The 57,671-nt window shown below is 64.3% G+C and carries 50 protein-coding genes, 1 tRNA gene and 1 pseudogene; 39 read left to right on the top strand and 13 right to left on the bottom strand.

The window, feature by feature from the left end:
- The 14 genes from OJB03_RS13725 to OJB03_RS13790 form a co-directional block, all read left to right on the top strand.
- The coding region (locus OJB03_RS13725; RefSeq protein ID WP_480919093.1) for an EF-Tu C-terminal domain-related protein at positions 1 to 123 on the top strand (123 nt) is incomplete at its 5' end.
- Positions 124 to 206: 83 nt separating this feature from the next.
- Positions 207 to 279: transfer RNA gene (locus OJB03_RS13730), tRNA-Trp, on the top strand.
- A gap of 119 nt (positions 280 to 398) precedes the next feature.
- The gene (gene secE, locus OJB03_RS13735) at positions 399 to 584 is read left to right on the top strand and encodes a preprotein translocase subunit SecE (RefSeq protein WP_263788416.1); all 186 of its coding nucleotides are present in this window, start codon (positions 399 to 401) and stop codon (positions 582 to 584) included.
- A gap of 50 nt (positions 585 to 634) precedes the next feature.
- Positions 635 to 1,192 (top strand): transcription termination/antitermination protein NusG, encoded by a 558-nt coding sequence (gene nusG / locus OJB03_RS13740; protein WP_263788418.1) that lies wholly within the window; start codon positions 635 to 637, stop codon positions 1,190 to 1,192.
- A 118-nt stretch (positions 1,193 to 1,310) separates the two neighbouring features.
- Positions 1,311 to 1,751 (top strand): 50S ribosomal protein L11, encoded by a 441-nt coding sequence (gene rplK / locus OJB03_RS13745; protein ID WP_263788420.1) that lies wholly within the window; start codon positions 1,311 to 1,313, stop codon positions 1,749 to 1,751.
- A 123-nt stretch (positions 1,752 to 1,874) separates the two neighbouring features.
- Entirely contained in the window at positions 1,875 to 2,588 is a 714-nt protein-coding gene (rplA, locus tag OJB03_RS13750) for a 50S ribosomal protein L1 (RefSeq protein ID WP_263788422.1), read from the top strand.
- Between the two features lie 51 nt (positions 2,589 to 2,639).
- The gene (gene rplJ / locus OJB03_RS13755) at positions 2,640 to 3,176 is read left to right on the top strand and encodes a 50S ribosomal protein L10 (protein WP_263788424.1); all 537 of its coding nucleotides are present in this window, start codon (positions 2,640 to 2,642) and stop codon (positions 3,174 to 3,176) included.
- A 138-nt stretch (positions 3,177 to 3,314) separates the two neighbouring features.
- Positions 3,315 to 3,698: a 50S ribosomal protein L7/L12 gene (rplL, locus tag OJB03_RS13760; protein WP_263788425.1), complete on the top strand. Its 384-nt coding sequence runs from the start codon at positions 3,315 to 3,317 to the stop codon at positions 3,696 to 3,698.
- A gap of 577 nt (positions 3,699 to 4,275) precedes the next feature.
- Positions 4,276 to 8,139 carry a DNA-directed RNA polymerase subunit beta gene (gene rpoB, locus OJB03_RS13765; protein WP_263788428.1) on the top strand — a complete coding sequence of 1,288 codons (3,864 nt, stop codon included), beginning with the start codon at positions 4,276 to 4,278 and terminating at the stop codon, positions 8,137 to 8,139.
- A 111-nt stretch (positions 8,140 to 8,250) separates the two neighbouring features.
- A complete protein-coding gene (gene rpoC, locus OJB03_RS13770) occupies positions 8,251 to 12,597 on the top strand; it encodes a DNA-directed RNA polymerase subunit beta' (protein WP_263788430.1) in 4,347 nt (1,448 codons plus the stop codon).
- Positions 12,598 to 12,701: 104 nt separating this feature from the next.
- Positions 12,702 to 14,189 carry a DUF92 domain-containing protein gene (locus OJB03_RS13775; protein WP_263788432.1) on the top strand — a complete coding sequence of 496 codons (1,488 nt, stop codon included), beginning with the start codon at positions 12,702 to 12,704 and terminating at the stop codon, positions 14,187 to 14,189.
- 159 nt (positions 14,190 to 14,348) lie between these two features.
- Positions 14,349 to 15,701 (top strand): dicarboxylate/amino acid:cation symporter, encoded by a 1,353-nt coding sequence (locus tag OJB03_RS13780; RefSeq protein ID WP_263788435.1) that lies wholly within the window; start codon positions 14,349 to 14,351, stop codon positions 15,699 to 15,701.
- 110 nt (positions 15,702 to 15,811) lie between these two features.
- Entirely contained in the window at positions 15,812 to 17,203 is a 1,392-nt protein-coding gene (locus OJB03_RS13785) for a deoxyribodipyrimidine photo-lyase (protein ID WP_263788437.1), read from the top strand.
- A 17-nt stretch (positions 17,204 to 17,220) separates the two neighbouring features.
- Positions 17,221 to 17,442 carry a hypothetical protein gene (locus OJB03_RS13790; protein ID WP_263788439.1) on the top strand — a complete coding sequence of 74 codons (222 nt, stop codon included), beginning with the start codon at positions 17,221 to 17,223 and terminating at the stop codon, positions 17,440 to 17,442.
- A gap of 22 nt (positions 17,443 to 17,464) precedes the next feature.
- On the opposite strand, the gene OJB03_RS13795 is transcribed toward OJB03_RS13790, so the two are convergent.
- Both OJB03_RS13795 and OJB03_RS13800 read right to left on the bottom strand, forming a co-directional pair.
- Complete coding sequence (locus OJB03_RS13795; protein WP_263788441.1) at positions 17,465 to 17,953, bottom strand: hypothetical protein; 489 nt, start codon at positions 17,951 to 17,953, stop codon at positions 17,465 to 17,467.
- A gap of 119 nt (positions 17,954 to 18,072) precedes the next feature.
- A complete protein-coding gene (locus tag OJB03_RS13800) occupies positions 18,073 to 18,306 on the bottom strand; it encodes a hypothetical protein (protein WP_263788443.1) in 234 nt (77 codons plus the stop codon).
- Positions 18,307 to 18,543: 237 nt separating this feature from the next.
- Between OJB03_RS13800 and OJB03_RS13805 the strand changes: the two genes are divergently transcribed.
- From OJB03_RS13805 to dacB, 3 genes are all read left to right on the top strand, one after another.
- Entirely contained in the window at positions 18,544 to 19,056 is a 513-nt protein-coding gene (locus OJB03_RS13805) for a hypothetical protein (RefSeq protein ID WP_263788446.1), read from the top strand.
- A gap of 413 nt (positions 19,057 to 19,469) precedes the next feature.
- Positions 19,470 to 20,978 (top strand): M20 family peptidase, encoded by a 1,509-nt coding sequence (locus OJB03_RS13810; RefSeq protein WP_263788447.1) that lies wholly within the window; start codon positions 19,470 to 19,472, stop codon positions 20,976 to 20,978.
- A gap of 51 nt (positions 20,979 to 21,029) precedes the next feature.
- Positions 21,030 to 22,583 carry a D-alanyl-D-alanine carboxypeptidase/D-alanyl-D-alanine endopeptidase gene (gene dacB, locus OJB03_RS13815; RefSeq protein ID WP_263788448.1) on the top strand — a complete coding sequence of 518 codons (1,554 nt, stop codon included), beginning with the start codon at positions 21,030 to 21,032 and terminating at the stop codon, positions 22,581 to 22,583.
- A gap of 61 nt (positions 22,584 to 22,644) precedes the next feature.
- On the opposite strand, the gene OJB03_RS13820 is transcribed toward dacB, so the two are convergent.
- Positions 22,645 to 23,190, bottom strand: a complete 546-nt coding sequence (locus tag OJB03_RS13820) for a spore maturation protein (protein WP_263788449.1) — start codon at positions 23,188 to 23,190, stop codon at positions 22,645 to 22,647.
- Between the two features lie 48 nt (positions 23,191 to 23,238).
- Positions 23,239 to 24,282 (bottom strand): nucleoside recognition domain-containing protein, encoded by a 1,044-nt coding sequence (locus OJB03_RS13825; protein WP_263788450.1) that lies wholly within the window; start codon positions 24,280 to 24,282, stop codon positions 23,239 to 23,241.
- 138 nt (positions 24,283 to 24,420) lie between these two features.
- On the opposite strand from OJB03_RS13825, the gene OJB03_RS13830 reads away from it, so the two are divergent.
- The 8 genes and pseudogenes from OJB03_RS13830 (at position 24,421) to OJB03_RS15800 (ending at position 33,159) form a co-directional block, all read left to right on the top strand.
- Positions 24,421 to 25,401 (top strand): aspartate kinase, encoded by a 981-nt coding sequence (locus OJB03_RS13830; RefSeq protein WP_263788452.1) that lies wholly within the window; start codon positions 24,421 to 24,423, stop codon positions 25,399 to 25,401.
- A gap of 75 nt (positions 25,402 to 25,476) precedes the next feature.
- Positions 25,477 to 26,505 carry an NAD(P)H-dependent amine dehydrogenase family protein gene (locus OJB03_RS13835; RefSeq protein WP_263788454.1) on the top strand — a complete coding sequence of 343 codons (1,029 nt, stop codon included), beginning with the start codon at positions 25,477 to 25,479 and terminating at the stop codon, positions 26,503 to 26,505.
- Positions 26,506 to 26,552: 47 nt separating this feature from the next.
- Positions 26,553 to 27,251 carry an RluA family pseudouridine synthase gene (locus OJB03_RS13840; RefSeq protein WP_263788457.1) on the top strand — a complete coding sequence of 233 codons (699 nt, stop codon included), beginning with the start codon at positions 26,553 to 26,555 and terminating at the stop codon, positions 27,249 to 27,251.
- Between the two features lie 89 nt (positions 27,252 to 27,340).
- On the top strand, positions 27,341 to 28,324 hold the full coding sequence (gene hemF / locus OJB03_RS13845) for an oxygen-dependent coproporphyrinogen oxidase (protein WP_263788459.1): 984 nt from the start codon (positions 27,341 to 27,343) through the stop codon (positions 28,322 to 28,324).
- A gap of 129 nt (positions 28,325 to 28,453) precedes the next feature.
- On the top strand, positions 28,454 to 29,797 hold the full coding sequence (gene hemH, locus OJB03_RS13850) for a ferrochelatase (protein WP_263788461.1): 1,344 nt from the start codon (positions 28,454 to 28,456) through the stop codon (positions 29,795 to 29,797).
- A gap of 55 nt (positions 29,798 to 29,852) precedes the next feature.
- Entirely contained in the window at positions 29,853 to 30,449 is a 597-nt protein-coding gene (locus tag OJB03_RS13855; protein ID WP_263788462.1) for a class I SAM-dependent methyltransferase, read from the top strand.
- A gap of 80 nt (positions 30,450 to 30,529) precedes the next feature.
- Positions 30,530 to 31,846: a glutamate-1-semialdehyde 2,1-aminomutase gene (hemL, locus tag OJB03_RS13860; RefSeq protein WP_263788464.1), complete on the top strand. Its 1,317-nt coding sequence runs from the start codon at positions 30,530 to 30,532 to the stop codon at positions 31,844 to 31,846.
- 39 nt (positions 31,847 to 31,885) lie between these two features.
- A pseudogene (locus OJB03_RS15800) lies at positions 31,886 to 33,159 on the top strand (MFS transporter).
- Positions 33,160 to 33,265: 106 nt separating this feature from the next.
- Here OJB03_RS15800 and OJB03_RS13875 read toward each other — a convergent pair.
- Positions 33,266 to 33,538 (bottom strand): hypothetical protein, encoded by a 273-nt coding sequence (locus OJB03_RS13875; RefSeq protein WP_263788469.1) that lies wholly within the window; start codon positions 33,536 to 33,538, stop codon positions 33,266 to 33,268.
- Positions 33,539 to 33,751: 213 nt separating this feature from the next.
- On the opposite strand from OJB03_RS13875, the gene OJB03_RS13880 reads away from it, so the two are divergent.
- Genes OJB03_RS13880 through OJB03_RS13890 form a run of 3 tightly spaced genes read left to right on the top strand, consistent with a single transcriptional unit; the run spans position 33,752 to position 36,035 of the window.
- Positions 33,752 to 34,663 (top strand): universal stress protein, encoded by a 912-nt coding sequence (locus tag OJB03_RS13880; RefSeq protein WP_263788471.1) that lies wholly within the window; start codon positions 33,752 to 33,754, stop codon positions 34,661 to 34,663.
- Positions 34,664 to 34,678: 15 nt separating this feature from the next.
- A complete protein-coding gene (locus OJB03_RS13885) occupies positions 34,679 to 35,617 on the top strand; it encodes a universal stress protein (protein ID WP_263788476.1) in 939 nt (312 codons plus the stop codon).
- Positions 35,618 to 35,648: 31 nt separating this feature from the next.
- On the top strand, positions 35,649 to 36,035 hold the full coding sequence (locus OJB03_RS13890; protein WP_263788478.1) for a hypothetical protein: 387 nt from the start codon (positions 35,649 to 35,651) through the stop codon (positions 36,033 to 36,035).
- Between the two features lie 7 nt (positions 36,036 to 36,042).
- Here the strand turns inward: OJB03_RS13890 and pyrF are convergent, their stop codons facing one another.
- Entirely contained in the window at positions 36,043 to 36,864 is an 822-nt protein-coding gene (gene pyrF / locus OJB03_RS13895; RefSeq protein ID WP_263788480.1) for an orotidine-5'-phosphate decarboxylase, read from the bottom strand.
- A gap of 340 nt (positions 36,865 to 37,204) precedes the next feature.
- On the opposite strand from pyrF, the gene OJB03_RS13900 reads away from it, so the two are divergent.
- The 6 genes from OJB03_RS13900 to OJB03_RS13925 all read left to right on the top strand — a co-directional run bounded on the left by OJB03_RS13900 (position 37,205) and on the right by OJB03_RS13925 (position 45,484).
- Positions 37,205 to 39,316: an acyl-CoA dehydrogenase family protein gene (locus OJB03_RS13900; RefSeq protein ID WP_263788483.1), complete on the top strand. Its 2,112-nt coding sequence runs from the start codon at positions 37,205 to 37,207 to the stop codon at positions 39,314 to 39,316.
- A gap of 223 nt (positions 39,317 to 39,539) precedes the next feature.
- Complete coding sequence (locus OJB03_RS13905) at positions 39,540 to 40,268, top strand: amino acid kinase family protein (protein ID WP_263788486.1); 729 nt, start codon at positions 39,540 to 39,542, stop codon at positions 40,266 to 40,268.
- 165 nt (positions 40,269 to 40,433) lie between these two features.
- Entirely contained in the window at positions 40,434 to 40,625 is a 192-nt protein-coding gene (locus tag OJB03_RS13910; RefSeq protein WP_263788489.1) for a histone H1, read from the top strand.
- 220 nt (positions 40,626 to 40,845) lie between these two features.
- Positions 40,846 to 41,805, top strand: coding sequence for a DUF3078 domain-containing protein (locus tag OJB03_RS13915; protein WP_263788491.1), 960 nt, complete (start codon positions 40,846 to 40,848; stop codon positions 41,803 to 41,805).
- A 39-nt stretch (positions 41,806 to 41,844) separates the two neighbouring features.
- Complete coding sequence (locus tag OJB03_RS13920) at positions 41,845 to 44,181, top strand: hypothetical protein (protein WP_263788493.1); 2,337 nt, start codon at positions 41,845 to 41,847, stop codon at positions 44,179 to 44,181.
- Between the two features lie 46 nt (positions 44,182 to 44,227).
- Positions 44,228 to 45,484: a type IX secretion system plug protein gene (locus OJB03_RS13925; RefSeq protein WP_263788495.1), complete on the top strand. Its 1,257-nt coding sequence runs from the start codon at positions 44,228 to 44,230 to the stop codon at positions 45,482 to 45,484.
- 67 nt (positions 45,485 to 45,551) lie between these two features.
- Here OJB03_RS13925 and OJB03_RS13930 read toward each other — a convergent pair whose 3' ends face one another.
- Positions 45,552 to 45,767, bottom strand: coding sequence for a cold-shock protein (locus OJB03_RS13930; protein WP_263788497.1), 216 nt, complete (start codon positions 45,765 to 45,767; stop codon positions 45,552 to 45,554).
- A gap of 237 nt (positions 45,768 to 46,004) precedes the next feature.
- On the opposite strand from OJB03_RS13930, the gene OJB03_RS13935 reads away from it, so the two are divergent.
- The 4 genes from OJB03_RS13935 (at position 46,005) to OJB03_RS13950 (ending at position 49,293) form a co-directional block, all read left to right on the top strand.
- A complete protein-coding gene (locus OJB03_RS13935; protein WP_263788499.1) occupies positions 46,005 to 47,066 on the top strand; it encodes a M14 family zinc carboxypeptidase in 1,062 nt (353 codons plus the stop codon).
- A 31-nt stretch (positions 47,067 to 47,097) separates the two neighbouring features.
- Entirely contained in the window at positions 47,098 to 48,162 is a 1,065-nt protein-coding gene (locus OJB03_RS13940) for a saccharopine dehydrogenase family protein (protein WP_263788501.1), read from the top strand.
- A 59-nt stretch (positions 48,163 to 48,221) separates the two neighbouring features.
- Entirely contained in the window at positions 48,222 to 48,512 is a 291-nt protein-coding gene (locus tag OJB03_RS13945) for a hypothetical protein (RefSeq protein ID WP_263788503.1), read from the top strand.
- 163 nt (positions 48,513 to 48,675) lie between these two features.
- The gene (locus OJB03_RS13950; protein ID WP_263788508.1) at positions 48,676 to 49,293 is read left to right on the top strand and encodes a superoxide dismutase; all 618 of its coding nucleotides are present in this window, start codon (positions 48,676 to 48,678) and stop codon (positions 49,291 to 49,293) included.
- Between the two features lie 140 nt (positions 49,294 to 49,433).
- On the opposite strand, the gene OJB03_RS13955 is transcribed toward OJB03_RS13950, so the two are convergent.
- Positions 49,434 to 49,964, bottom strand: coding sequence for a type 1 glutamine amidotransferase domain-containing protein (locus tag OJB03_RS13955; RefSeq protein WP_263788510.1), 531 nt, complete (start codon positions 49,962 to 49,964; stop codon positions 49,434 to 49,436).
- A gap of 87 nt (positions 49,965 to 50,051) precedes the next feature.
- Positions 50,052 to 50,234, bottom strand: a complete 183-nt coding sequence (locus OJB03_RS13960) for a hypothetical protein (RefSeq protein WP_263788513.1) — start codon at positions 50,232 to 50,234, stop codon at positions 50,052 to 50,054.
- A gap of 162 nt (positions 50,235 to 50,396) precedes the next feature.
- On the opposite strand from OJB03_RS13960, the gene OJB03_RS13965 reads away from it, so the two are divergent.
- The gene (locus OJB03_RS13965; RefSeq protein ID WP_263788517.1) at positions 50,397 to 51,203 is read left to right on the top strand and encodes a pentapeptide repeat-containing protein; all 807 of its coding nucleotides are present in this window, start codon (positions 50,397 to 50,399) and stop codon (positions 51,201 to 51,203) included.
- Positions 51,204 to 51,226: 23 nt separating this feature from the next.
- Here the strand turns inward: OJB03_RS13965 and OJB03_RS13970 are convergent, their stop codons facing one another.
- The 4 genes from OJB03_RS13970 to OJB03_RS13985 form a co-directional block, all read right to left on the bottom strand.
- A complete protein-coding gene (locus OJB03_RS13970) occupies positions 51,227 to 53,662 on the bottom strand; it encodes an ABC transporter permease (RefSeq protein WP_263788520.1) in 2,436 nt (811 codons plus the stop codon).
- Positions 53,663 to 53,689: 27 nt separating this feature from the next.
- Positions 53,690 to 56,122: an FtsX-like permease family protein gene (locus OJB03_RS13975; protein ID WP_263788522.1), complete on the bottom strand. Its 2,433-nt coding sequence runs from the start codon at positions 56,120 to 56,122 to the stop codon at positions 53,690 to 53,692.
- 91 nt (positions 56,123 to 56,213) lie between these two features.
- Positions 56,214 to 56,918, bottom strand: coding sequence for an ABC transporter ATP-binding protein (locus OJB03_RS13980; protein ID WP_263788524.1), 705 nt, complete (start codon positions 56,916 to 56,918; stop codon positions 56,214 to 56,216).
- Between the two features lie 396 nt (positions 56,919 to 57,314).
- On the bottom strand, positions 57,315 to 57,599 hold the full coding sequence (locus OJB03_RS13985; RefSeq protein WP_263788526.1) for a hypothetical protein: 285 nt from the start codon (positions 57,597 to 57,599) through the stop codon (positions 57,315 to 57,317).
- Between the last annotated feature and the right edge of the window lie 72 nt (positions 57,600 to 57,671).

Here is a 57,671-nt window from a genome sequence, read left to right on the forward strand (position 1 = left end):
GACAACGCGACGTTTGAGGGGAGCTTGATTGAGCCGGTGGCCCTGGAGGAGGGGCTTCGGTTTGCGATTCGGGAGGGGGGGCACACGGTCGGCGCCGGCGTGGTGACCGATATCCTGGACTAAAAATCGTTTGGCACCGGGGCTCCCCTGACCGTTGCGCTCGACTGGTTCGTGCGTACTGCTCAGGCTAGCCCCACGCCGCATCCGCGGACGTAGCTCAACTGGGAGAGCAGCGGACTCCAAATCCGCCGGTTGGGGGTTCGAGTCCTCCCGTCCGTGCTGTATTGCGGGCCGCGTGAGTGCCTGCTCGAACCGGCCTTCTTCGTGTTGTGTTGATGAGCCGCTCCAACGAGCGCGTTCTGTTGCAGGCCACGGTCTGATCATCTGACTCTTTGCCCATGACCTGGATACGTGAGTACCTGGAAAACGTCGTCGCGGAGATGGAGAAGGTAAACTGGCCCGGTCGCGACGAACTGATAAGTAGCACGCTCATCACGATCGTCGCTACACTGATCGTCTCCGGGTTTATTTTCCTGTCCGACCAGCTCATTCAACGGGTCCTGGAAATTCTCTACCGGGTATAACCCGACGTGGTGGACCGCGCATCGACTGCTGCAGGCATTTGACATCTGCTATGGCTGAAGACATTGACCCAGATACATGGTACGTGCTCCGCACGTTCTCGAACCACGAGAAAAAGGTGCGCCGGTACCTCGAAAGTGAAATCGAGCGAATTGGCCTTGAGGATCAGGTCGAAGAAATCCTGATTCCTACGGAGACGGTCTTCGAAATGAAGGGGGGAGAGAAGAAGACGAAGGAGAAGACATTCTTCCCCGGATACATCCTCCTCAATTGCACACTCACGTCCGAGCTCCGCGACCTCGCCGAGGATCTCCCGTCGGTCATCGGGTTCCTGACGACGGGCACCGGCGACGAACCCACCCAGCTCCGAGAGGAGGAGATCAAGCGCATCCTGGGCAAGATGGATCGGGCCGAGGAGATGGGGGAACAGCCCGAAATGCCATTCAAGGTGGGCGACCCGGTGAAGGTCGTGGATGGTCCCTTCGACAGCTTCAACGGAATCGTAGAAGATGTGTACCCCGACCAGATGAAGGTGAAGGTGATGGTCTCCATTTTTGGGCGGAAAACCCCCGTCGAGCTCGACTATCTGCAGGTCGAGCATGAAGAGTAGAATTTCACTTTGCGATGGCGGCGCCACTGGGGCCGTCCCGCTTTCTCGTGTTTCTTGAACAAACCGGCGGAAGTCAGCCCAACTCCCGTTGGGCGACGCTTGGACCGCCTACACACACATGGCAACACCGGTCGAACAAACCATCAAGCTTCAAATCAAGGGGGGGCAAGCCAACCCCGCTCCACCCATTGGCCCGGCCCTTGGGCAGCACGGCGTGAACATCATGGAGTTCTGTAAGGCATTTAACTCCCGCACGGAAGACCGCATGGGGACGCTCCTCCCGGTCGAGATTACCGTGTACGCCGACCGCTCCTTTGACTTCATCGTCAAGAGCCCGCCGGCGTCCGTTCTCCTGAAACAGAAAGCCGACATCGAGACGGCCGCGGGCGACCCGCTCCGGGACGACGCGGGCACGGTCACGTGGGATGATTGTCTGGACATTGCCGACCAAAAGCTTCAGGACCTGAACGCGCACACCGTCGAGAAGGGAGCGAGCATGGTGGCGGGCACGGCCCGGTCCATGGGAATTACCGTGGAGGGCAAGCCGGCCCACGAATAGGCCCTCTTGTGTTCTCGAGCGGGCCGACCGCTCAGATCTGCACTGTCGCCGCATTTGTTGTTCACGTGGGAGTCGTCTCGACACCGATCGAGGGGACGCTCGTACCACACAACCGTATCTGTTATGGCAAACACTGAAGGCAAACGATACCAAGACGCCAGCGAGCTCGTGGGGGACAAGAATGAGCCCGTGAGGCTGCAAGAGGCCGCAGAGCTGGCCCGAGAAACCGCGACTGCCAACTTCGACGAGTCGATCGACCTCGACCTCCGACTTGGCGTCGACCCGCAGCACGCCGATCAAATGGTGCGCGGGTCGATCACCCTTCCCAATGGCACCGGCCGGGAAGTCACCGTACTCGTGCTGGCCAGTGAGGGCAAGCAGCAAGAGGCCGAGGAGGCAGGGGCCGATCACGTCGGGCTCGACGAATACATCGAACGCATTGAAGAAGAAAACTGGCTCGACTTTGACGTGGCGATTGCCACGCCGGACGTTATGGGGCAGGTGGGGCAGCTCGGGCGCATTCTTGGCCCGCGTGGCCTCATGCCGAACCCGAAGAGCGGGACTGTGACGATGGACGTGGCCGATGCGATCGAGGAAATCAAGGCGGGAAAGATTGAGTTCCGCGTTGATCAGAGCGGGAACCTACACGTCCCCATCGGGAAGGCGTCCTTTTCCCCCGACGAACTGTACGAGAACGCCCAGGCGCTCCTCCGCGAGGTCATTCGGCTCCGGCCAGCCTCCGCGGGCGGACTCTACCTGCGCTCGATCACGCTGTCGGCCACGATGGGGCCGCCGGTGCGCGTAGACCGGAGCTCCGTGCTCAGCGAAGCCCGGTAGCCGAACCGCCCCTGGCCGTCGTCGTTGCACACCGACCAATCTGTCCATTCCATGTCGAAGAACCGAGCCGAAAAAGCCGAAATCATCGAAGAGATCGGGGAGAAGCTCGACGAGTACCCGATCATCTACCTGACCAATTTTGAAGGCCTGACCGTCGCCCAGTCAAATGACCTCCGGGGGCGCTTCCGGGAGGCGGGCGTCGAGTATCAGGTGACTAAGAACACCCTGGCCCGTCTTGCCCTTGATCGCATTGAGGGCAAGGATGCCCTCGACGAGTTCTTTGCGGGGCCCACGGCCATTGCCTTTAGCGAGGATCCGGCGAAGCCTGCCCGGGTGCTCCAAGACTTTCTGGAGGAGGAGGAGCTGGGCCGTCCGGAACTAAAGGTCGCCTGGATTGAGGGCGACATGTACGACGATCCGGAAGCACTTGATACGCTTGCGGAGCTGAAATCCCGAGAGGAGCTTATCGGAGAGGTCATCGGCCGACTACTGGCGCCGGCCCAGAATCTGGTGGGAGCCCTCCAGGGGCCCGGCCAGCGACTGTCCGGTCTTCTCCAGTCCCTCGCGGAGGAAGAGGAAGAAGAGTAGCGCAGGTGGTGTCCCGGCCTCACGAAAGAGGTTTGGGCCCCCGGCGCCCCGACCATCCACACTCGCCTTAATTCGCGGCGCAGCGCCGATTGTGGTCGGTGCCAAGACCGCCGCAGGACCAACCACACAACCGAACCTATGGCTGACATCGAAGAACTTGCGGAACAGCTCGTTGGGCTTACCATCCAGGAAGCCAATGAACTTGCGAATCATCTCGAAGAGGAATACGACATCCAGCCGGCCTCGGCGGGCGTCGCTGTGGCGGCCGACGGCGGAGGCGGTGCCGACGGAGACGCTGAGGAGGAAGAGCAGACGGCGTTCGATGTCGTGCTGACCGGCATTGGGGGCAACAAGATTCAGGTTATCAAGGAGGTCCGCTCCATCACGGGCATGGGCCTGAAGGAGGCCAAGTCGCTCGTGGACGAGGCGCCGAATCCGGTCAGTGAAGGCGTCTCTCGTGAGGAGGCCGACGACCTCAAAGCGCAGATTGAAGACGCCGGGGGCGAGATTGAGCTCCAGTAGGTGTCTGCCCTAACATAAATGAGGAAGCCACAGGGCGAAGACACGTCCTATCGTATTGGTGAGAGGCTCTTCGCCTGTGAAGGCCGATCCTGGACGACCCGGGTCCCATCCCGAACGTGTTCAGGGTTGGCCTTTGGCTTCTTTGTGGGAAAACGTCCAAAAAGACCTGAGGGGTGGTTCTGAAACATCCCTTCAATGGCGACCGTAGGGGTCGTCCTGTCTGAGCGCACTTTCTCGGGTGAGCCTTACCCGTAGGGCCTCTTGCCCAGTCAGGATCTGTGTCTCATGCCGGAAGCGGTGGTTCCGGCGGTCGCCTTTTCCATCCTCGAGCCCGACTGATGGATTGTTGTGAATGAGTCCACGAGCGCGGACGCAGGAGAACACTGCGCACCCTGGCGTGCGAGGCACTGGGAGAGCCCCCGGTGGCCTGACTAACGGACCACCGGACCTGTCCCGCGAGATCGAATACGGTCTTCCCCGTTACTGAGGCCCCCTGCACGGTATTCGCACCCGTGCCGTCCGGCGTGTCGGATGTTTTGCGAACGTAGTATACTCACGCGAGCAACCCCTATAGCCTATGCCGACCTTTTTAAACGGAGACGTCACCACGCCTGGTCACCTTGTGGATCCGGATCCGCGCAAGAGCTTCGCGGACATTCCGGAGGTGTGGGATTATCCGGACTTCCTGGACGTCCAGTTGAAGACGTTCCACGATTTTGTGCAGGACGACGTGCCTCCCGCCGACCGGGAGAACGCTGGACTCCAGGCCGTCTTTAACGAGCACTTCCCGATCAAGGACAACCGGGACCGCTACACTCTTGAGTTCGTCAGCTACGAACTCGACGCCCCCAAGCACACAGTTGAGGAGTGCATCGCGCAGGGCCTCACGTACTCGATTCCCCTGAAGGCCACCCTCCGCCTCACGAGCAAAGAGGAGGAAGGGGGCGAGGAGGCCATCGAGGCGATCGAGCAGGAGGTGTACCTGGGGACGCTTCCGTTCATGACCGACCGCGGGACGTTTATCGTGAATGGGGCCGAGCGGGTGATCGTCTCCCAACTCCACCGCAGCCCCGGTGCCTTCTTCGAGAAGGAGATTCACTCGAACGGCACGGAGCTGTTCAGCGCCCGCGTGATCCCGTTCCGCGGCTCGTGGATGGAGTTCTCCACGGACGTTCGTGACGTGCTGTGGGCCTACGTCGACCGCAAGAAGAAGGTGCCCGTGACCACGCTGCTTCGTGCGCTGGGCTTCTCCAGCGACGAAGAGATCGTGAAGATGTTCGACCTCGCCGACGCGGTTGACATCGACGACGAGGACGGGTTTGAGGAATACCTTGGCCGTGAGCTCGCAACGAGCGTCACCATCGAGAAGACGATCGAGATCGTCGACGAGGACACCGGCGAGGTGGTCGACGAGGAGATGGAGCGTGAGGTGTTGCTGCCCGCCGAACACGAGCTGGAGGAGGACGACTGGGAAGAGCTCGACGAATACGACGTGAGCCGCCTCTACCTGGTGCGGGAGGATGTTGAGGACGAGGCGCTCGACAAGAGCACGCTCGTGGAAACCCTCCAGAAGGACTCGTCGCACACCGAAGAGGAAGCCCTTGAGGTTATCTACGAGAAGCTGCGCGGAAGCGAGGCCCCCGATCTCGACTCCGCCCGGGAGGCCCTTGAGCGGCTCTTCTTCAACGAGGACCGGTACGACCTGGGCGACGTGGGCCGTCACCGCATGAACGCCCGGCTGGACGTCGACGTGGACACCGATGAGATGGTCCTCACGAAGGAGGACGTAGTGGGCATCGTCCGTGAGCTCATCCAGCTCCAGAATGGCGAGAGCACGGCCGACGATATCGACCACCTCAGCAACCGCCGCGTGAAGTCGGTTGGCGAGCAGCTTGGCTCGCAGTTCTCCCTCGGACTCGCCCGCATGGCGCGCACTATTAAGGAGCGCATGAATCTGCGGGACGCCGACAAGTTTACGCCGAAGGATCTGGTGAACGCCCGGACCATCGAGAGCGTGATCAACACGTTCTTCGGGACCAACCAGCTCAGCCAGTTCATGGACCAGACCAATGCCCTGGCCGAGATGACCCACAAGCGCCGCATGTCGGCGCTGGGGCCGGGCGGGCTTACTCGTGAGCGAGCCGGGTTTGAGGTTCGAGATGTCCACCACACGCACTACGGGCGGCTCTGTCCCATTGAGACGCCGGAGGGGCCGAACATCGGTCTGATGCTGTCCCTCTGCGTCCACTCCACGATCAACGACTTCGGCTTCCTCGAAACGCCCTACCGCGTGGTGGAGGATGGCCAGGTGACCGACCGGGTGGAATACCTCTCGGCCGAAGAGGAGGACCAGGCCACGGTGGCCCAGGCCAACGCGCCGATTGACGACGACGGAGACTTTGAGCGTGACGAGGTGCGCTGCCGGCACCAGGGAGACTTCCCCATTGTGGATCCGGAGAAGGTGGACTACATGGACGTGGCGCCGAACCAGATTGTCTCGCCGTCGGCCAGCCTCGTGCCCTTCCTCTCCCACAATGACGCGAACCGCGCGCTGATGGGATCCAACATGCAGCGGCAGGGCGTGCCGTTGCTCCGGAGTGACTCCCCGATCGTGGGAACTGGTCTCGAGGGGCGAGTGGCGAAAGACTCCCGCTCCTGTGTAGTGGCCGAAGGCGAGGGCGTCGTCGAGTACGTCGATGCGGAGCGCCTCGTGGTACGCTACGACGAAGAGCAGGACAAGACCGACCTGACCTTCGGCGAACCGGTCCAGGAGTACGAGCTGACCAAGTTTCGCCGGACCAACCAGGGCACCTGCATGAACCAGAAGCCCATCGTCCAGGCGGGCGACCGGGTGGAAGAAGGCGAAGTCCTCACCGACGGCTTCGCAATGGAGAAGGGCGAGCTCGCCCTCGGCAAGAATGTGCTCTGTGCCTTCATGCCCTGGCACGGATACAACTACGAGGACGCCATCGTCATCAGCGAGCGTCTCGTGGCTGACGACGTGTACACTTCGGTCCACATCGAAGAGTTTGAACACGAGGTGCGCGACACGAAGCGCGGCGAGGAGGAGTTGACCCGCGAAATTCCGAACGTAAGCGAGGAGGCGACGAAGGACCTCGACGAGCGAGGCATTGTCCGCGTAGGTGCTGAAATTACGCCGGGCGACATCATCGTCGGAAAGATCACGCCAAAGGGCGAAACCGACCCCACACCGGAGGAGAAGCTGCTCCGTGCCATCTTTGGGGACAAGGCGGGCGACGTGAAGGATGCGTCCCTGAAGGCCAAGCCGGGCATGGAAGGCGGCGTCGTGATTGACACGAGGCTCTTCAGCCGTCGTGAGCTTGACCCGGCCTCCAAGAAGATGGAAGAGAAGCGCCTCGAAAACATCGAGGGCGACCATGAGCGCAAGCTGGACGACCTCAATGAGCGCCTCTGGGAGAAATTCTTTGCCCTGGTCGAGGATGCGACGAGTGCCGGCCTCGAAGACCGTGAGGGCGAGGTGATCCTTGCTGAGGGTGCGGACTTTGAGGAGGATGCCTTCGACGACGTTGACCCGTCCGACCTGAGCACCCGTGCCGAGTACACCGGGGACGAGGAGCTGGATGATCAGATCAGCACGCTCCTTCGAAACTATAAGTCGCGGCGTCGCGACATCGAAGGCACGACCAAGCGCCAGAAGCATCAGGTGGAGATGGGCGACGAGCTGCCCTCCGGTGTCGTGCAGATGGCGAAGGTCTACGTGGCCCGGAAGAAGAAAATTGAGGTGGGCGACAAGATGGCCGGACGCCACGGCAACAAGGGCGTGATCGCGAAGATCGCGCCGGTCGAGGACATGCCGTTCCTTGACGATGGCACGCCCGTGGACCTGGTTCTGAACCCGCTCGGGGTGCCGTCCCGAATGAACCTGGGCCAGATCTACGAAACGCTTCTCGGCTGGGCTGGCGACCGGCTCGGGGTCAAGTACGCCACCCCGATCTTCGACGGCGCCTCGCTTGAAGACGTAGGCGATGAGCTGGAGAAGGCCGGTCTCCCCCGCGACGGAAAGGTTCAGCTCTACGACGGGCGCACCGGCGAGCCGTTCGACGAGAAGACGACGGTGGGCCAGATCTACATGATGAAGCTGGAGCACCTCGTCGAGGACAAGATGCATGCCCGGTCCATCGGCCCATACAGCCTCATCACGCAGCAGCCGCTGGGCGGAAAGGCTCAGTTCGGTGGGCAGCGCCTTGGAGAGATGGAGGTCTGGGCCCTTTACGCCTACGGGGCCTCCAACACCCTGCAGGAGATGCTCACCTTCAAGTCCGACGACGTCGAGGGCCGCTCCGAGGCCTACGAGTCGATTGTGAAGGGTGAGAACCTGCCCTCCCCCGGTGTCCCCGAGAGCTTCAACGTGCTCGTCCGGGAGCTTCAGGGGCTCGGGCTCGAGGTGACACTCGACTAATTGCGGAGTGCGAAGTGCGAACCGGCGACTCGGTCTGCGGGCCTTGTTCGTCACTTCGTTCGCTCCCACCCTCCCACTCCGCACGATCCATTCCAGATTTTACAACCGCATATGCCGTACGGTAATTCCAAGGAGATCGAAACTGATTTTGACAGTATCACCATCAGCCTGGCCTCCCCGGAGGACATTCTGGAGCGGTCCTACGGCGAGGTGATGAAGCCCGAAACGATCAACTACCGGTCGTTCAAGCCCGAGATGGGCGGGCTCTTCTGCGAGAAGATCTTCGGTCCGGTCAAGGACTACGAATGCCACTGTGGAAAGTACAAGCGCATCCGGTACAAGGGTATCATCTGTGACCGGTGTGGAGTGGAGGTAACCCGGAAGGCCGTCCGCCGAGAGCGCATGGGCCACATTTCCCTGAGCGTGCCGGTGGTCCACATCTGGTACTTCAAGACCCTGCCCAACAAGATTGGGCACCTGCTCGGTCTGAAGTCGAAGGACCTGGAGAAGGTCATCTACTACGAGAACTACATCGTCATCCAGCCGGGCACGGCCAAGCGGCTCGGGGTGGAGGAAAACCAACTCCTGACGGAGGAGGAGTACTACGAAATCCTCTATCAGATTCGGGACGACAACAACCGCCTCCAGGACGACAACGAGGAGAAGTTCATCGCCAAGATTGGCGGAGAAGCGGTCGAGACGATGCTCGAACGCCTCGAGCTCGACAAGCTCGCCCAGGAGCTCCGCTACCAGGTCCGAACCGAAACGAGCCAGCAGCGCAAGTCGAAGGCGCTGAAGCGGCTCGACGTGGTGGAGGCCTTCCGCGAAGCCAACGAGGACGGCGTCAACAAGCCGGAATGGATGGTGATGCGCGTGATTCCGGTCATCCCGCCGGAGCTACGTCCTCTCGTCCCCCTCGACGGCGGACGGTTTGCGACCAGCGACCTGAACGACCTGTACCGCCGGGTGATCATCCGTAACAACCGGCTTAAGCGCCTCATCGACATCAAGGCGCCAGAGGTCATCCTTCGGAACGAGAAGCGGATGCTGCAGGAGGCCGTTGACTCCCTCTTCGACAACAGCCGCAAGTCCAACTCGGTGCGCGGCTCCTCGAACCGGCCCCTTAAGAGCCTCTCGGACATGCTGAAGGGCAAGCAAGGGCGCTTCCGCCAGAACCTGCTCGGCAAGCGCGTCGACTACTCGGGCCGCTCGGTCATCGTCTCCGGGCCGCACCTGGAGCTGCACCAGTGTGGGCTGCCGAAGGAGATGGCCGTCGAGCTCTTCAAGCCGTTTATCATTCGCCGCCTCATTGAGCGTGGCATTGTCAAGACGGTCAAGAGCGCGAAGAAGTATGTCGACAAGAAAACCGAGGACGTCTGGGACATCTTAGAAAAGGTGATTCAGGGAAGGCCGGTCTTACTCAACCGTGCCCCGACGCTCCACCGGCTCGGCATCCAGGCCTTCCAGCCCGTCCTCACTGAGAACAAGGCCATCGAGATTCACCCGCTCGTCTGCCCGGCGTACAACGCCGACTTCGACGGCGACCAGATGGCCGTGCACGTTCCCCTTTCGCACGAGGCATGCCTCGAGAGCATGGTGCTCATGCTGTCGAGCCACAACGTCCGAAGTCCGGCCGACGGCGGCCCGCTCGCTGTGCCGAGCCAGGACATGATTCTGGGCCTTTACTACATCACGAAGGCGAAGTCCAACCAGAAGGGCGAAGGCATGCGCTTCGCCAACGTCCAAGAGGTGCGACAGGCCTTCGACCAGGATCAGGTGGCGCTCCACGCCAAGATCCAGCTCCGCGACCCCGACGGGTCCGATGAGATGGTCGATACGACTGTGGGCCGCGTCATCTTCAACGAGACGCTGCCGGATGAGCTCGACTTCGTCAACGAGGTCCTGAGCACGAAGAACGTGCGGCCGGTCATCGCCCGCGTCCTGAAGCAGACCGGTTTCGAAGAGACGGCGGACTTTCTGGACGCGATCAAGGACATGGGCTTCCGTCGCTCCACGACCTCGGGCATGACCTTCTCCCTCTCGGACATCATCATTCCGGACGAGAAGGAGGAGCTCATCGAAGAGGCCAACGAGACGGTGGAGGAGGCCGAACAGAATTACTCCATGGGCTTCATCACCGACAACGAGCGCTACAACCAGGTCATCGACGTCTGGACGAAGACGAACAACAAGGTCTCCGAGGTGCTCTTCGACGCCTTGAAGGAGCACAAGGAGGGCTTCAACCCCATCTTTACGATGGCCGACTCCGGCGCTCGAGGCTCGCAGGAGCAGATTCGCCAGCTCGGCGGCATGCGTGGCCTGATGGCCAAGCCGCAGAAGAACATCGGCGAAGGCGGCGGGGGGGGCGAAATCCTCGAGAACCCGATCCTCTCCAACTTCAAGGAGGGCCTGACGGTGCAGGAGTACTTCATTAGCACCCACGGATCGCGGAAGGGACTGGCTGACACGGCGCTCAAGACCGCCGACGCCGGTTACCTCACGCGACGCCTCGTTGACGTATCGCAGAGCGTGACGGTGACTGAGCACGACTGTGGCACCTTGCGTGGCATCAACGTTGGTGCACTGAAGGACAACGAGGAGGTCGTTGCACCGCTCTCCGACCGGATTACGGGTCGGGTGTCGGTTCGCGACGTGTACGATCCTCACACCGATGAGCTCGTCGTGGAGGCGAATGAGCTCATCACCGACGAGATTGCCGACGACATTGCGCAGACCTCCATCGAGGAGATCGAGATCCGGTCGGTGCTCACCTGTGAGGCCGAGCGTGGAGTGTGCACGCTCTGCTACGGTCAGAATCTCGCCACCGGCCGCATGGTCGAGGTTGGCGAGTCAGTCGGCGTGGTGGCGGCCCAGTCGATTGGGGAGCCGGGCACGCAGCTTACGCTCCGGACCTTCCACACCGGTGGAACCGCCACGCGTGAGGTTGGCGAGTCGACCATCCAGGCGAAGTTCTCCGGCACGCTCGAATTCGAGAACCTCCGTACGGTCACGTACGAGGACACCGACGGGCCGAAGGAGATCGTGCTTTCCCGGCAGGGAGAAGTCCGAATCATGGACACGGACGGCGACCGCCGCGAGTTGACAAGCTACGTCGTGCCGTATGGTGCTGAGCTGCTGGTCGACGAAGACACAGATGTCGAGGACGGAGACGTGCTGGCGAGCTGGGACCCCTACAACAGCCTGATCCTCACGGAGGCCAACGGCACGGTGCGGTTCGAGGACATCATCGAAGACACCACCTACCGCGAGGAGACCGACGAGCAGACCGGACACAAGGAAAAGGTCATCGTCGAGAGCCGCGAGCGCACCCTCACGCCCGCCGTTATCGTTGAGACCGAGGATGGGGAACAGCGGGAGTACAACATGCCCGTCGATGCCCGCATCCAGGTCGACGAAGGAGACGAGGTGCAAGCTGGCCAGACCCTTGCGAAGATGCCCCGCCAGGCCGCCCAGACCAGCGACATCACCGGTGGTCTGCCGCGCGTCGAGGAGCTCTTCGAGGCCCGCACGCCGGACGAGCCGGCCGTCGTCAGTGAGATTGACGGCATCGTCAGCTTCGGCGACCAGAAGCGTGGCTCGCAGGAGGTGATTGTCACCAGCCGCGACGGAGACATGGAGAAGAGCTACATGGTCTCCCTCTCGAAGCACATGCTGGTCCACGAAGGCGACTACGTGGAGGCTGGCGACCGGCTCTGTGACGGACAGATTGCCCCGCACGACATCCTGTCGATTAAGGGGCCACGTGCCGTGCAGGAGCACCTCCTCAACGAGGTCCAAGAGGTGTACCGCCTCCAGGGCGTCGACATCGATGACAAGCACTTCGAGGTTGTGATCCGGCAGATGATGAAGCGGGTGAAGATTACCGAGCCGGGCGACACCAACTTCCTCGAGGAGGATCAGGTGGATCGTCAGAAGATGGCGAGTATCAACGACGACCTGTACGACAAATTCGTCGTCAAGGACCCGAGTGACGCAAGCGTTGAGATCGGCGAAGTCATTGGTCGTCGGCGTCTGCGCGAGCTCAACTCGGAGCTGAAGCGTGAGGACAAGCCTGAGATCGAGGTTCGAGAGGCCCGGCCTGCGGTCGGTGAGCCGCTGCTCCTCGGCATCACGAAGGCGTCCCTCGCCACCGACTCGATGATCTCCGCGGCCTCCTTCCAGGAGACGACGAAGGTGCTCACAAACTCCGCCATTCGCTCCCGGACGGACCCCCTGGAGGGGCTCAAGGAAAACGTTGTCGCGGGCCACTCCATCCCTGCGGGTACGGGCCAGCGCGAGTACCGCGACCTGGTCGTGGGCTCGAAGTCCGAGCTCGAAGAGCTGCAGGCGGCCATCGGCGGCGACGGCGAGAGCCCCGGAGGCGATGGGGCCGCCGGCGACGGTGCACCGAGTGGGGAAGACGTCGAGCAAATTGAGGCGTCCGGCTCCGAAAACTAGGCCGTACCACCCAGTCTATCATCTTTCCGCCCCGGCCGCGCCTCTAGGCGTGCCGGGGCGGTTTTATTTTGGGGTTGTCGTCCAACAGCGGACACTCTGTTCGAATGGCTGGTCTTCCTCTTCTTGGGACGGAGAGCCTGAGGGTCTTTGGAGCCCTGGTGGGACTCGGGGCCCTCGTTGGGCTTGGCGAGCGACTGCGTGGGTGGGGCGTTCGGGCCTCCACCACGCGTCGCCTCGTCCACACGGGCGTCAGCCTGTTTGTGGTCGCCACCCCCGTTCTGTTCGAGCGACCGTTGCCGGTCTATGTACTTGCCGGCACCTTCACAGCGGCAAATGCGATTGCCCGGTCTCGGCACTGGTGGCCCGGGATTCACGCGGTCCGGCCGGAGAGCTGGGGCACGGTCGCCCTGCCGCTGTCTGTGCTCGTGGCCCTGGGAATGACGTGGTCCATCGCTCCGGATCGTCTGTTTGCGTTCCAGGGGGCGTACCTCGTGCTCGCCCTGGCGGACCCGGCGGCGTCGTGGGTGGGCGAGCGGTCGACGAGGGCGCAGGCCAGCGTCCCGGATGCCACCCTGTTGGGCAGCCTCACATTTGCGGGCGTCGCCCTCGGACTATCGGTGCTCGTGCTGGAGGGAGCCACGTCGTGGGGCGCTCGGGCGGTGTGCGGGGCGGCGACCGGGGCAACCCTGATCGCGACGCTCGTGGAGGCGGTCAGTGGGCGAGGCTGGGATAATCTCTTCGTTCCGGTGGCGCTGGTCCTCGTGTGGGTGCCGCTGCACGAGGGCGTTCTCGGCGTTGGTGCCCTGGGCGGAGCGCTCGTCGCAGGGACCATATTCGGGGGACTTGCGCACTGGACGAATGCGTTGAGCCTGCGAGGGGCGGCCGTCGGTGGGCTCTTTGCCGCGTCGCTGGTGGGGCTCGGCGGGACGGAATGGGTCGTCCCGGGCATCGTCTTTTTTGGGTTGTCGAGCGCGCTGACCTACGTGCAGGGGAGCCGCCCCGAAGCAGTTGCGGGCGACGCCCCACGGCGGACAGAGGCCCAGGTCCTAGCGAACGGTGGGGTGGCGTGGACGGCGCTGGCCGGGGCGGCCGTCCTGCCGTCCGGGGGCGCAGTGCTTCCGGGGGGATACGCGGCCTTTGTCGGGGCCTTGGCGGCGGCCGCGGCGGATACGTGGGCGACGGAGTGGGGCATGCGTTCGTCCACGGCCCCGTGGTCCCTACGTACCGGACGGCGAGTGGCCGCCGGCACCTCAGGGGCCGTCTCGGCCCTGGGAACCGTCGCGGCGATGTTTGGGGCGGCCAGCGTGGTGGGGGCGGCGGTGCTCACGAACGGCCCCCTGACGGGCGACGTGCGGTGGGACGTTGTCTTGCTCGTGGGGGCAGGGCTGTCGGGCATGGTCGCCGACAGCTTCGCCGGGGCTTTCATCCAGGCTCAGTACCGGACCGATTCGGGTGAGTGGACGGAAATGCCTCCGGCCCGAGAGGCCTCTCCCGCACAGGGATGGGCATCGGTGGGAAACAATGCCGTCAATTTTTTGGGCACGGCGGTGGGGGGCGGAATCGCGCTCGTGGGCCTCCTGCTGGTGGCGTAGCCGCGCTGCGGCCGGAATGCGTTCGGTTTCGGGCGTCGGCATCGCAACGGCCCCGGACGAGCGGGGGTTGTGGAGAAGTGAAATGTGCCTTTAATTTAGGCGTGTCACGCAATACACGGCGCCCCTTTTGTTTCCCTCCGCGTTAAGCAGAACGTACTTATGCCCTGGTACAAGAAGCTTCACTGGCAAATTATCATCGGGCTCGTGCTGGGCCTCATCTACGGTGTGATCGCCGCATCCGCCGGATGGGGACAGTTCACCAGCGACTGGGTCGCGCCGTTCGGGACGATTTTCCTGAACCTCCTCCAACTCATCGCGGTGCCGCTCATTTTGGCATCACTGATTGTGGGGGTGGCATCGCTCGGCGACCTTGAACAGCTGTCGCGGATTGGAGGGAAAACGCTGGGGATCTACATTTTGACCACCACCATCGCGCTCGTGATTGGTCTGGTTTTGGTCAATACCCTTCAGCCAGGCCGAACTGTGCCGCAGGAGATGCGCACACAGCTAGAGCAGACGTATCAGGGCGACATTGAGGAGAGCATGGAAGTGGCCGAGCAGGCGGAAGGGCGCGGTCCCTTGCAGCCGCTGGTCGACATAGTCCCGTCGAACTTCTTCGAGTCGGCCTCGGACAACGGGAATATGCTCCAGGTTGTCTTCGTGGCCATCTTTCTCGGGGTTGTGCTGCTCCTCCTGCCCGGCAAGAAATCGGAGCCGTTACTGACGTTTTGCGACAGCTTATTCGAGGCGATTATCAAGGCGGTGGAGATCATCATGCTCACGGCGCCGGTGGGGGTTTTTGGGCTCCTGGCCGACGCGATTACTTCCATTGCCGCCGGAAGCCCCGCCGACCTCGCCAGCCTCCTCGGTGCCCTCGGGTTTTACTGTCTGACGGTGGTGATCGGGCTCGCGATCATGGTGTTTGTGGTCTATCCCATCTTCATGCGGCTCTTCACGTCCATCTCGATTCCGGACTACTTCCGGGCCATCGCCCCGGCGCAGCTGGTTGCCTTCTCTACCTCGTCGAGCGGCGCCACACTGCCGGTCACCATGGAGGTCTCGGAGAAGAACCTTGGGGTCTCCGAGCAGGTGTCCTCGTTCGTGCTGCCCCTGGGCGCCACGGTCAACATGGACGGGACCGCCCTGTATCAGGCCGTCTCGGCGGTCTTCATCGCGCAGGTGCTCGGCATCAGTCTGGCCTTCACCCAGCAGCTCAACATCGTCCTGATTGCGGTACTGGCCTCCATCGGAACCGCGGCGGTGCCGAGCGCGGGCATCGTGATGCTCGTCGTGATTCTGGAGTCAATTGGGGTGCCGAGTGCCGGCCTCGCGCTCATTCTCGGCGTTGACCGCCCGCTCGACATGCTCCGCACCACCAACAACGTCACGGGCGACACCATGGTCGCGTCCGTTGTGGCGGACACGGAAAATCAGCTCAACTTCCCCACGAATGGGGTCAGTGTTGCAACGACCGATGTGCAGGGGAGCGTCCGCGAGGAAGCGGCGCGGTAGGGACGAAACAATCGGGTCACGTCCGGGGCGGCGGGGCGGGCGCCCGGGAAACGGCCGGTGCCCATCCCGTTGTATACCAGTGCACAATCCAAGCACTACCCCCTCTGTACATGAGCATTCTCCCCGACCGCATCCAGCCGTTGAACGATCAGGGCGTGCAGGAGAACGCCCGGTATGTGCTATACTGGATGGAGCAGTCGCAGCGGGCCCAGCACAACCCGGCCCTGGAACGCGCCCTCCACCACGCCAGCGAGACAGGTCTGCCCCTGCTGGTCGTTTGTGGCGTCACGGACGATTCCCCGGAGGAGGCCACCCTTCGGCATCACACCTTCATGCTGGAGGGTCTTCAGGAAACACAGAAGCGCCTCGCCGACCGGGGGCTGAAGCTGGTGGTGCGTGAAGGGGCGCCGGACGATGTGGCGCTGGAGTACGCGGGAGAGGCTGCTGTCCTCGTCACCGATCGCGGGTACCTTCGGCACCAGAGACAGTGGCGGGCCCGCGTGGCCGACGAAGCGCCCTGCCGGGTGGAGCAGGTGGAGGGGGACGTGGTGGTGCCCGTGGAGATCGTCACCGACAAGGCAGAGTATGCCGCACGGACCATTCGCCCGAAGATTCATGAGCACCTGGAGCGGTGCCTGCAACTGCCGGAGTCGGTGCCCGTGGAGACTCCCTCGCTCAACCTGGACGTCGATTCAGGACGCTCGCTCGATGACATCGAGGCCGTTACCGATCAGTTGGACCTCAACCGGAGCATCGCGCCGGTCTCCGACCTGTACCCGGGAGGCGCTTCCGAGGCCGAAGCCATCCTGGACGACTTTCTCGCGGAGCATCTGGATGGGTACGACGAGAACCGCAACCAGATTCACTCCCACGCGGTCTCGCACATGAGCAAGTACCTCCACTACGGGCAAATCTCGCCCGTGTGGTTGGCCCAACAAGTGCGCCGGGCCGAGGGCCCGGAGTCGGACGTCGAATCTTACATTGAAGAGCTAGTGGTTCGGCGCGAGCTGACGATGAACCACGTCCACTTCCGCCCCGACACCTACGACTCGTACACATGCCTGCCGGAGTGGGCTCGTGAAAGCCTGGCCGAGCACGCCGACGACGAGCGTGAGTACGTGTACAGCCTCGACGAACTGGAGGGAAGCACCACCCACGATCCCTACTGGAACGCGGCGATGAAGGAGATGCGGGAGACAGGGTACATGCACAACTACATGCGCATGTACTGGGGAAAAAAGATTCTAGAGTGGTCCCCCGACCCGAAAACCGCGTACGACCGCACGCTTCAGCTTAACAACCGGTACTTTCTTGACGGGCGCGATCCCAATTCCTTTGCCAACGTGGCGTGGGTGTTTGGGCTTCACGACCGCGGCTGGAAGGAGCGGCCCGTATACGGCAAGGTGCGGTATATGAGCCAGGGCGGCCTGGATCGGAAAGCCGATCCGGACGCCTATGTTGAAAAGGTAGACCGTCTCGCGACGGTCGCACAATCTACATAGCCATTGCTGCAACCGACATGACCCACGACACGAAGGAAACCCTTTTTCCCGTCGCGTACGCCTTTGCGGTCTTCTTCTACGGATGGGCGGTCATTTCCCTCTGGATAGGCCCTGATCGTGGGCTGGCCGGTGACTGGTACTTGGTCGTCGGCGTGATCCCCGCCTTTTTGGGGGTGACAAGCACGGTGATGGCTCTCGCGCTTCACCTGGAGCTTCAGGACGGAGACTCGGCAGGTTGAGGCAGTTCGCGCCCGGCCGAGTCTACGCCGTAGACCGTGTCGATGGCTCCTCAAACTGGATCCAGGCCGGATTGAGGCCACCGATGACAGCCCCGTAGATCAGGTGAAGCAGGAGCGTCGCGACGACGTACTTGACCGTTGAGCCGAGGTACAGAGGGCTGCTCGCGGCGAGGTCATGGCCTGAGCCGCCGACCCCGAAGACGCCCCACCCAATCAGCGGGGAGTAGACAAGCATCATGAAAAGCCAGAGGCCCGTGGCGAGATAAATGCCCTGTCGAACACCGGTGTCAGATCCGTACAGGACCACCAGCATCACGGACCAAGTGGCCCCGTAGCCGAAGTGAATAAGAAGAGGAAGCGGTCCTGCGTTCAGGCCGAGTTGCTCCAAGAAGGCAGCCGACGGAGGAAGGTTGAAGGGCGCGATGCCCGTGCCGTGAATGCCGAGCATTATGAGTAGAAACATGACGAGGCTTCCGAGAACGCCGACGAGGATCGATTTGAGCCACTTCATGAAGAGGGCTAAGCTGTGAGCGAGAGCACGAGGAAGAAGACTGAATACACACTTCTATACCCTTTGGTGAAGAGTGCCTCGCTCCGTTACGCGCCTGGTGCCTCTGCGACGGTCCCCATCTACTGAAGTGAAAGGCCGAGCGCAGATGGGGAAAAGTGTAGCACGTACCCGCAGTACTCACACAACACATTCACGCGGGGCACCGTCGAAGGGTCATCCGCATCCGTCGGGAGGAGCGTGACCTCTTCCTGCACAGTCATGTTGGCGGCGCTGCAGACGGGACACTGTGGCGGTTGGGCCCGGGATTTGAGGTGATTGGCCACCGCACGCTGCTGTTCTAGAGTCAAAGACATGGTCAAAAGGGATGGGGAGGGTTGAAAAAGGGTGACAGGCTTTCAGGATACCGCCTGTGGGTGAAGAAACGCGAGTTGGTTCATGGGTCCTTCGCCGGGCTTCTGCCATTCGGGCAGGATTTCCTGCCTGGCACTTATTTTGGAAGGCAATACCACTGCACGCGTCGGGTCGTTGCCCGGCCGCCGAAGATGTTTGAACATTTTCGCCCCGTTTGCTCCCACAATATCCTGTCCGGCATGGTTGCCCAGCAGCACTATCAGCGCTTGAAGCATCTCTACTCGACTGCTTCCTCCGACCACGCCACCGGCCCCGTGGACATCTCCTACGGGTACGCCGAGGTGGTGGGCGTGATTGAGGGAGAGATGGAACAGGCCTTGGTGACCCGTGTCCCCCACCAGCAGCTTCTGGCCGACGCCGCGTCCCTGGCGGCGGGCTCAGTCGAGAAGGAGGGACAACTTTCGTTGGAGCGCTTCAACATGAGCGTCCATCGGCCCGACTACCGAGGGTCGGTCCAGGCGAGCGCAGAGGTGGTTCTTGCGGAGCCGCCCCGCTATCACGTCCGGGCAACCCTGTTTGGCGAGGATGGGAAGGAGATTGCGGAAACGCTGGCGTTCTTTGAGCCGAGCGGAGAAGCGCTGCCCCCAGATCCCGCCCCGGAGGCCGAGCCCGAAGTCGAAGGGTCAGCGCCGCCCCCGGCTCCCTTCATGCCCGTCCACGTCACCCAGTACGGGTCGCTGTGTCTAAACTAGCGTCGGGTTTGGGAAAAAGGCCCCCAGACACACGAGCATAGCGGTGGCGCTCTGCCCTCAGTGAAACGCTGTGCGGCTGCCGTGGGCGCAACGGGTGCCTTACGGGGGGCAGAGCTTAGGCCGGGAAGTGTCCCCGCCCCCCCTGCCGCGTCCATGGCTCAATCCCGGCACATGCCAGGGGCGAGAGACTAGATCCCACTTCAGCATGCACGGCACGAATAGGTATCCGGCGATAATCTTTTTTAGGACTTGACTGTAAGGAGGCCGTACTCGACGACGAAACGAGACGGGAAGGACCCAGAAATCGCAGCGCGGAAATCCGGACACAGGTGTGGTTTTCTGTTTGGAACCTGTGCCCGGATGGGTCGTGGCGGAGGGCGGCATTGTGATTCAGTCCCCCCGATACGTCTCCTATGCTCCCCGACTGGTTTCCCGGCCGGCGTCTCCTGATTGGCACAGGACTGGCGCTCGGAGGTGTGCTTGCCGTCGTCGCGGTTCAAACCAGCCGGGTTGAATCGCGCCAGGTCCAGACGGATCCGGTGAACCCGGCGGTCGCCCCCGAAGCTCCACAGCGGCTCGCCGAGGCCCTCAAAATCCGAACGATTACCCAGCAGGATCCCGCGAAGCTCGACTCGGCAGCGTTCCGAGAGTTTTATCGGTATGCGGCCCAGGCCTTTCCGGCCGTCCATGCTGCCCTCGACACGACGCACGTCAACGGACTGAGTCGCCTCTACACCTGGAGAGGCAGTGACCCCTCCCTTGCGCCGATCGTGCTCATGGCGCACGTCGACGTGGTCCCGATCGAGGACTCCTCTGCCTGGGCGCATCCGCCGTTCGGGGGCCGGATCGCGGACGAGCACGTGTGGGGGCGCGGTGCCCTTGACGACAAGGCGAGCGCCCTCGGCATCCTGGAGGCCATCGAGGCCCTGCTGAAACAGGACATAACACCGCGGCGAACCGTGCACGTGGCCTTTGGGCACGACGAAGAGGTGGGCGGGACGCGGGGCGGCCGTGCCCTGTCCGAACGAATTACGGCTGGGGGCGTCTCCCCGGCGCTGGTGGTGGACGAAGGAGGCGCCGTCACGCGGGGCGCGCTTCCGGGCCTGACGGACCCCCTCGCCGTCGTGGGCGTGGCGGGGAAAGGGTTTTTGAGCCTGTCCCTTCGGGCCGATGGGCCCGGGGGGCACTCGTCCGTGCCGCCGTCCCGAACGAGCATCGAGGTTCTCGCTGAAGCACTGACCCGGCTGCGTGACAATCCCCTGCCGTCCCGCCTCACGGGCGTGGCGAGCACCCTGTTCGACTACCTCGCGCCGGAGGTGACGCTTCCGATGCGTACGGTTCTGGCGAATCGGTGGCTCACGGCCCCGATCCTTCGAACTGTCATGAACCGCCGCCCGGCGACCCGGGCCGCCATCCGGACGACGACCGTGCCGACGCGCCTCGACGCCGGCGTGAAGGACAACGTCATTCCGACGGAGGCCCGGGCCGTCGTCAACTTTCGGATTCTGCCGAGCCAGTCGATCCCCGAGGTCGTCGCCCACGTCCGGCGCCTCCTGGACGGGTTGCCTGTTCGGATTGAGCCGATCCGGTCGACCCCACCCCCGTCGGTTTCGGCGATCGAAACGCCGGCGTTCCGGATGATGCAGCGAACCATCGGGCAGGTCACGGCGGACTCGGTCGTCGTGGCCCCGTACCTCCTGCCCGGGCGCACGGACAGTGGCTACTACGCGGACCACAGCGACGCGGTGTACCGGTTTGTGCCATATCAACTCGGCCCGGACGACCGAAGCCGCATCCACGGGGCCAATGAGCGCATCGCGGTCGACGACTACCGGACGGTCGTCCAGTTCTACACCCAACTCCTCCGCAACGCCGATCGTCTTCCGGTCGCGCAAACGTCCAGCGCTGAGCCGGACGGCTGACGGCATCCAGCCTCGTCTCCCCTGAACCACCAGCACCACGTCCACACGTCTATGTCGCGATCCAATTTGCCGTTTGGGGAGAGGGCGGCGCTTATTGCGGGGCTCCTGATGCTCACAGTGGGGATAGGAAAAACGGCCGGCGCCCAGCCGGTCACCGAGCCCCAGTCCACCCGGGCGTATATCCAGTCCGTCGTCACCGACACGATCGACGCCGCCCCGTACACGGGCGCACTTTGGGGCATTGAGGTGACCAACGTGGAGACGGGCAAGCGCCTGTTTCAGCACAATCCGGAGCAGCTGTTCACGCCCGCCTCCACCACCAAACTCCTAACTGCGGTGGCGGCCCTCCGCCGGCTGGGCCCTTCGTACCGGTACGAAACGGGGCTTTACGTGGACGGGCTGGTGCAGAATGGCGTCCTGCGCGGGAACCTGATCGTGCGGGGGAGCGGAGACCCGACGCTGGGCGGCTATGCCCAGCGGGACGACCCCACGGCGGTCTTCCGGGACTGGGCGGACTCGCTGCGGGCGGCCGGCATCACGCGCATCGAAGGCGACATTCTGGGGGACGACGACCCGTTCAGCGACGTGCCGCTCGGGGACGGATGGAGCTGGAACGACGTGCCCTACTCGTACGCCGCAGAGGTCAATGGACTCGTCTTCAACGGCAACACCATTGACCTGGAGGTGCGGGGCCGTGAGGTGAGCGCACCCGGTCGCGTCACCTGGTCGCCCTTCGAGACCGACTTCGTTCGGGTCCGCAATCAGAGCCGAACTGTGCCGCGAGATTCGACGTCCGACGAGGAATACGACCGTCCCTTCTCAGAAAACACCTTCACGGTCCGCTCGCGAATCCATCCGAACGAGGTCCAGGAGGAGACGCTCACCATCACCGAGCCGACGAACTATTTTGCCCACACGCTGCGGGCCGTGCTGCTCCGGGAGGGCATCTCGGTGGCGGGACAAGGGCGAGACGTGGATGATGCGCCCCTCAAGCCGCACTACGAGGCCGACTCAGTGCGGCGGGTCGGGACGTATCGATCGCCCCCGCTGCGGGACATCGTACGGATAATGAACCATGAGAGCCAGAATCTCTACGCCGAGCAGCTCCTCCGCACCCTCGCAGTGGTGGGGCCCCCGGACACCACGGCCGACGACCTCACGGTGGGCTCGGCGGCGCTTGGCGCCTTGGCCGTGCGCACGGAGCTGTCGGAGGTGGGCATCGACACCAGTCGGGTTCGGGTCGTGGACGGCTCGGGCCTCTCGCGCAAGAACTACGTGCGTCCCCGTGCCATGAGCCGACTCCTGACGCACATGTGGGGGCAGGCGCCGCCCGACCGCAGCGCGGCGTTCTACGACTCGCTGCCGATGGGGGGGCGAGAGGGCACCCTCGAGTATCGGTTCCCCCGAGGCACCGCGGCCCGGGGCGAGATGCGCGCCAAGACCGGCACGCTGACCGGGGCCAGTGCGCTCAGCGGATACGTAAACACTCCCTCTGGCACGCCGCTTGCCTTCGTGATTTTTTGCAATCACCACCTGGCCGACACGGAGGAGGTGCGGGCCGCCCAGGACGCCATCGTAAACGCGCTGGCGGAGCTCCCCCTGTAAGCGTCCCCAGCCGTTCCGGGGCGGGCCGCCGGCTGGGGCCCTGCGCGATCCAATCCCCGCACTATCCAAACAGCAACTGCACCATGTACACGGACGCCAGGAAGCCGACGAAGTCGGCGAACAGGCCGGCGGGAACGGCGTGGCGGGTGTCGCGGATGTTGACGGCGCCGAAGTAGACCGCGATGACGTAGAACGTGGTCTCGGTGGAGCCAAACATGGTTGCGGCCATCTTCACCACGAGAGAGTCCTCGCCGTATTGGTTGATCATATCGGCCACGAGGCCCGCGGAGCCGGAGCCCGTGAGGGGGCGCACGATGCCCATTGGAAGAACCTCGGCGGGCACCCCAATGACGCCCAGTACGGGGTCGAGCACGTTCACTAGGTAGTCCATGGCGCCCGAGGCCCGAAACATCCCGATGGCGAAGAGAATGGCGATCAGGTAGGGAATAATGGTTACGGCCACGTCGAAGCCCTCCTTGGCGCCCTCGACGAAGACCTCGTAAACCCGGACGCCTTTGATGAGGCCGTAGAGGGGGAAGCCGACGAGAAGAGCCGGCAGCACGAAGGCCGACAGCACGCCAACGATAGAGCGGATGGTTTCAAGCATAGCGGTCGCATGTGGTGCGCGTACAGGAAAAGGGAGGCGAGCCGAACACTACTCGGTCGAGTCCTCGGCGTCGGCGGTGCGGTGCGGGGCCGTCGCACGGAAGTACGGAAGCCGGTGGAGGGCCAGGGTGCCGAGGATGCCGGCGATGGTCGAGAAGAGGGTCGCCAGCGTAATAGAGAAGAAGAGCTGGTTGATCTGCAGGCCCATGATGGCCACCAAGAGCGAGGGCGGGACGAGCTGCACGCTCGAGGTGTTGAGCGCCAGCAGCATCACCATGTCGTCGCTCGCCTTCTCGTCCGACGGATTCAGCTCCTGGAGGTCCTCCATGGCCTTGATCCCCAAGGGGGTCGCCGCGTTGCCCAGGCCGAACACGTTCGCCAACAGGTTGAGGCTGATGTTGGCGAGGGCCGGATGATCATCCGGCACGTTGGGAAAGAGGGGGCTCAGAATGGGCTGCACGATGCCGGTGAGAGATTCAATGAGCCCTGCCTCCTCGCCGATCTTCACGAGGCCCAGCATGAGCCCGAGGACGCCGATCAGGCTAAGGGCGAGAGAGGCAGCCGTCTCCGCAAAGTTGAGGGCCGCCTGCGCGATGTCGTTCAGTTTGCGAAAGCGAACGGGCTCGAACTGCAGTGCCGTTTCGGTCCGGCCCACCCCGGCGGCCGTCTGTGACGCCTCCTGGAGGGTGCCGCGGAGGGCTGGATTGTCGTCCGTCGCGTGAAACGACTGAATGGTGGCGAGCGGCTCGGGAAGATCGGCGTCCGGGTCGAGTTCAATCTTCTGACCTTCCTGGGTCTGCACGAGCGTGCCGGCATAGGCCGGGTCCGGCGCCGCATCCACGTCGTACAGGTCCTGGTAAGTGGAAGAGTCGATCCGGACCTCGACCGGCTGACGGCGTGTGTCCGGCGCGTAGCCGTCGGGGAATTCGATTGCGACGGGGAGGGCGGTATCGTTCCGGAACCGGTTCTCGACCAGCTCCTGGGTGTCCACAGTCAGGGCGAACAGCAGGCTCCCGATAATGAGCCCACTCCAGATGTAGTTGAGCATGGGCACTTTGGCGTCGTAGGGCAGGCACGAATCGCTTCTTATCATACGGACTGCCGCCCGGAAGAGAAATGGACGAGGAGTGGTGCGTCGGGGAAGTGGCCCTGGGCGGAGGAGAGGAACACTGCCCGAAAATCGGTGGTTGCAGGGCGCGATGTCTTGTTTCCTGCAGCCTGCTACGAATCTGTGTCTGACGTGTCGTCTCCGCCGCCAGATTTTCCGGAGCCGCCCCTCGTGGCGTTCAAGTTCGGGGGAACGTCGGTGGGCCGGCCAGGTCGGTTCCGAACCGTCGTGCGACTGATCCGGGAGGCGGCTGCCGAGGGGCGCGTCGTCGCGATCGTGTCGGCGCTCTCGGGGGTGTCGCGACAGCTGGCGAGTGCTCTTGAGGCGGTGTCGTCCCGGGCCGACGGCACGACGGTCGTGGAGAACCTGGCCGAAACCCTCCGGGCCCGTCACGCCGAGCAGGCGGAGGCGGTGCTGAGTGCAGACCAGAAGCCCACCTACGACGCGATTCTCGACGAGCGCCTGGACGCCCTCCGATGCGCCTTCGAGCGGGTCGGGCCGGACGCAGACGCACCCGCCGCCCGGGACGCGGTGCTCGCTGTGGGAGAGCAGCTCTCGGTGCCGATGGTGACCCTGGCACTCCGGGACGCCGGGCTCCGTGCCCCGCGGTGTGACGCCACCGAACTGGTCGTCACGGACGATACGTTTGGGGCGGCCCAGGTACAGCACGACGACACGTCCGAGCGGGTGCGCTCGTGGTACCGATCATTGGATCCGGCGGCCGTGCCCGTCGTGGCCGGGTTTGTCGGGGCCACCGAGGCCGGCAGCACCACGACCCTTGGATTTGAGGGAAGCGACTACTCGGCGGCCCTCTTCGCAAAATTTCTCGGGGCACAAGGGCTCACCCGGTACACCGACGTCGACGGAATTTACACCGACGACCCGGACGCGAACGAGGACGCCGAGCGGGTTGACCACTTATCGATGGAAGAGGCCATTGCTCGCAGTGCGTCGGGAGGGTTGGGCATGCATCCCAAGACGCTGCGCCCGCTCGCCGACGCGGGCATTCCCATGCAGGTGCGGTCCATCGTCGCGCCGGAGTGCCCGGGGACCCCGATCGTGCCGGCAGACAGCACCGCCGATGCGCTCTGGCCGATGCCGTGAGAGGCCAGGCCTCTGCTCCAGTGGAGGCTTTGAGCATGTCACCGTACCTTCTCTCGTCAAACTGCCGCTCTTCTCGTGCCGACCGACTCTCTTCGTGTCCTTCAGTACGGCCTCGGGCCCATTGGGCAGGCGGTTGCCCGGACGGTCCTCGAAAAGGAGCCACTCACCCTCGTTGGGGCGGTGGACATCGATCCGGACAAGACGGGGCGCGATGTCGCCGACCTGGTCGGCGATGATGTCTCGCCCACTGGGGTTCACGTATCGGACGACGCCGAAACCGCCCTGGCCGACGGGGCGCCCGACGTGGTGCTCCACACCACCACCTCTTTCCTGGAGGGCGTGACCGAGCAACTGCTCCGATGCGTTCGGGCCGGGGCCCACGTCGTTTCCTCCACCGAGGAGCTTTCGTTCCCGCATCACTGGTCGCCCGACCCGGCCGATCGGCTCGACCGCGCTGCACAGGAGGAAGGCGTGGCACTTGTTGGCACCGGGGTGAACCCCGGCTACGCCATGGACACGGTCCCCCTCATGGCGACGGCGGGGTGTACTGACGTGCAGGCCGTGCACGTTGAGCGGGTGGTCGATGCGGGGAAGCGGCGCGAGCCGCTGCAGGCGAAGGTGGGGGCCGGATTGTCTCCGGAGGCCTTTGAGGAGAAGAAGGAGGGGGGACCCTTCGGACACATCGGCCTCCGCGAGTCCCTACGACTGGTGGCGGACGGGCTCGGGTGGTCGCTGGAGGGCATCACGGAGGAGCTCCAGCCGGTCCGCGCCGATGAACTGGTCAACACGGGATTCCGACAGGTGGCGGCTGGGCAGGTGGCGGGCATTCACCACACTGCCGTCGGACAGGTCGCCGGTGAGTCGCGGCTGAGCCTTGATCTCAAGATGTACGTCGGGGCGGACGAATCCTACGACACGGTCACGGTCGATGGGAGCCCGCCCATCGACCTTCGGTTCCAGGGGGGCATCTTCGGGGATACCGCCACGGTGGGCATGCTGGTGAACGCGGCTCCGCTGGTCGCCAATGCCTCGCCCGGCCTACACACCATGGCCGACCTGCCCGTGCCCCGCGCCTTCGCGACGAGCCCTGCGGTGAGTGCCTAGGAGGAGAAGTCCGGCGAACTGCTGCGTTCAAATACCCGGTCGGTCCCGTGACCCCTTTGCACCGCGATGAGCACCTTCTGGTTATCAACAAGCCGCCCGGACTGCTTGCCCAGCCCGATCATACCGGCGACCCGGACGTCGTCTCGCGTGGCAAAGAGATGCTGTCCGGCGAGACGGAGGGAGCGCCGTTTCTTGGACTGGTGCACCGGCTCGACCGGCCCTCGTCGGGGGTGATGGCCCTGGCACGATCGTCGGAGGCCGCCCGGCATCTGTCCCGGCAGTTTCGAGAGCGGCTGGTCGAGAAGCGGTACGTGGTGGTCGTGGAGGGCACACTTCGGGGCATCGGTTCGTGGACGGACTACATCGCGAAGCCCGACCGGCAGCCTCGGCTCGTGGACCCTGACCATCCCGAGGGCAAGCGGGCCGCGCTTGACTGGCAGGTGCTCGAATCGGACAGTGCCCGTACGCTCCTGCAGGTGACGCTCCAGACCGGGCGCCCGCACCAGATTCGCCTCCAGGCCGCGAGCCGGGGGCATCCGGTGGTGGGGGATGAGCGGTACGGTGCATCGGGCTCGCTTCCGGACCGCGCCATCGCGTTGCACCACGTCCTTCTGCGGGCCGACCACCCTGCTCACCCGCGCCGCGAGACGTTCGTGGCGCCGCCCCCGGCGGGCTGGTCGGGTGTCCTTACCGATGCGATGAACACGGCCCTCGACCGGATGCTCGACCGCGAGCAGCCGTCCTAGCGTTCCGGAGAGGACCCGGGGTACGAAGACTGCCCGGCAGGGGCCTGCACACGCCTTCCGATCTTTCGAACGAATTGCAGTCTACGACCATGGGCGATGATTTTGACCGTCTTGAGACCCTCCGTGAGGACCCGCGGGACGACATTCCGATGGCGCACCGCATGAAGCGGTTCGTCGAGGCCCTCCAGCTTCGAATCACCCGGGCGCTCGACGACCTCGAGCCGGAGACCTCGTTCGAGGTGGATCGCTGGTCCCGGGACGAAGGCGGCGGCGGTATCACGGCGGTGATCGAGGGGGGCGACGTGTTTGAGAAGGGAGGGGTCAATACCTCTGCGGTCCATGGCACGCTGCCGGAGCGGATGGCCCGCGAGTTCGACGTTGAGGAGGCGCCGTTCTATGCCACCGGTCTCTCTCTGGTGATTCACCCGTCCTCCCCCCACGTTCCGACCGTCCACGCCAACTTCCGGTACTTTGCGCTGGGCGACGACCTCATGGACCCGATAGACCAGTGGTTCGGCGGCGGGGCCGACCTGACTCCGTACTACCCCCGGCTCGATGACACCCAGCACTTTCATCAAGTGTGGAAGGACGTGTGTGATCGGCACGAGGTGGCCGACTACGCCGCCTTCAAGGACAAGTGCGACGACTACTTTTACCTGGACCATCGAGACGAGGCGCGGGGCGTGGGCGGCATATTTTACGACTACCTTCGCGAGGACCCGGAGGGACTGTTTTTCTTCACGCGGGAAGCGGGCCGGGCCTTTCTTGAGTCATATCTTCCCATCCTGAAGCGACGCAAAGACGAGGCCTACGGAACGCAGGAAAAGGCGTATCAACGCGTCCGACGGGGGCGGTACGTGGAGTTCAACCTGGTGTACGACCGAGGGACCAAGTTTGGGCTGGAGTCCGACGGCCGCACGGAGAGCATCCTCATGAGCATGCCGCCGCAGGTGCAGTGGCCGTACGATTATACGCCGGAGCCGGGCACGCCTGAGGCCGACGCACAGTGGTACTTCACGGCCCGGGATTGGCTTTCGGTAACAGAGGCCGAGGCCCCAGCTAGCACCACGTGAAGACCCTGCTGAGAGGGCGTTTTAGGGTGAATTTCAACGCGTCTGAGGAACGGGACGAAGGGGCCACCGCTCAATTTACCAGCGTTGTCACAGCCCCAACTTCGGTCCCTGAGTTCACGCTCGGCCCGTATGACTCCACTCGATACCCTTCGTGCCTATGAGCCTGGTCAGTGGACACGTCCCGAGAATTGTGCGTCTCAAACCCCTCTCCCGATTGACGAGGGCGACCGAGTGGGCGTGGTGCTGTTCAACCTAGGGGGGCCGTCCACACTGGACGAGGTCGAGCCGTTTCTGTATCGCCTGCTAATGGACCCACGTCTCTTCGACCTACCGGTCGGTGGGCGGATGCGTCGGTGGCTGGCCAAGTCGGTCGCCTACCTTCGGGGCGGAACGCTCCGTGAACGATACGAACTCATCGGTGGGGCCTCACCCGTGCCCCGTCGGGCCCAAGAGCAGGCCACGGTGCTCCAGAGCCATCTCGACGCCCGATACGGAGACCCGGCCGGTGTAAAGTTCCGTGTGTACTCGGCGATGCGGTACGGGCGTCCGTTCATGGAAGAGGCGGCGGCCGACATGGAGGCCGACGGGGTGGACGAGGTTGTCCTGGTGCCCTCGTATCCGCAGTACTCCACCGGCACGACGGGCTCGGCCCTTGCGTACTGGAAGGCGTTGGGCGCGAGGGGGGAGCGTCCGTCCTGGCCGACGACCGTGGTGCCCGAGTACGCCGCCAATCCGAAATACGTACAGGCCCTTTCGGAGCGAATTGACGAAGCCCTGCAGCGCTTTCCGCGGCACGTGCGCGAGGAGGTTGCTCTCGTCTTCAGTGCGCACGGTGCGGTGTTCGGCACGCAGGGGCCGGGCAAAGCGCCCTACTGCTGCCACGTGCACTCGACCGTAGAGCAGGTGATGCAGCACCGAGGCCGAGACCGCCCCTTCCGGACGGCCTTCCAGAGCCTGATCGGGCCAAGCCACTGGCTCACGCCCTCCACCCCGGACACCATCGCCGCGCTCGCAGATCAGGGTCAACGGGCGGTCCTGGTCGTTCCCGTCAGCTTCGTGACCGATCACGTCAACATCCGCTACGACCTTGACGTGGACGTGCGCGAGACAGCAGAGGCGCACGGAGTCGACTACTTCGAGGTAACGGCCGGCCTGAACACCCATCCGTTGTTCATAGAGGCCCTCGGGGAGGCCACCCTGGCCCAGCTGGACGTCCCCACGGATGCGAACCAACCCCGCCATCGGGGCGACGGGCACACTCGGGCCTATCCGCTGCGGCCCTTCCACCAGCTTCCCTGGCACACGGTCACCCGCGACGGGCCTTGCCCGACCTGTGGGCGGCAGCGGGGCGCACGCCGATGGACGCGTCCTGACCGCCCGGCCCAGCCGGAGACGTCCACCGACCGACCCGCATCGCCCCCCGACGAACGCTCGAGCCCCGCCGCGGAATCGCGGTCGAAGGAAGACTCGTAGGAGCGCGACTACGGGTTGAGTCAACACGTTCTCTACATTCACCTCGTCGCTGACAATGAGCCTTTCTCCGTCCGATCAACTGTTGCGCACCTTAGCGGCTGTCCCGGTCTCCAGCCCCGTCCTGGATCTGGGATGCGGGGCGGGGGACCACACCGAGGCCCTCCTGCGCCTTGGGTTTCCCGTTCACGCCTGCGATCCCCGGCCGGGGGCGGTTCAGGACACGCAGGCCGTCGTCCGCGATCTGGTCGACGAGGAGACCGCGGAGACGTGTGTCCAGCAGCTCTCTCTACAAGGGCTCGACGAGCTGGAGGCGACCTTTGACTGGGTCATTGCCGACCGGACGGAGGCCCTGGTGGACTCGCCGGCCGACCTTGCAACGCTCCTGAACAAGAGCCAGAACCTGCTGGCGCCCGGCGGGTGGGTGTACCTTACCGTCCCGGCGACGATGGACGACACCGTCCCGGCGACGATGGACGACCCCAACAGTGCGTCCCACGACGACACTGTAACTCGTTTTGCACCGGCGGACCTCGACACCGAGGCTCTGGATATATCACTAGTGGAGTCTCAGTCGCCGTCCCGCGTCGAGGAAAACGGAGAAGTTCGGGTTCACGCCCTCTACCGACGTGTGAAACGGTCGACGCCCGAATGACTGTGGCCGAGACGCTGTGTCTCGAGTCCACGAAGGCTCCACCCGCCCGTTACCACTTGACCGATCGCACCACTGATGCCATGGAAGTCGCTCCCTCCGAAGTTGACCTACGGAACAGCCGTCGGTTCTACGAGCGTGCTCAGCACTCCATTCCGGGCGGTGTCAACTCTCCTGCCCGCGCCTTCGATAGCGTAGGGGGAACCCCGCTTTTCATTGAACGCGCCGAAGGTGCGTACTTGGAGGATGCCGACGCGAACGAATATCTTGACTACGTCGCCTCCTGGGGCCCGATGATTTTTGGGCACTCCCATCCGGACGTGGTGGAGGCGGTGAAGGATCAGGTTGAGGCGTCTACCTCCTTCGGGGCACCCACGGAGATCGAAATCGAAGTGGCCGACCTGGTCTGCGACCTCGTCCCATCCGTCGAAAAGGTGCGGATGGTGAACTCGGGCACGGAGGCGACCATGAGCGCCGCCCGGCTGGCACGAGGGTACACGGACCGCGACAAGATCATCAAGTTCGAGGGCAACTACCACGGCCACGGCGACTTCTTCCTCATTTCGGCTGGCAGTGGGGCCATGACCCTCGGCAAGCCCGACTCGCCCGGCGTGACCGACGGCAACGCGAAAGACACGCTGCTGGCCCAGTACAACGACCTGGACCACGTCCAGCGCCTCGTGGAAGCCAATCAGGGGGAAGTGGCCTGCATCATCGTGGAGCCGGTGGCCGGCAACATGGGCTGCATCCCGCCGGAGCCTGGGTTCCTGGAGGGGCTGCGAGAGCTGTGCAATGCCCACGACATCGTGCTCGTCTTCGACGAGGTCATGACGGGCTTTCGGGTGGCACCGGGCGGCGTGCAGGAGCGCTACGGCGTAATCCCGGACCTGACCTGCCTCGGCAAGATCATCGGCGGCGGGCTGCCGGTTGGGGCGTACGGTGGCAAAAAAGAGATCATGGACTACGTCGCCCCGACGGGGCCGGTCTACCAGGCCGGTACCCTCAGCGGGAATCCGCTCGCCATGCGGGCGGGGCACGCCATTCTCTCCAAGATTGCCGGGGAGAAAGATCGCATCTACGACCAGTTGGAGGACTACGCGGAGGCGCTGCAGAAGGGCACGGAGCACAACCTCGACGCGCTGGGGCTGGACTACACGACGCACCAGGTGGGGGCGATGGGCAGCCTCTTCTTTACGGAGGCGGAGGTCGTGGACCAGGACACGGCCCAGACGGCGGACACGGAGGCCTACGCAGCCTATTTCCACGCCATGCTGGAGGAGGGCATCTATCTGCCTCCATCCCAGTTTGAGGCGATGTTCTACGGCACGTGCCATGGCGAGGACGAGCTCGAAGCGACCCTCGAAGCCCAGCGCCGCGCCCTGAAAGAGGTCCACTCGTAGTCGGCAGCCGCTTGTTCCTTTTGCGTTTCCGAACTGAACATGGACGACCGGACGCCTTCTGGTGGGGGACAGCTTCTCGGGGTCGATCGACGCGTGCTCGCGCTGGCCCTTGCCCGCATGGCAGACGCCGTGGGCAACTCATTTCTCATCATCGTGCTCCCGCTCTACGTGGCGAGTGAGGCGGTCGGGGGACGCATCTTCGGCGTTCCGGCCTCGATGGTCGCGGGCGTCGTCCTAGCGTTGTTTGGCATTGCGAGCAGCATCGCGCAGCCGCTGGCGGGGCGCCTGTCCGATCGAGCCGGCCGCCGAAAGGTCTTCGTGATCGGCGGGCTCGTGGTTCTTGGGGGGCTCAACCTGGCGTTTGCGGCGGCCACGGCCTACTGGCACCTCTTCGTGCTGCGGGTGGTCCAGGGCCTCGCGGCCGCCTTTACCATCACGGCGAGCCTGGCCATCGTCAACGAGCTGAGCGACGCGGGCAGCCGGGGCGGTAACATGGGCGTCTACAACTCCTTCCGCCTCATCGGCTTCGGGGCCGGCCCCCTCTTGGCGAGCGTGCTTCTCGAGATGGGCCCGTTCACGCTGCCGGGGGGGCGGAGGTAACAGGGTTTGAGGCGACGTTCGCCGTAGCCGCGGCCACGGCGTTTCTGGGAACCGGCCTTGTGGGGGCGCTCGTGCAGGATCCCGAGGGCACGGCCCCTACGGAACGGCGTCTGGCCCTCCGGGTCTGGGACCGGTCGGGATCAGGATGGCGGCTCGACACCATATTCGCGCTGGGGGTCGCGACCCTCATCATGGCAAGCTGCATGGCGTTGCTGTCCGCCATCGAGCCGGAGGTGAATGCCCGGCTGGGACAAGGGCCGTTCCTCTTCGCCGTCGAGTTTGTGGCCCTGATTGCGGCCCTCGCGGCCCTGCAGCCCGTGGTGGGACGGGCCAGCGACCGGATGGGGCGCAAGTGGTTCATTGTGCTCGGCCTGGTGGGACTGGTCCCCACCACACTGCTGCAGGGCGTGGTGGGGGCGCCCTGGCAGATGATCGTGGTGCGGATGCTGCAGGGGGGAGCGGGCGCACTGGTGTTTGCCCCGGCATTGGCCCTGGCGGGCGACCATACCAAACAAGGGCAGTCGGGGGCACAGCTGGCCGTGCTGACCGTAGCGTTTGGGCTCGGCATCTCCTCCGGCCAACTGATGGCGGGCTTCTTCGTGTCGTTCGGGTTCGTCGTGCCCTTCGGGATTGGCAGTCTGCTCGCGGTGGGCGCTGCGGTGTTGGTGGGCACGCAGGTCGACGAGGCCGAACCGGCCCCGTCCGCGGCGTGAGGGGACCATCTCGGGCGAGCCGACGCGAGTTCGTCCCAACAAAAAATCCGCCCCGAGCCGAGATCTGGCTCCGAGCGGGACCATCCGAGCACAACCAGGAGACAGGTTACTCCTCTTTCCGCTCCAGGAGGAGGTCTTTCAGCTTCTCAAATTCGTCTCGCTCAAACGAGAGGCTGTACTTCCCAGGATCCTTGTCCTCCCCCACCTCGGTGAGCGGATCTACGTCCGACGACTGGACCACCTCAATGAAGTCCTCCGATCCCATTTCGAAGGCCCCAGCGAAGTCCTCGGCCGTAGCGGCGTAAATGCCGCCGTACGACTTGATCTCGCCGGTCGAAAAGTCTTCGGCGTCCTGCGGCTTGAAGCTAACTCCACGCATAAAGGGGGATTCAGGTTGGTGGCCGTCGTAGCGAACCGTTTGTTGTGGAGATTAATTGATTGTCCGATAAAAAGTTTCTGTTCTTAGCGGGCCTCGGCCGGTTTCGTGGAGGGCCCTGATCGACGGCGGTCCGGGTTCGAATCTGGGGTTCACATTCTAAAACAATTTCTTTACATTTCAGGGAGCCAAATCTTTCACACACAGCGGGCCCTTATGCTCTCCATTCGCCGAATTCTCTGGCCAACTGACTTTTCGAAGGGGGCCGACCGGGCGTTTCCGCATGCCGCGGCCCTCGCGTCCTGGCACGAAGCAGAGTTGCATGTACTCAACGTGACGGAGGAGCGATCGGGGGGCGCGTCGGCCGACGATGTCCCGATCCCCGAGTCCACCCTGTCCGAGCTTCTGTCGGTGGACGGGGATCCTCCGCCGCACGTCGACCTGAACGCCCTCACACTCGTTCAGGAGCAGCGAGAGCACGAGTCGCCGCCTGAGGCAATCGTGGGGTATGCCGAGGAGCAGGCGATTGACCTCATTGTGGCGGGCACACGCGGGCGCCGCGGCCTCCAGCGTCTGCTCATCGGCAGCGTGGCCGAAGAGGTGCTCCGCACGGCGCCCTGTCCGGTCCTTACAGTGCGGGGGGAGGGGGACGACGCTCCGGCCTGGGCCGTGCGCAACATCCTCGTGCCCGTCGACTTCTCGGATGCCTCGTTGGAGGCACTCCGGCACGCGAAGGAGCTGGCCCTGACCTACGGGGCACAGATCACGCTCCTCCACGCGGTGGAGGAGGTGATTTATCCGTCTGCCTACGGGGTGGAGCCCGCCAACCTGCCGGGGGCGCAGGTCATCGAGCGTGTAGAGGAGAGCCTGGCCGACCTTGCCCGCACCGAGATTGGATACGAGCACGTCACCGTCGAGGCCAAGATTGGGTACGCCCCCTCTACCATCCTGGACTACGCCGAGACGAATGAGGTGGACCTCTTTGCCATTGCCACCCACGGCCGGACGGGCCTCGAACGGATGCTGTTGGGGAGCGTGGCGGAACGGGTACTGCGCCGCGCCCCTGCACCTGTTTTCACCGTCAAGTCCTTCGGGAAATCTCTGCTTCCCGCGTCCGACGACTCCTAACCACCCAGAAGCTCCATGACGCCCCGCCGCATTCTGGTCCCGACAGACTTTTCGCCCAGCGCCGAGGCCGCGCTGGCACACGCCGTATCGCTGGCCGATCGGTTTCGGGCGCCCCTCCATCTGCTCCATGTTGTGCACCAGACCAACACCGACCTGTACGGCCTGGGTGACGCGGAGGTACACATCGATCGGCTTCGGGAAGAGGCGGAGTCCAGTGCCCGAGCCCGACTCGCGGACCTCGCCCCCGGCATGGCGGCGCAGGCGGTGCACACGGCCGTCGCTCGGCGTTCCGAGGGAGGCGTGGTCGACGCGATCGAGGAATACGTGCTCGATTCCGCAATTGACCTCGTGGTGATGGGCACGCATGGCCGCCAGGGGCTCGGGCGCCTCATGCTGGGGAGTGTCGCCAACCGGCTCGTGCGGCGCGGGGTCGCTCCGGTCCTCACTGTCCGGCACGAGAAAGAGGAGGGGGAGACGGCCGCGCCGGTGGCGTACGACAGCATCCTGGCGCCCATCGACTTTTCGGATCACTCGAAGACGGCGCTGCGTCTCTCCAAAGAGGTGACTGCCCAGTACGAGGCGACCCAGCACCTTCTGTTCGTGGCCGAAAAGCGTGTGCTGCCCACCTTCAGCGATACAGGCATTCCGGGAGTGAGCGTCGTGGAGATGGATCCAGAGATTGTAGCCAACGCGGAGGAGGCCCTCGACGAGTTAAACGCCTCTGTGGGCGGGCCGGAGGTGACCACTGCCCAGCACCTGGAAGAAGGCGATGTGGCGCAGACCATCATCGACTTTGCGGATGCCCGAGAGGCAGACTTAATTGTGATGGCCACGCGCGGGCTCACCGGGATCGACCGGTTTGTTCTGGGCAGCAACACGGAGCGCGTCGTCCGAGCGGCTCCGTGCCCGGTCCTGACGGTGCCGGCCTCCCCGGACGCGGCCCCCGAAGACTAAGTTTCGTTTCTCTCCCAACTTCTCCTAGCAGATGCTCCCCGACGAGTCCCTCGACGAAATCACAGCGGCCGTGCAGGCGTGCGACGATGCCCGGTCGGCACTCGTGGACGCCCTGGCCGATGCCGACGCGGCAGACGACGCACTAGCTGATCCGGCGTCCCTGAAGCCCGTGGGACGGGCACTTTCCAACTGGCGGGACGCCCAGGAGCGGTTCATGGCCGCGGTCCAGGCCGCCGACGCCTCCGACCCCGCCACCACGGCGCTACTTCTCAAGACGAACCACGGGGTCGATGCCTCCAACGCGCGCTGCGGAATTCCGGGAACGGACGTGGAGGGGGCGGACCAGCCATTTCCCCTCGATCTGACGGGGACGAAGGGCATGCTGGTCACACAGGCGGCGACGGAGCACCTCGACTGAAGCCTCCTCAGCCATTGAGGGCATCGCGGAGCTCCGCGGCGGCCCCCGCGGCGGCGTCGGCGTAGTCGGGTCCCTCAGAGGCGTAGAGGATGCTGCGGCTGGAATTGACCAGCACGGGGCCGTCGTCGGTGGCGGCGGCCTCCATGACTGCGGATGGCTGGCCGCCCTGCGCCCCGACGCCCGGGATCAAAAAGGGGAGGGACGGGCACAGGGCCCGGAGGTCCCGCAGAGCCGCCGGGGCCGTCGCACCAACGACGAGGCCGGCGTCTCCGGGGGCGTCCGTGTTCCAGTCCTGGACCCGCTGGGCCACGTGCCGGTAGAGGGGCGTGCCGTCGCAGGTGCAGGCCTCCTGCAGGTCGTCGGCCCCGTCGTTCGAAGTGCGTGCGAGGACAAACGTGCAAGTGCCCTCATGCTCCAAAAAGGGCATTGCACTGTCCCGGCCCAGGTACGGCGAGATTGTGCAGGCGTCCAGCCCGAGCTCCTCGTAGATCGACGCGGCGTAGTAGCGGGCCGAGTGGCCGATGTCGCCGCGCTTGGCGTCGCCCAGCACCAGACAGTCGTCGGGGATCGTCGTCACTACCTGGTCCAGAACGGTCAGGCCCGCCGGGCCCAGGGCCTCGAAGAATGCAAAGTTGGGCTTGAACGCGCAGGCGTAGGGGGCGGTCGCCTCCACGATGGTCGTGCAGAAGGCGCGCACGGCGTCCGTGCGGAGCCGGCCGTCCTGCAGGGAGGTGGGAAACCGTGCGGGGACAGGGTCGAGCCCCACGCAGACCGCTGTGTCCTTTTGGGACTGGAGACGGCGGAGGCGGCTGGAGAAGGAAGTCGACATGCGTGTGCAAGACTGATCAGAAGGGAGTGCCGTCCAAACGTATCGGTTCGGTCGGGCGCACGCAACTTTCCATCCGGTCCAGGTGAATCACTCCGCCTGAGCCATTCTACCTCGGCCTACACGGCCCAAAAAGGCCCTGGGAATTCTGATCGGGGAAAGCCTGTGGAAGGAACTGAAAGTAAGCAGGTGATTATTAGACTTGTGCTTCTTTGGAAGCCCTTTCAAAACGTCCCCCGCACACTCTGGGGCGTTGGGAAACGTCGCCTCGAACTTCCGTTGGGTGTTACTACCCGAACACCGATGCCCTTCACGTCTCGCACACAAACCACTCCGACCAACCATGGCAGACCAAGGACTCAGTGACATCAAAGGGGTCTCCGAAGAGGATCAGAAAATGATCCAGAACATCGAGACGATGATGGGCCCTGAGCCCGAAGACATGGGGTTCATCAAAAATGCCTTCTGGGGGCGCCTCCGCGACGACCTACTGTTTCCCTATCCCCACGAGGGAGACGACGAGCGAGAGCGGTGTGATGCCCTGTTGGAAGAGCTCGAGGAGTATTTGGAGAACGAGCACCCGCGGGTCGAAATCGACCAGGAGCAGTACATCCCAGAGTGGGTGATCGACCGCTTGTTCGACATGGGCGTGATGGGCATGATCATTCCGGAGGAATACGGAGGGCTCGGACTCGGCGTTACGAGCTACAACCGGGTGCTGGAGATGATCGGCCGCTACTGCGCGTCCACGGCCGTCATGGTATCGGCCCATCAGTCGATCGGCTGCAAGGCGATTGTGATGTTCGGGACGGAGGAGCAGAAGGAAGAGTACCTCCCCCTCGTCGCCCGGGAGGAGCTGAGTGCCTTCTGCCTGTCGGAGCCGAACGTGGGGTCCGATGCGGCGGCTCAGGAGTCGTTTTCCGTGAAGACGGACGACGGCGACTACATCCTGAATGGCGAGAAGAAATGGTCCACCTCGGGCGCCATGAGCGGGCTGTTCACCGTTATGTGCAAGAACATGGTGCCCAACCCCGAGACGGGCGAACTGGAGCAGCAGGGCGTGAACGCGCTCATCGTGGCGCCGGACATGGAGGGGGTCGAGGTGTTCGAAAACAACCGCGCGAAGACCGGCATCCGTGGGACGTGGCAGGCCCGGTTCCGCTTCAACGACGTGCGCGTGCCGGAAGAGAATGTCCTCCACGAGGAGGGCTCGGGCCTGAAGGTAGCGCTTTCGTGCCTCAACTACGGGCGGTGCACGCTCAGTGCGGGCGTCACCGGCGCCGCCAAGGCGGCACGGGACCAGGGCATCAAGTGGGCCCAGACGCGGTACCAGTTTGAGCGGCCCCTGGCGGACTTCGAGCTGGTGAAGCAAAAGATCGCCCGCATGTCGGCGGTCACCTACGCGATGGACGCCATGCTCTACATGATGACGGGGCTCCTCGACCGGGGAGAGGATGACATCATGGTGGAGACGGCCATCACCAAGGTGTTCTGCTCCGACTTTGGGTGGAAAGTGATCGACGAGGCGCTGCAGGTGATGGGTGGAGAAGGCTACATGACCGAGCACGAGCTGGAGCGGGCGTGGCGCGACAACCGCATCCACGGCATCGTGGAGGGCTCCAACGAGGTGATGCAGTCCTTCATCTTCGCGTACGGTGGGAAGCAGCTCGCCGAAAAAATGGTATCGATCCAGGAGGCCCTGCTCTGGGACTCGGACGAGTCGATTGGCGACAACCTCTCACGCATCCTGACGGCCGCGACGACCCCGACGGTGCTCAAGAAGGCCCTGCCGATGGGGGCACAGTTGTTCCTCGGGCTAAAGCCGCGTGCGCCCGAAATCAACGGTGTACACCCGGCCCTTCAGGAACAGGCTAACACCCTTGCAACGCTCATTCAGAAGCACTCCCACTACTTCAAGCTCGTGAGCAAGTGGGAGCGCGAGGACGTCGTGAAGCACCAGGCCCAGCAGGCCCGCGTGGCGGACAATGCCATCTATCTCTTCGCGCTCGCCTCATCGCTGTCGAAGATGGACGACCAGCTCCGATCTGGCGAGTTCGGGCCGGAATTTGAGCGGGACCGCGCCGCGTTTGAGTACCTCTTCGAGTGGTTCAACCGCAAGATCCACCGCAACTTCGGCAAGATGCGTGACAATGCGGACGACAGCATGCGAGAAGCCGCGGAGGCCGCTCGTGCTCACAGTGACACCCTGCCCAACGAAGACTTTTACATCCACGAGGGCAGTCCCCTGGGGCGCGATGCGGGCAAGGAGCATCCGCAGGAGCACATCCCGCAGTTTGAGGGCGAGGGCGAGGACCCCCGCGCGGTGGACCGCGAGCCGGGCGACACGGACGACCTTGACCTCGACGAGATGGTTGACGACATGACCAAGCCGGTGGACCGGGGCGACGGTGCCCCCGAAGAGTCCACCCCGGCCCCCAGTCCCGACGACAGCTAGTCGGCAGGCGTCGTTACACGGATGAAACGAAGCTGCGCAGTGTCGGGGCTGGCCCCGGCACTGCGCTTTGCTTTGGACGGGGATGGTTGGGCCTCCCTCTGATCCCTCCCCAAGTCCACTTTGGGCCGGCAGGCATTGGGAGACGAATCGTGCCGATGCCTCGTGCATTGGTAGTGCACAGACGCGCATTTTCTCTCGACGGCCCATTGAAGATTCTCACCGCATGCAATCCCTCTATCTCATCTACCTCGATCGTCACCACCTCGGGGACGAGCTCTTCCTCAAGTCGTTGGCCCAGCACTTTTCCGATGCAGGGACAGGCGCGCCGACCTGCGTGTTGGTCCACGGAAGCGGCGAGAAGGTGGAACGCACCCTGGAGGCACAGGGCTATTTCCCAGAACGCACCGACGGAGTGATTGAGGTAGAGACCGAAGACCAGCGGCGGCTCGTGGAGCGGGCCGTACGGGAGGTCAACCAGGACATCGTGGCGGCACTGACCGACGAGGTCGTATCCACCGTAGGAATTCAGGGCGTGGACCGCGGGCTGTTTCGGCTGGGCGACGATGCGTCCCTGCAGGCGGCCAATGTGGGATGGCTGTCGGCGCTTCTCAAGCAACATGTCCTCCCGGTCGTGTCCGCCCTCGTCGAGACCTCAGATACCGGAACCGTGCACGAGGTGGGGACGGAAGAGGCGGTGCGGGCGCTGGCACGGGCGCTGGGCGACGCGTTTGAGCCGAGCATCTGCGTGCTGACGACTGCCGAGGTTGCGGGGGTGCCCGACGAGGCAGGGGGAGTGCAGTCGGAGATCGAGAGCACGACCCTGGAGGACCAGCCGATCCCGGAGCCGGCGGCCGTGCGTCGCCTGGTGGAGACGGAGGTGCCGGTTCTGGTCACGAACCTGCAGGGGTTGTTTAGCGGAGACGAACCCGTCGGCACGCGTGTCCGGCCGTAATTGCTCTCCGCGCTGGCCCCAACGGTTGAACCTTCTGATAAATCAGACGCGGATGCAATCGGGACCGCACTCCGGCCGAGATCCGGCTTGACAGCGGCTGAGGGGGCCATTATGTTCCTTCTGCATAATCGAGTCATTCACGCTCACATTTGTTGAGGTTATCGCATGAGTACATTTGAGGAACGATACAGCGAGTTGTCCGAGACCCTTGAGGGGGCCGAAGAGGACCTGATGAAGTTTTACGAGAAGGGCAACAAGGCCGCCGGCACACGTGCCCGGAAGAGCCTCATGAAGCTGAAGAAGTTGTCCCACGAAGTCCGGCAAGAGATCCAGGACATCAAGAACGAAGAGCTTTAGCCTCCTGGCGACCAATCTGCCTCCCCCGCGATGCCATCTCGTTTGGCGCGCACAGGTGAGGGCAGATTGGTCACCGATCCGACGTACCACGTCGCGGAAGAAGCCCTTGCTTTTTGCCGGCAAGGGCTTTTTGCGTTGAAGAACGCCCCTGATTTTTGACGGCTGGCTGTGGCGTCGCCGGATGGTTTCGTTTCGTTTCGTACTTTTGCCCCTCCATATAATGCCCCACCGAATAATTTCTGGTGTCCTCGCAATCATCTGTCTCGCCGTGGCGGGAACGCCCGTCTTTGCCCAGCCGGGACTTCCCTCACTCCCCAATCCTCAAGAGAGCCCGACCTCCGACACGGCCGACGCAGAGTGGGAGTCCGAGTTGACTGGGAAGATTTCCGTCGCGCAGGCCGCGTATCGAAACTGGCAGGAGGGAGGGGTCAACTCGCTGTCGTTTACGACCTCACTGGACGGGGCGACCGAGCAAGAGGGCGACCGGTGGGCACAGGCCTACAGCGCACGGTTTGCCCTCGGCTACATCAATCAGGAGGATCGCGAAGTCCGAAAGGCGGAGGATCGGATCCGTCTCCAGGCCAACCTGCAGTACCAGGGAGACGGCTTTTTCAACACGTTCAGCCCCACCCTGGCCGGAGACCTTCGGACACAGTTTGCACCCGGGTTCGCGTACTCTGAAAATCCGTACCAGGACGAAGCGGGTGTGGACCCCACCAACCCGCGGATCGACGAAGAGCCTCCCGTACGCACCTCCTCGTTTTTTGCCCCTGGGACCGTCACGGAGTCGATCGGTCTCACCTACGATCCGCTCGACCAGCTCTCGCTCCGGTTGGGCGTTGCCGCGAAGCAAACGGTCGTGGCCGAACCGGACTTTCGGGTCCTTTATGGGGTTGACCCGGACAATCTAGTGCGGTCGGAGGCGGGAGGACAGTTCTCTGCGAACCTGGATCAGCGGCTCTCCGAGAGCGTCCGGTACCGGTCCCAGCTCGACGTCTTCTTCGCCGTGAATCAACTCGACAACCCCCCCGATGCCGTCTGGGACAACGTCATCAATCTCCAGGTGAACGACTGGATTACCACGGACCTGGAGTTCGTGGCCCTCTTCGACGAAGACACCTCTAGCGCAATTCAGATCAGGGAGGCGATTTCGGTCGGGGTGTCGTTTACGCTCCTGTAGGCCCCTAGCGTTGCCGTTCTGCCTGATGCTGATGCGCCGATGCGTCGCGCTGCCGCCGCGTATCTTGTACTGGGCCTGCTGCTGGCCCCGATACCTCTCTTGAACGTGCTGCAGGCCGAGTCCGCCGCCGTGGTGGCCCTGGCGGCCTACTTTATCAGTGGGGGAGCAGCCGTTCGGGCGTTCGGCACGACGTCGATGTCGGTGTGGCGGGTGATGGGGCGTCAAGAGGCGGCCCTTCTCGTCCCGCTCGCAGTACTTCTGCTCGCGCAAATCTGGGCGCCGAACTGTACTTTGGGACAAGGGCTTCTCTTCTATGCCCTGTTTCCGGGCATCACGGTCGTGTTTGCGGTGGCGGTGGCGTACTTGCTGCGGGGACTGTCGGTGTCGCGACCGGGGTGGGTGCTGAGCGGCCTCGGGGGGCTTCTCGTCGTGGCCGGTCCGCTTTATGACCTGGGCCTGCATCCTCAGTTCTACACCTACAATCATGTCTTTGGGGGCGTCCTGGGGCCAATTTACGACGAGCAATTGGCCGTTCGTCCCGGACTCTTTGCCTTTCGGGGCCTGACGCTGCTTTGGGCCCTGCTGGCCGTGCTCCTTGGACAGCGTGTGCGAGGGCACGGGTCCCGATGGGCCGTTCTGGCGTGTGCCCTTGCCCTCGGGGCGGGGTACGTGTGGTCCAGTCCGCTCGGCATCAACACAACGGCGGCTTCCCTGCAGGAGCGCCTCGGTGGGCACACGCGGACGGCTCATTTTGACCTCTACTACGACTCGACCCAGGTCGACGCGGCCACCGCCGCGGACCTCGCCGCTGCCCACGAGGCGGAGTACGACTGGGTGCGAGGCCAACTGGGACTGACGGCCGACGGGGAGCGCCCTCGAATTCAAAGCTACATCTATCCGAACCCGGACACGAAGGGGCGCCTCACCGGAGCCCGGACGACGAGCGTGACGCCGGTGTGGCTCGATACGCCGCAGGTGCATCTGCTCCGCGATCGGGTGTCGCAGAGTCTCGGCCACGAACTGGCACACGTCGTCAGTCGCCCCTACGGCCTGCCTGGACTCCAGGCCTCCTGGGCACCGGGGCTCATCGAAGGATGGGCGGTGGCCCTAGAACCGCCGTCGCCGGGACCGTCTCCGGATGACCTCGTCCGCACCGCGGCCCAGTCCGACACGACGACCACGCTCGCTGCCGAGGCAGGGGCGGTGGCACAGCGGCTGTCGCCCTGGGGCTTCTGGACGGGTCGAGGGGCTGTCTCGTACGCCACGATGGGCTCCTTCATCCGGTACCTGCTCGATCAGTACGGCCCGGCCCGGCTCAGGCGCGTCTACGCCTGGGGAGACTTTGAGGGCGTGTATGGACGATCACTGGACACGCTCGCGAAAGAGTGGGCGGCCCACCTCCGTCGGGCGCCGACCGTGTCGCGGGCGGCCCACGCCGTGGTCACCCGGCGGTTTATGCGCCCGTCGCTGTTTGAGGCCGACTGTCCCCACTATGTGCCCCCGGCGCGACGGCACTATCAAATGGCGCAGCGGGCTGCTCGGCGGCGGGACACCACGGAAATGGTGCGCCACCTGGACAAGGCCCTCGACGCCCGGCCGCGGTACGCGGCGGCCCAGGAGGCACTGGCCCGCCACCGGCTCGCCCAGGGACAAGCGTCCGCCGTCCGGCGTCAGATTGACACGCTCTCGGCAGCGGCCCGGACGGCTCCGCTCCAGGTCGCACGGGCCGACGCAGCTGTGCTGCAACGGGCCCCGGACACCGCCCGGACGCTCTACGCCCGAGCCCGGGCCCAGACGCCAGGGTACGCACACGGCTTTCGGGCTCGCCTTGCCCTCCGCGACGCGGTTGCCGACCGCCCCTCGGTCGTCCGGGTGCTCACGAGTGGAGACTCGGCAGCCGCGCAGGCCCGTCGCCTCGCGGACACGGGGTTTCAGAACGCGAGTGTGCAGGCCTGGCAGGCAGTCCGGTGGATGGACGCGCGGCAGTACCGCCGGGCACTGCCGTTGTGGGAGCGGCTGGACGCGCCGGTGCGTGCCGGTCGACCGCGGTCTTGGCACCGGGCGTGGGAACTGCAACGTGCGGCGTGGGGCGCCCGGTCGGCCCTGCGGACGGACGCGACAGAGACGGCGCGGCGATGGGCGGCCCGGGCCACGCGCCAGGCCCGAGTGCTCGGGGACGAAGAACGAGCCGCTCTCTTTGCGTGGTGGGAGCGTCGGGCCGCCGAGTCGGGGATCACGTCTCGAGCCGGTCGATCTCGCCTTTCGCCTCCGAACCACGCGTCCCACCTGCTGGTTGAGGCAGGCGAGTCCCCCACGAGGGCCTCTCGGTGCAAAGTTGTCCCCGCCACTATCCACAATGGGTCACGTGACTGGTAGTATAGACGTCGCTTTTCGTCGGGCGCTCGGGCTGTGCTTGTGTGTCGTGGCGCTTGGTCTGACTGCTGGGTGCAAGTCGGCGGAGGAGACGGAACAGGCGGAGTCCACTCCGGCCTCGCCGGCGGTCCAACCGGAGTTGGCCTCGCCGTCTGCCTCGGTCCGCACGATTCAGCTGTACCAGGGGGACGACGAGCAGAGCCTGCCGGTTACGTCGATGACAGGGGGCGACGGCCTGACGCTGGAGTTCGATCTGCTGACGGAAGAAGGACGCCCACTCTCAATCTATTTCCAGCACGCCGACCGAACGTGGCGCCGCGATCTCTCGCCGGGACAGACCCTGGAATCGTTTCAGGACGATCGCCTCGTGGATTATCGTCCGTCCCGGGGGACGAAGGTGTCGTACGTGCACTACCAGTACCGCTTCCCCAACGACGACATTCGGTTCCGGATCAGCGGCAACTACGTTCTGCGGGTGACCGAGCGGGGCCGCCGGGACTCGGTTCTCTTCGAGCAGCCGTTCTTCGTGACGGAGGCGGAAGGGGGGCTCCAGTTGGACGCCGAGGGGCTTCCGGTGCCGGGGCAGCGACAGCCGTCCCTCCGCCCGCGTGCCCGTTTCGCCCCGCCGTCCGCGATTCGAGGCGACCCGTTCGGACACGCCGTGTGCTTCGTCCGGAACGGTCGTCTCGCGGACACCCGCTGCGAAGACCGTCCGCTGCTGGCGCGGCAGCCCAACCTGGAATTTGAACTGGGGCGGGATCGGGCCTACGCCCCCGCGACGGCGGAGTACGGACTCGACCTCAGCACGCTCCGGTCTACCGCCCAGATTGCCCGGGTCGAACGCACCCCGTCGCCCATTCGGGTCTTTCTGGACCCCGACTACGCCCGCTTCACGGAAGCATCGCGAGGACCGAGCCTGAACGGGCAGACGGTCGTTCGAAGTGCCCTCTCGGCCCAGGCAGATCCGAGCATTACCGCCGAGTACGTGGAGACAACCTTTGCCTTTGTGCCGTCTGGCGAGACGCCCTACAGACGGCCCCTAACCGTGGCCGGAAGTTTTAGCGGAATGGACCCGGCCCGGGGCATCCAAATGGACTGGAACGAGCGGCGGGGCCGGTACGAGGGACGTGTTCTCCTGAAGCAGGGCCGCCACCAGTATTTCTACTCGACATCGGACCCGAGCCTTGCGCAGGAGGTTCGCCGAACGCAACCCCGACGGGCCAGTACCTACACGGCGTTTGTCTATTACCGAGACGCCCAGTACAACACCGACCGCCTGCTTCGGGTGGGGGGGCTTCGGCCTTGATCCCGAAAGAAAAACGCCCCATCCCGAACCGAATGGGGCGCCTGTTCCGATATGGAAGGGGGACACCTTATCCGATGACCACGACGTCCTGGGCGTTGGGCCCCTTGTCCGTGTGCCCGACTGTAAATTCGACCCGGTCGTCTTCCTCAAGACTCTTGAAGCCCTCCGTGTCAATCTCGCTGTAGTGGACGAACAGATCCTCGTCCCGGTCCTCAGCGACGATGAACCCGTAGCCTTTCTCGTTGCTGAACCACTTGACGGTTCCCGTTTCGCGCTCTGCCATGGTGCTGCTGAAAGGTCAGTCGAAAGAACGTATGCTGCACGGCAGGGCATTTGCCGTTCAACGCACACACCATGACGGTGTGGCGCCAGATGCTAGTGGCCTGCCATCTGCGATCCATTATATAATTTTCAAAACTCGAAGTCAATTTTTCCAGCTAAAGAACTTGAGAGGGGCTGGTTCATGGATCTGTCTCGGCTCCGAAGCCGTCGCGCTGCTCATTAATCCGTTCGCGTCAACATGTCGTTTGCATTGACGAGCCTCATCGACGAAGATCCAACCTTCCGGGTGCACGGCGCGGTCCGCTCCCCCATCGAGGCGGCCTGTGCGGAGCACTCTGATGTCGCAACCTTTCATGAGTTGGGCCCGAGTGAAGACGAAACAATGCTCTACGGGGCGGTGGTGGGAACCGGGCCGATTACGGTAAGCCTCATTGCCGGCAACCACGCGGACGAACCCGTCGGCCCGGAAACCCTCCGGTCCTTTCTCATCAACGGACTGGCGCGGCGGGGCGACATGGAATCGGTGCTCCGGCGCTTCCAATTCGTGATTGTGCCCCACACGAATCCGGACGGAGAGGCGCGCAACCGGGCGTGGATGGAGGCGTGGCCGGACCTGGAGGCGTACCTGAAGGAGGTTGTTCGAGAAAACCCGGGGCGCGACATGGAGTACGGATTTCCGGATATGCGCCCCGAGAACACGCACGTCTCGGCCTTTTTGCGGGAGCACGGGCCGTTCGACCTCCACGCCAGCCTGCACGGGATGTCGGCGGGGGAGGGTGCGATGCTGCTCATCAACCGGCCCTGGACCTTCCGCACACAGTCGCTTCGCGACGACTTCGCGGACGCCGCCGCGGGAGCGGGGCTGCCCCTGCACGACCACAACCGGAAAGGGGAGAAGGGATTCTTCTGGATCGAGCCGGGCTTCCAGACCACCCCGCGTGGCGACGCCATGCGGACGTACTTTCGGGCCCAGGGCGATTCCGCAATGGCCGAGCGGTTCCACGACAGTTCGATGGAGTTTGTCGCGTCGCTGGGGGGCGACCCGCTCTCGCTCGTGACGGAGCTCCCCCTGTTTCTCATTCGTGGTAAAGAGGAGGAGGGCGGACACCAACCCATACGGTACCTCAAACTCCGGGAGCGTCTGCCGGACATCAAGGCGCGTCTCGATCGGGGAGAGGACGTGGACGAGTTGCTTGCACCGTTCGACGTCCGTCCCGTCCCGCTCGAGACGGCGATGCAGATTCAGCTTCGGACTCTGGAGCTGGGCCTTCGGGCCGTCGCGCCGGACTCCACATCGTGAACTGTCTTCTCAGAACGGACCCGCAGAACGAATGTCTGCACTCATCTACGGCGCCTACGGCTACACGGGACGACTGATCGCCCAGGCGGCGGTCGAACAGGGGCTCCAGCCCGTACTGGCGGGTCGGGACGCCGATCGACTCACGGAGCTGGGGACGGCCCTGGATCTCCCGACCCAAACCGTATCCCTTTCGGAACCGGAGCGGCTCCGGACGGCCCTCGACGACGTCTCCGTCGCACTCCACTGTGCGGGGCCGTTCGTCCACACGGCCCCGCCGATGGTTGGCGCGTGTCTGGACACGGGGACGCACTACCTGGACCTGACCGGGGAGGTGGACGTGTTCCAGATGCTGGCCGAACGCGACGCGGACGCTGAGGCTGCGGGCTGCATGCTGCTTCCCGGCATTGGGTTCGACGTGGTGCCGAGCGACTGCCTGTCTCAGTTCGTAGCGGCACATACCCCTGACGCCGACATCCTTGAGGTGGCGCTGTACGCCGAGGGCACGGTGTCGCAAGGCACCCTCAAGACGCTTATTGAGCAGATGGGTCGGGGTGGGGTGGTGCGCCGGGAGGGGCGGCTCCACGACGTGCCGCCGGGATGGACCAGCCGGAACGTCGACTTCGGAGATCGTCGCCGTGGCGTTACCTCCATCCCCGAAGGCAGCGTCGTGACGAGCGGCGTCTCGACCGACGTGCCCAACGTCACGGCCTACATCGCCGTGCCGCTCCTCGTCCAGTCGCTGCTCCGGGCCAGCCAGCACGTGCAGGGGATTTTGACGTGGCCCCCCCTGAAGCGACTCCTGAAACGGCTCGTGGAGCAGGGCCGGGCCGGGCCGACCGCTGAGGAGCGCCAGCAAGGCCGCACCGTGGTGTGGGCGTCGGCACGAGATCCGGACGGAAACGCCACGACCGCCCGACTCCACGGGCCGGAGGCCTACACCTTCACGGCGCGGTCCGCAGTGGCGGCCCTCCGGCGCGTCCTCGACGGAACCGCTCCCTCCGGATATCAGACGCCGTCTACCGCCTTCGGGGCGGACTTTGCCCTCGCCGTGGACGAAACGTCACGACAGATCGTCGGGGGCCCGTCGGGGGCGTAGGAGGGCCGATTCGCCCACCGGCCCCGCCATACGTTCGTCTCCATAGCACACTGCCCTCCGTGTCCGCTTCGTCATCCGCCTCGGAATCGAACCTTAACTGGACGGCCATCGCGGCGCTGTACGCCGGGCTCGTCTTCGGAATTGGTGTTATGCTCCTGGCCGGGCAGTACCGCAACGCCACGTGGCTGGGGCTCCTGGGGCTCGCGGGCGGCTGTACGGCGTACGGCCGCGTGCTTGCCCGACGAGGTCGTGCACAGACCGCGAAGTGGTGGAGATGGGCCAGTGGCGTCCTCTACGCCGCTTTTTTTCTCTGGGCCGGAACGGTCTTCCTACGGGCCCTCTTTGGGTGATAGCACGGTCGCTGCGACCAGGGACTTCCCGGAAAAAGACCAGATCGTTGAGGTGGGCGAACTCTTTGGGAATCCAAAACAAAGACACAGATCAGGGCGTTTATCTCACCCATAGCATAACAAGAAGCTTCGGCGTATTCACCAACAAAAAAGAGAACGGCTTATGGCTTTTGACCTCCCTGACCTGCCGTATGACTACGACGCCCTGGAGCCGCACATTGACAAGCAGACGATGCGGATCCACCACGACAAGCACCATGCCGGCTACACGCGAAAGCTGAACAACGCGCTGGAGGGGCACGACGACCTCCAAGAGCACTCGGTTGAAGAGCTTCTTGCTGGTCTCGACACGCTTCCGACGGACGTGCAGACGCCGGTGCGCCAGAATGGGGGTGGCTTTTACAACCACCGTCTCTTCTGGAATACCATGTCCCCGGACGGCGGCGGCACGCCCGGTGGAGACCTGGCGGACGCCATCCACGATGCCTTTGGCTCCTACGAGGACTTCAAGGACGCCTTTGCCGACGCCGCGACCGGGCAGTTTGGCAGCGGCTGGGGATGGCTCGTGGCGCAGCCCAACGGCGACGTTACCGTGACCAGCACACCCAACCAGGACAACCCGCTGCTGGACGGGCACACGCCCATCCTCGGGATTGACGTGTGGGAGCACTCCTACTACCTCAACTATCAGAACGAGCGCGGCACCTACGTGGACGAGTGGTGGAACGTCGTCGACTGGGACACCGTCGGCGAGAACTACGACGAGATTGTGGCGGCGTAGTCCTGCTCTCCCACGGGCCCGGTAGGGGCCCGACCCATGTTGCCTGAAGGGGTGGCCGGTCCTCCGGCCACCCCTTTTTGTTGTTGAAACGGATGTTGGGACTGTCGTCGGGACGAGAGGCGCCCCCGAAGCGGGAGCACCTACGCGTCCTGAAGGGCCTGAACGAGGGTCCGGCAGAAGGCCGGAATGTCTTTCACGACGCGTCCCCAGACGAGGTGCTCCTCCTGAAAGGCGGCCTCGTCGACCCATGTCGCGCCCGCATTCAGAAGGTCGTCCTTAATGCCTGTACTTCCAGTGGCCTGACGGCCGTCCACGATGCCTGCGGAGATGCCCACGAGTCCGGCGTGACAAATCTGGGCGACGATCTTCTGCTGGGCATCCATCTCGCGCACCAGGTCCTGCACCCCCTCGTCGCGGCGGAGCTTGTCGGGGGCCCAGCCGCCCGGGACGACGACGCCGTCCAGGTTGTCGGGGTCAAGCGTCCGGGCGGCTGCATCGGTGGTGGCCGTGAGGCCGTGCTTGCCGGTGACGGTGGTGTCGGCCTCGCGCCCGGCGACCACGACCTCGGCGCCCTCCTCCCGGAGCCGCATGGTCGGGACCCAGAACTCAAGATCCTCGAACGACTTGTCGACGAGGACCGCGACGCGATGGGTGTTCAGAGACGTGGACATACGAGCGTTGCGATAGAGTTGGTTAAAAAGATTCTGTTATTGCAATCAAAAACTTGGCGACGTAGATCTCAATGCCCCCTGCGCGCCTCAGTGAGAGCCCGTCCGGTCGTACACGTCGTCGATAAACTCCTTGAACCAGGCTGGGCGTGCAACGAGAACGTACGCCGCCAGGAAGGGAACGACGGGGATCATGAACAGGAGCAGATCCACGGCGATGAGGCCGGCGGCGATGATCCAGATCTGACGGTCGGAAATGGTCGGCAGATACACAATGCGCGAGAAAAGGGTCTAAATAGACGACATCGAATCGGGGAGGTTGCGTTGCCGGGTCCTCCCACGGGCCGTTCTTGATAAACATTCGGTTCTCGTGGAAATTCGCACCGTACCCCAATCTGCCACGACCGATCGGACCCGGAGTCTCCACATACGTCCATGCCGCCCCAAAAGTCCTCTTCCTGGAACGACTGGTTCTCCCGAAGCATCGTCGAGGAAACGATTGCGCCCCTCCGAGCGGAGCGCCCTGTGCTGTTGTCGCTTCTTGTATTCCTGGTGGGAGCGGGGATCGTGATTCCCCTGTCGCTGGAGTATTGGCTCAACGAGCCCGAGTTTCTCCTCAATATCTTTGCCGAGGCGCACGGCATGCTACTGGACCTCCTGCTGTTCGGCTGTCTCTTGTTGTGGTTTGACCGGAAGGCCGAACGGAGGCGCCGGATCGAGAAGTACACCAACGCCATCAACGATCTTCTCGGCTGGGAGCACGAGATGGCGACGTACCGCATCGTGGGAAACGTCCGGCGACTGAACCGGGAAGAGACCCCTCCGGAGACGTTGAAGAATGCCTATCTACGCGGGGCGGACCTGAAGGACGCCGATCTTTCGGAAACGTCGGTGCACGGGGCCGACCTGGCCGACGCCGATCTCCAGAATGCGGACCTATCAGACGCGTACCTGGGAGCCGCGGATCTTTCTGGGGCGAATCTTCGGAACGTCAACCTCTCCGGGGCCCACTTCGGCGTGTTTGCGGGCGTGGTGGCGTCGGAGGAGGACGAGCAGGAGACGATGCTCTCCGGGGCCGACCTTCGAGGGGCGGATCTTCGAGGCATCCGGAACGCCACCGCCGACACCTTCGCAGAGGTAGAGACTCTCTTCAAGGCCCGCCTGGATCCCGACCTGGAGGCGGAAATCGAGGCGAACCATCCGGGGCTGCTGGAGCCACAGGTCGAAGGACATCGGGGATGATCCCGCTTCCGGTCCTCGGGCGTCTACTCGTTGCGAAGAACCGTCGCGGGATCGATGCGGGCGGCGCGGAGGGCCTGTGCGCTCACCGTGAGGAGGGCTACGAGGAGCGCCCCTGCGCCGGCCCAGAGAAACACACCGGGGCCGAGATCAAAGTGGTAGGCGAACGTATCAAGCCATTGGGTGAGGCCCACGTACGCCACCGGGACCGCCACCGCGATGGCTCCCCCCACCAGGCGCAGGAAGTCTTTGGAAATCAATCCCACAATTTGTCCCGCTGAGGCACCGACGGCCTTCCGGACGCCAATCTCGTGACGTCGCTGTCGGGCCGCAAAGGCGGCCAGTCCGAAGAGGCCCAGACCGGCAACAAGCACGGCGAGGACGGCAAAAATGCCCAGAAGCGTGGCGAACCGCTGGTCGGACCGATAGGCAGCAGCAAAGGACTGGTCGGCAAACTCGTAGGCGAAGGGGGCATTCGGAAAGTACCGCTGCCAGACCTCCTCGACCCCAGCGAGTCGGGAGTCGGTCTCGTCCAGATCGACGCGAAGGTAGTATGTGTCCTGGAGGATGGGGGTCAGGAAAAACGCCATCGACTCAACGCGCCGGTGGAGGGTGGCGAGGTGGACGTTGTCGACGATGCCAATCACCTCCAGGTTGCGCCCCAAAAAGCCCACGCTCACGTCGAGCGGGCGCTCCAGTGCTGCCTCCAGGGTGCGCTGGTCGGACGGAAGATCGGTGAGGAGGCGCTCGGCCGCTGCCCGGTTGAGGACGACCCCGGACGAGTCGGCGGGCCGGCCCCGCTCGAACGTGCGACCCGCAACGGGTGCAACCCCGAGCGTTTCGAAGAAGCGGTCGCCCACGGTCACGAGGCGGAGCTTATGGCGCTTCTCCGGGGCGATGCCGAGGCCGGAGAATGCGGCCCCGACGCTCGCCTGCAGATCACCGGGCATTGGCTCCGACCCCTCCGAGACCGCCGTTACGCCCGGTTTCTGAGCCACGTCTCGTCGGAAGGTGTGCGAGACCGACGGAGCATCCGCCGCCGGCGGTTGGGGGATCGTGACCACCTGTTCTGTATCGAATCCGAGGTCTGCGTCCTGCAGGTAGTCAAGCTGCCAGTACGCCGCGATGGTGCCTGCGACGAGCACCACCGCCGTGGCAAACTGAAACACGACGAGACCGCGTCGCAGAACCGATGCGCCTGCTCCACGTGCCCGGTGCACGCCGGGGCCGCCGCCCAGGACCCGGGCCGGATCGAACCGGCTCAACACGAACGCCGGGTAACTTCCGGCGCCGAGTGCCGTGACGAGGGCGATGCCGCCAAGGGTGAGCACCGTGTAGGGGTCCGCGAAGGTGGCGAACGGGAGCGACATCCCGGTCAGGCTCCGGAAGAGCGGACGGGTGGCCGCTGCAAGGCCCAGGGCCAGCACGACCGCACTTCCGACGAGAACAGCCGCTTCCGCGAGGAACTGTCGGATGAGCTGCGACTGGGTGGCCCCAATTGTCTTGCGAACGCCAATCTCTTGGGCCCGGTCGAGCGCGCGGGCCGTGGACAGATTGACGACGTTCATGCCCGCCAGGAGGAGAATGAAGAGTGCAATGGCGGCGAAGAGGGCAACGTACGCGGCCGATCCGTTCGGCTCGATCTCGAGACTGAGATCCGAATACAGATGAATGTCTGTCAGGGGTTGGAGCCGGAGTGTGGCCCCTCTCCAGTCGTCTCCCCTTCGGGCCTTGGCCTGCTCGGTAAACGTCGCCGCGAGCGAGTCCGGGGCGATCCCGTCCGGCACCTTCAGGTACGCCCGAAAGCCCCCGCCGGAGCCTTCACGCTGTGCCTCGGTGAAGTTGAACGCCGCGTCCATCGTTGCCCAGGAGACGATGATCCGGGGGTGGAAGTGAGAGGTCTCGGGAATCGGATCGAGGACCCCCGCAACCGTAACCTCCACCGTGCGATCCCCGCCGTTAAGGCCCGTCATCCGCAGGGTCTTGCCCACCGGATTTTCGTTCCCGAAGTACGTGTCCGCCATTGTGGGCGTGAGGACGGCCGTGTAGGGGCGGCCGAAGGCCTCGTTGGCCGTGCCGCGCCGTGTAGGAAAGGTAAAGACCTCGAAGAAGGAGGGACGGGCCACGAACACCGGGTCTTCGTTGAACTGCTTCGTGTCCCGGTGAACGACCGCACGCGCCTCGAAGAAGGGCGCCAGTTCAAGGGAGGGATTCTTCTCCTGAATCGCGCTGATCGTGGGCCAGGTGCTGGCGGGCATTGCCGTATCGCCCCAGTCGCTCACCAGCCGATGGATGCGATCCGTATCCTCGTGGAAGTCGTCGTATGAGAGTTCGTGCCGGACGAAGAGGGCAATAAGCAGGCACGCCGCGATTCCGATGGCCAGCCCCACCACGTTGATGACGCTGTAGCCGAGATGGCGGCGGAAGGCACGAATCGCGGTCGTGAGGTCGTTTCGAAGCATGGCAGGGTGGTGTTCAGGAGGGCGGTGCTATTCATCCCGCAGTGTTCGAGCCGGGTCGATGCGGGCGGCGCGGAGGGTCTGGGTCGCAATGGTAAGCAGGGCAACACCCACGAGCCCAAGGACACAGACCAGGACGACCCCGGCGCGTACGCCGACCGGATCCGCCATCAACTGGAGCCACCATCGGTTCAGGACCCACGCCACCGGGACGGCAACCACGGCGGCGCCGGCCACGAGCAGCGCAAACGGGCGCGACAGATGGGCCACAACATCGAGAACGCTCGCCCCGAGGGCCTTCCGAACCCCAATTTCCTTGGTCCGCGTCCGGACGTGGTAGGCGGCAAGGCTCAGTAGCCCGAGGAGGGCGATGAGGATCGCGAGGACGGCGACGCCCCCAACAGCCGACGCGAGGTCGCCGAGGGGCCCGTACCGCATGCGGAGCACGTCGTCGTAAAAGCGGCTCTCAAAGGGATAAGCCGTGTCGATTCGCTCCCGCCACAGTTGCTTTAAATCACTTTGGACGCCGGCCATATCGCTCGTTCGGGCGCGCACCAGGGCGTGAGCGTACTGGTCGGCGTCGGCGCGCAGCATCAGAGGATCGGTCCGGGCGCGCCCCATATTTCCGTAGATGTCTCCCGCCCCCGTGAAATCGAAGTTGTCGACGACGCCCACCACCGTGCGGGACGTGGTTGCCTGCGACGGGTCGCCCTGGGTCACCGCAGTGCCCAAAATTTCGCGGGGGCCGTCGAAGCCGAGGGCCTGGACGGCGGCCCGGTTGAGAATGAGGGACTCCCCGGACGCAAACTGCTCGTCCCAGTCAGTCAGTGAGGCCCGGAGCGGCAGGTTCATGTCCCGGACGTACGTCGTATCGACGGCGTAGGCCACCGGCTCGATTGCGGAGTCGATTCGGTCGGAGCGGAGGGGATGAGAGTCGTAGCTGCTGGGTCCGAGCATCAAGTTGTTGATCCCCGACACCGTCTCGACATTCGGGAGCTCCTGGGCAGCCGACCGAAAGCGCTCGTACGACACGTCCTGGAGCTCCAGGCTGATCAGCTGCTCCGTTCGCAACTGATGATCGGCCGCAGCCATCGATTGGGTCTGGCGCAGCATCGTCGCGGCCGTAACGATGAGGATGAGCGTAAACGCGACCTGAGTGGCGATGAGGGTGCTCCGGAGCCATCCCGTACCACTTCCGGTGGCGGCGTCGCCCTGCTTGCCCAGCACCTGCGCCGGACGGTACGTGGCCAGCACAAACGCCGGGTAGGCCCCCGACAAAAGGCCCACGAGCACCGCAATGCCGACCGTCACCCCGACCCCGCCCGGCGTCAACAGCCCCTCTAGCTCTAGTGGGGGAAGGTCGAGCAGACTGAAGAGATAGAGGTCGTTGAAGAGGGGCACGAGCCCCGCCAGCAGCAATACGGCGACCCCGGATGCGAGCAGGGCCGTGACCACCGACTCCGTCAAGAACTGCGCAACGAGTTGGGTGCGCTGCGCGCCCAGTGTCTTCCGGACGCCCACCTCCCGGGCTCGCCGTAGCGACCGGGCCACCGACAAGTTCACGTAGTTGAAGATAGCGGCGAGGAGCGCGACGACTGCCAGTCCCCCCATCAGCCCAAAAATCCATCCGGGCAGTATTAGAAGGCCCGAGATCTCGTTTGCGAGGGTCGGGCTGAACCGCATGTCGTCCAGCGACTGTACCAGAAGTTGGAGATTGGACGCCACCTCCGACCGGGTCCGATTCTCAAACAGAGTTGTGGCCGCGGCCTGGAGGGTAGACGGCATTGTGTCGTCGCCGAGCCGGACGTACGTGTTTTGGGTGTAGGTCTGCTTCCAGGCGTCCGGGGTGGAGGCCGTGGCGGACTCGTCGCCGGTAGAGAGGTATACGTCGGCATTCACGTGGGAGGGAGCGTCGGAGGGGGAAAGGACCCCGACGACGGTGTGCTTTTCCTCTCCTTCGTGCCGGAAAGATTCGCCTACTGGGTTTGAGACGCCAAACAGCTGCCGCGCCGTCTCCAGCGTCACCACAGCCGTACGGGGCCGCGACAGCGCGCCGCTCTGCGTTCCCGCCCGGAACCGGAAGCCGTCGAAGATTTCCCAGAATGAATCGGTAGTCCGTATGGTCTCGGCGGTTAGGCTTTTGTTGTCGTGGACGATGAAGCTATCATCGTCCTTGTTGACGGAGGCGACGGCGTCAAGGCCCGCGACCGACTCTCGCAGGGCGGTCGGAAGCGGCCTCGGGGCCGTGGCGTAGCGCGAGCCGTCGCTCTGGTCGAGCGTCGTCACCCGGTGGATCTTCTCGCTTTCTGAATGGAAGCGATCTACCCGCCATTGCTGGCGCATGAACAGGAGTACGAGCAGGGCCACGGCGAGACTGACGGCCAGTCCGATGCCGTTAATGGCCGTAGAGCCCCGGTGCTTCCAGAGGGTGCGAACGGCCGTTTTGAGGTAGCTGCGAACCATGGGGGGCGTGTTGAACTGACGACAAACGTCTGCTGCTGCTATCTGTGGACGGGCCTCCTCGCGGATCAGGAGGGCGTTTCGGGACACACATCTATCTGATCTCTTCCGCCGACTCCGCCTCGACGGGGTGGTCGGCGTCTATCCAGCCGTCGTTCAGCTTGATGATGCGCTCCCCGTAGTCCGCCAGCGTTTCCGAATGGGTCACCTGCACGATCGTCACGTCATCCTCTGTGTTCAGCCGCGTCAGGGTCTCCATAATCTCCTCGCTCTGGTCCGACTGCAGGTTCCCGGTCGGCTCGTCGGCCAGAATGACCGTGGGCTCGATGATGAGCGCCCGCGCCACGCCCACGAGTTGCTGCTGCCCCCCGGAGAGCTGGTGGGGAAACAGATCCTTCTTCGCCACGAGCCGAAACCGATCGAGCATCTCGGCCACCTTGCTCTCGCGCTCCGACGCGGAGAGGCCCTTGTAGATGAGCGGCGTCTCCAGGTTCTCGTAGACGGTCAGGTCGTCGATCAGGTGGTAGGACTGAAAGACGAAGCCGATCTGCGAGCGGTGAATCTCGGTCCGGCGGTCTTCGCTCATCAAGTGGACAGGGTCGCCCATGAACTCGTACGTGCCCTCGGTCGGCGCGTCGAGCAGGCCCAGGATGTGGAGCAGCGTCGTCTTGCCGGCCCCCGACGGGCCCTGAACGGTGACAAACGCCCCCGCCTCAATGTCGAGGTCAATCTGGCGGAGGACAAAGGTCTGCGAGAGGCCGTCGCGATAGGCCTTGGTGAGGTCGCGTGTACGAATCATAGCAGTACCAGGAGCGAACGAGCGAGAACGGCGACGACGGACTGTGCGGGAAGGGCCTCGGACCGCGAGCCCGCGGAGAAGAACACGGACGGCTGCACCGCGAATCTGTCAAGGACGGCCCCTAGACTCCAACTCAGGAGAACGGCCACTCTTGCCGGACGAGTCATGGCGTCTGTAGGGACGAAAAGGAAAAGGGCAGTTGTACCCGTGGTAGAGGTCAACACCTGTGCCAGGTCTCAAAAGCCCGCCTCAGCGCCGCTGAGGCAAGTCTGAGTGGCACGTTCGGGCCTGAAGTGTGCGCATTCGCACAGCCCCCTGCGCGTCAGCGCACGATGGATGGAGGCGCCCGCAACTGGGCACGAAACGCCAATGCCTGTTCCCATCTGAGTCCCCGTCTCAGTCCCCAGCGTTCGGAGCCTCAGTGCTCTTCCTCCGCCGATGACACGTGATGGGCACGGCCCTGCCTTCCGGCACCCCGATCTGCACAAGCGACCAGTCCGAGTTGTAGTTGTCGAGGAAGGCGCGGATCTGCTCGGCCCGCTCCCCGGGCGTGACCTCAGGGCCCCAGGTGACCGTTTCGATGCGGTACTCCATCAGAAGTGTTCGCCCGCCGACCGTGACCTCCAGCTCGAGGGTCTCGTCCGCCTCGGGCATGAGGATCGGAATGCTGACTTGGCCCATGGCGTCGCCGCTATTTTGCTGTTCGCCCGCGAAGCTTGCCCATTGCTCCCCGCTGACTGTTGGTCCGTTATT

This window comes from Salinibacter grassmerensis (assembly GCF_947077765.1).
Taxonomy (GTDB): Bacteria; Bacteroidota; Rhodothermia; order Rhodothermales; family Salinibacteraceae; genus Salinibacter; species Salinibacter grassmerensis.

Excerpts from the sequence above, each read along its gene's own strand:
- secE (WP_263788416.1), top strand. The coding sequence starts at position 399 with ATGACCTGGATACGTGAGTACCTGGAAAACGTCGTCGCGGAGATGGAG.
- nusG (WP_263788418.1), top strand. The coding sequence starts at position 635 with ATGGCTGAAGACATTGACCCAGATACATGGTACGTGCTCCGCACGTTC.
- rplK (WP_263788420.1), top strand. The coding sequence starts at position 1,311 with ATGGCAACACCGGTCGAACAAACCATCAAGCTTCAAATCAAGGGGGGG.
- rplA (WP_263788422.1), top strand. The coding sequence starts at position 1,875 with ATGGCAAACACTGAAGGCAAACGATACCAAGACGCCAGCGAGCTCGTG.
- rplJ (WP_263788424.1), top strand. The coding sequence starts at position 2,640 with ATGTCGAAGAACCGAGCCGAAAAAGCCGAAATCATCGAAGAGATCGGG.
- rplL (WP_263788425.1), top strand. The coding sequence starts at position 3,315 with ATGGCTGACATCGAAGAACTTGCGGAACAGCTCGTTGGGCTTACCATC.
- rpoB (WP_263788428.1), top strand. The coding sequence starts at position 4,276 with ATGCCGACCTTTTTAAACGGAGACGTCACCACGCCTGGTCACCTTGTG.
- rpoC (WP_263788430.1), top strand. The coding sequence starts at position 8,251 with ATGCCGTACGGTAATTCCAAGGAGATCGAAACTGATTTTGACAGTATC.
- OJB03_RS13775 (WP_263788432.1), top strand. The coding sequence starts at position 12,702 with ATGGCTGGTCTTCCTCTTCTTGGGACGGAGAGCCTGAGGGTCTTTGGA.
- OJB03_RS13780 (WP_263788435.1), top strand. The coding sequence starts at position 14,349 with ATGCCCTGGTACAAGAAGCTTCACTGGCAAATTATCATCGGGCTCGTG.
- OJB03_RS13785 (WP_263788437.1), top strand. The coding sequence starts at position 15,812 with ATGAGCATTCTCCCCGACCGCATCCAGCCGTTGAACGATCAGGGCGTG.
- OJB03_RS13790 (WP_263788439.1), top strand. The coding sequence starts at position 17,221 with ATGACCCACGACACGAAGGAAACCCTTTTTCCCGTCGCGTACGCCTTT.
- OJB03_RS13795 (WP_263788441.1), bottom strand. The coding sequence starts at position 17,953 with ATGAAGTGGCTCAAATCGATCCTCGTCGGCGTTCTCGGAAGCCTCGTC.
- OJB03_RS13800 (WP_263788443.1), bottom strand. The coding sequence starts at position 18,306 with ATGTCTTTGACTCTAGAACAGCAGCGTGCGGTGGCCAATCACCTCAAA.
- OJB03_RS13805 (WP_263788446.1), top strand. The coding sequence starts at position 18,544 with ATGGTTGCCCAGCAGCACTATCAGCGCTTGAAGCATCTCTACTCGACT.
- OJB03_RS13810 (WP_263788447.1), top strand. The coding sequence starts at position 19,470 with ATGCTCCCCGACTGGTTTCCCGGCCGGCGTCTCCTGATTGGCACAGGA.
- dacB (WP_263788448.1), top strand. The coding sequence starts at position 21,030 with ATGTCGCGATCCAATTTGCCGTTTGGGGAGAGGGCGGCGCTTATTGCG.
- OJB03_RS13820 (WP_263788449.1), bottom strand. The coding sequence starts at position 23,190 with ATGCTTGAAACCATCCGCTCTATCGTTGGCGTGCTGTCGGCCTTCGTG.
- OJB03_RS13825 (WP_263788450.1), bottom strand. The coding sequence starts at position 24,282 with ATGATAAGAAGCGATTCGTGCCTGCCCTACGACGCCAAAGTGCCCATG.
- hemF (WP_263788459.1), top strand. The coding sequence starts at position 27,341 with ATGGGCGATGATTTTGACCGTCTTGAGACCCTCCGTGAGGACCCGCGG.
- hemH (WP_263788461.1), top strand. The coding sequence starts at position 28,454 with ATGACTCCACTCGATACCCTTCGTGCCTATGAGCCTGGTCAGTGGACA.
- OJB03_RS13855 (WP_263788462.1), top strand. The coding sequence starts at position 29,853 with ATGAGCCTTTCTCCGTCCGATCAACTGTTGCGCACCTTAGCGGCTGTC.
- hemL (WP_263788464.1), top strand. The coding sequence starts at position 30,530 with ATGGAAGTCGCTCCCTCCGAAGTTGACCTACGGAACAGCCGTCGGTTC.
- OJB03_RS13875 (WP_263788469.1), bottom strand. The coding sequence starts at position 33,538 with ATGCGTGGAGTTAGCTTCAAGCCGCAGGACGCCGAAGACTTTTCGACC.
- OJB03_RS13880 (WP_263788471.1), top strand. The coding sequence starts at position 33,752 with ATGCTCTCCATTCGCCGAATTCTCTGGCCAACTGACTTTTCGAAGGGG.
- OJB03_RS13885 (WP_263788476.1), top strand. The coding sequence starts at position 34,679 with ATGACGCCCCGCCGCATTCTGGTCCCGACAGACTTTTCGCCCAGCGCC.
- OJB03_RS13890 (WP_263788478.1), top strand. The coding sequence starts at position 35,649 with ATGCTCCCCGACGAGTCCCTCGACGAAATCACAGCGGCCGTGCAGGCG.
- pyrF (WP_263788480.1), bottom strand. The coding sequence starts at position 36,864 with ATGTCGACTTCCTTCTCCAGCCGCCTCCGCCGTCTCCAGTCCCAAAAG.
- OJB03_RS13900 (WP_263788483.1), top strand. The coding sequence starts at position 37,205 with ATGGCAGACCAAGGACTCAGTGACATCAAAGGGGTCTCCGAAGAGGAT.
- OJB03_RS13905 (WP_263788486.1), top strand. The coding sequence starts at position 39,540 with ATGCAATCCCTCTATCTCATCTACCTCGATCGTCACCACCTCGGGGAC.
- OJB03_RS13910 (WP_263788489.1), top strand. The coding sequence starts at position 40,434 with ATGAGTACATTTGAGGAACGATACAGCGAGTTGTCCGAGACCCTTGAG.
- OJB03_RS13915 (WP_263788491.1), top strand. The coding sequence starts at position 40,846 with ATGCCCCACCGAATAATTTCTGGTGTCCTCGCAATCATCTGTCTCGCC.
- OJB03_RS13920 (WP_263788493.1), top strand. The coding sequence starts at position 41,845 with ATGCGTCGCGCTGCCGCCGCGTATCTTGTACTGGGCCTGCTGCTGGCC.
- OJB03_RS13930 (WP_263788497.1), bottom strand. The coding sequence starts at position 45,767 with ATGGCAGAGCGCGAAACGGGAACCGTCAAGTGGTTCAGCAACGAGAAA.
- OJB03_RS13935 (WP_263788499.1), top strand. The coding sequence starts at position 46,005 with ATGTCGTTTGCATTGACGAGCCTCATCGACGAAGATCCAACCTTCCGG.
- OJB03_RS13940 (WP_263788501.1), top strand. The coding sequence starts at position 47,098 with ATGTCTGCACTCATCTACGGCGCCTACGGCTACACGGGACGACTGATC.
- OJB03_RS13950 (WP_263788508.1), top strand. The coding sequence starts at position 48,676 with ATGGCTTTTGACCTCCCTGACCTGCCGTATGACTACGACGCCCTGGAG.
- OJB03_RS13955 (WP_263788510.1), bottom strand. The coding sequence starts at position 49,964 with ATGTCCACGTCTCTGAACACCCATCGCGTCGCGGTCCTCGTCGACAAG.
- OJB03_RS13965 (WP_263788517.1), top strand. The coding sequence starts at position 50,397 with ATGCCGCCCCAAAAGTCCTCTTCCTGGAACGACTGGTTCTCCCGAAGC.
- OJB03_RS13970 (WP_263788520.1), bottom strand. The coding sequence starts at position 53,662 with ATGCTTCGAAACGACCTCACGACCGCGATTCGTGCCTTCCGCCGCCAT.
- OJB03_RS13975 (WP_263788522.1), bottom strand. The coding sequence starts at position 56,122 with ATGGTTCGCAGCTACCTCAAAACGGCCGTTCGCACCCTCTGGAAGCAC.
- OJB03_RS13980 (WP_263788524.1), bottom strand. The coding sequence starts at position 56,918 with ATGATTCGTACACGCGACCTCACCAAGGCCTATCGCGACGGCCTCTCG.
- OJB03_RS13985 (WP_263788526.1), bottom strand. The coding sequence starts at position 57,599 with ATGGGCCAAGTCAGCATTCCGATCCTCATGCCCGAGGCGGACGAGACC.